This window comes from Staphylococcus sp. HGB0015 (assembly GCF_000411275.1).
GTDB lineage: Bacteria > Bacillota > Bacilli > Staphylococcales > Staphylococcaceae > Staphylococcus > Staphylococcus schleiferi.
The window spans coordinates 365843-423513 of the sequence record NZ_KE150417.1 but is presented as its reverse complement, the minus strand read 5'-3'; the positions used below and the strand labels follow the sequence as shown (position 1 = coordinate 423513).

General features: G+C 35.6%; 48 protein-coding genes (1 of these 48 cut by a window edge). 14 read left to right on the top strand and 34 right to left on the bottom strand.

What is annotated here, in order from left to right; all coding sequences use genetic code 11:
* The 3 genes in view from HMPREF1208_RS02000 to HMPREF1208_RS01990 are tightly spaced (at most 17 nt apart) and all read right to left on the bottom strand, a layout consistent with a single transcriptional unit that may run on beyond the window.
* Positions 1-394: the beginning of a peptide chain release factor 3 gene (locus tag HMPREF1208_RS02000; protein ID WP_016424674.1), read on the bottom strand. It extends 1169 nt beyond the left edge of the window; the window shows 394 of its 1563 coding nt (coding positions 1-394); the start codon lies at positions 392-394; its stop codon lies off the left edge, out of view.
* Positions 395-411: 17 nt separating this feature from the next.
* Positions 412-651, bottom strand: coding sequence for a YueH family protein (locus tag HMPREF1208_RS01995; RefSeq protein ID WP_016424673.1), 240 nt, complete (start codon positions 649-651; stop codon positions 412-414).
* The gene (locus HMPREF1208_RS01990; RefSeq protein WP_207554600.1) at positions 641-2131 is read right to left on the bottom strand and encodes a UDP-N-acetylmuramoyl-L-alanyl-D-glutamate--L-lysine ligase; all 1491 of its coding nucleotides are present in this window, start codon (positions 2129-2131) and stop codon (positions 641-643) included. Before HMPREF1208_RS01990 ends, HMPREF1208_RS01995 begins: the two co-directional genes overlap by 11 nt.
* A gap of 543 nt (positions 2132-2674) precedes the next feature.
* Here HMPREF1208_RS01990 and HMPREF1208_RS01985 point away from each other — a divergent pair.
* The 3 genes from HMPREF1208_RS01985 to HMPREF1208_RS11980 all read left to right on the top strand — a co-directional run bounded on the left by HMPREF1208_RS01985 (position 2675) and on the right by HMPREF1208_RS11980 (position 5684).
* On the top strand, positions 2675-3850 hold the full coding sequence (locus tag HMPREF1208_RS01985; RefSeq protein ID WP_016424671.1) for a diglucosyl diacylglycerol synthase: 1176 nt from the start codon (positions 2675-2677) through the stop codon (positions 3848-3850).
* The gene (gene ltaA, locus HMPREF1208_RS01980) at positions 3828-5009 is read left to right on the top strand and encodes a lipoteichoic acid biosynthesis MFS flippase LtaA (RefSeq protein WP_016424670.1); all 1182 of its coding nucleotides are present in this window, start codon (positions 3828-3830) and stop codon (positions 5007-5009) included. The genes HMPREF1208_RS01985 and ltaA overlap by 23 nt, the downstream gene beginning before the upstream one ends.
* A 213-nt stretch (positions 5010-5222) precedes the next feature.
* Entirely contained in the window at positions 5223-5684 is a 462-nt protein-coding gene (locus HMPREF1208_RS11980; RefSeq protein ID WP_016424669.1) for an ISL3 family transposase, read from the top strand.
* 342 nt (positions 5685-6026) lie between these two features.
* On the opposite strand, the gene HMPREF1208_RS01970 is transcribed toward HMPREF1208_RS11980, so the two are convergent.
* From HMPREF1208_RS01970 to HMPREF1208_RS01960, 3 genes are all read right to left on the bottom strand, one after another.
* Positions 6027-6536, bottom strand: a complete 510-nt coding sequence (locus tag HMPREF1208_RS01970) for a 2'-5' RNA ligase family protein (protein WP_016424668.1) — start codon at positions 6534-6536, stop codon at positions 6027-6029.
* 53 nt (positions 6537-6589) lie between these two features.
* Complete coding sequence (locus HMPREF1208_RS01965; protein WP_016424667.1) at positions 6590-7324, bottom strand: esterase family protein; 735 nt, start codon at positions 7322-7324, stop codon at positions 6590-6592.
* A 165-nt stretch (positions 7325-7489) separates the two neighbouring features.
* Positions 7490-9058 (bottom strand): alanine/glycine:cation symporter family protein, encoded by a 1569-nt coding sequence (locus tag HMPREF1208_RS01960; protein ID WP_016424666.1) that lies wholly within the window; start codon positions 9056-9058, stop codon positions 7490-7492.
* A 215-nt stretch (positions 9059-9273) separates the two neighbouring features.
* Here HMPREF1208_RS01960 and cozEa point away from each other — a divergent pair, with 215 nt between their 5' ends.
* Positions 9274-10371 (top strand): lipoteichoic acid biosynthesis protein CozEa, encoded by a 1098-nt coding sequence (gene cozEa, locus HMPREF1208_RS01955; protein ID WP_016424665.1) that lies wholly within the window; start codon positions 9274-9276, stop codon positions 10369-10371.
* Positions 10372-10559: 188 nt separating this feature from the next.
* Here cozEa and fabI read toward each other — a convergent pair whose 3' ends face one another.
* The 7 genes from fabI to HMPREF1208_RS01920 all read right to left on the bottom strand — a co-directional run bounded on the left by fabI (position 10560) and on the right by HMPREF1208_RS01920 (position 17821).
* A complete protein-coding gene (fabI, locus tag HMPREF1208_RS01950; RefSeq protein ID WP_037559076.1) occupies positions 10560-11330 on the bottom strand; it encodes an enoyl-ACP reductase FabI in 771 nt (256 codons plus the stop codon).
* Positions 11331-11905: 575 nt separating this feature from the next.
* Entirely contained in the window at positions 11906-13738 is a 1833-nt protein-coding gene (locus tag HMPREF1208_RS01945; RefSeq protein WP_016424663.1) for a monovalent cation:proton antiporter family protein, read from the bottom strand.
* A 10-nt stretch (positions 13739-13748) separates the two neighbouring features.
* Entirely contained in the window at positions 13749-15140 is a 1392-nt protein-coding gene (mgtE, locus tag HMPREF1208_RS01940) for a magnesium transporter (protein WP_207554528.1), read from the bottom strand.
* A gap of 12 nt (positions 15141-15152) precedes the next feature.
* A complete protein-coding gene (locus HMPREF1208_RS01935) occupies positions 15153-16007 on the bottom strand; it encodes an RluA family pseudouridine synthase (RefSeq protein WP_016424661.1) in 855 nt (284 codons plus the stop codon).
* Positions 16004-16813, bottom strand: coding sequence for an NAD kinase (locus tag HMPREF1208_RS01930; RefSeq protein WP_016424660.1), 810 nt, complete (start codon positions 16811-16813; stop codon positions 16004-16006). Before HMPREF1208_RS01930 ends, HMPREF1208_RS01935 begins: the two co-directional genes overlap by 4 nt.
* The gene (locus HMPREF1208_RS01925; protein ID WP_016424659.1) at positions 16813-17457 is read right to left on the bottom strand and encodes a GTP pyrophosphokinase; all 645 of its coding nucleotides are present in this window, start codon (positions 17455-17457) and stop codon (positions 16813-16815) included. The genes HMPREF1208_RS01930 and HMPREF1208_RS01925 overlap by 1 nt, the downstream gene beginning before the upstream one ends.
* A gap of 16 nt (positions 17458-17473) precedes the next feature.
* Positions 17474-17821: a hypothetical protein gene (locus tag HMPREF1208_RS01920; protein ID WP_016424658.1), complete on the bottom strand. Its 348-nt coding sequence runs from the start codon at positions 17819-17821 to the stop codon at positions 17474-17476.
* Between the two features lie 132 nt (positions 17822-17953).
* Here HMPREF1208_RS01920 and HMPREF1208_RS01915 point away from each other — a divergent pair, with 132 nt between their 5' ends.
* The 3 genes from HMPREF1208_RS01915 to yjbH all read left to right on the top strand — a co-directional run bounded on the left by HMPREF1208_RS01915 (position 17954) and on the right by yjbH (position 19896).
* The gene (locus HMPREF1208_RS01915) at positions 17954-18544 is read left to right on the top strand and encodes a CYTH domain-containing protein (protein ID WP_016424657.1); all 591 of its coding nucleotides are present in this window, start codon (positions 17954-17956) and stop codon (positions 18542-18544) included.
* A 175-nt stretch (positions 18545-18719) separates the two neighbouring features.
* Positions 18720-19091, top strand: a complete 372-nt coding sequence (locus HMPREF1208_RS01910; protein WP_016424656.1) for a truncated hemoglobin YjbI — start codon at positions 18720-18722, stop codon at positions 19089-19091.
* A gap of 16 nt (positions 19092-19107) precedes the next feature.
* Complete coding sequence (gene yjbH / locus HMPREF1208_RS01905; RefSeq protein ID WP_016424655.1) at positions 19108-19896, top strand: protease adaptor protein YjbH; 789 nt, start codon at positions 19108-19110, stop codon at positions 19894-19896.
* 473 nt (positions 19897-20369) lie between these two features.
* On the opposite strand, the gene pepF is transcribed toward yjbH, so the two are convergent.
* Positions 20370-22178 carry an oligoendopeptidase F gene (gene pepF / locus HMPREF1208_RS01900; RefSeq protein ID WP_016424654.1) on the bottom strand — a complete coding sequence of 603 codons (1809 nt, stop codon included), beginning with the start codon at positions 22176-22178 and terminating at the stop codon, positions 20370-20372.
* 73 nt (positions 22179-22251) lie between these two features.
* Positions 22252-23217 carry a competence protein CoiA gene (locus HMPREF1208_RS01895; RefSeq protein WP_016424653.1) on the bottom strand — a complete coding sequence of 322 codons (966 nt, stop codon included), beginning with the start codon at positions 23215-23217 and terminating at the stop codon, positions 22252-22254.
* Positions 23218-23468: 251 nt separating this feature from the next.
* On the opposite strand from HMPREF1208_RS01895, the gene arsB reads away from it, so the two are divergent.
* Positions 23469-24761 carry an arsenite efflux transporter membrane subunit ArsB gene (arsB, locus tag HMPREF1208_RS01890; protein ID WP_016424652.1) on the top strand — a complete coding sequence of 431 codons (1293 nt, stop codon included), beginning with the start codon at positions 23469-23471 and terminating at the stop codon, positions 24759-24761.
* 71 nt (positions 24762-24832) lie between these two features.
* A complete protein-coding gene (locus tag HMPREF1208_RS01885) occupies positions 24833-25174 on the top strand; it encodes an arsenate reductase/protein-tyrosine-phosphatase family protein (RefSeq protein WP_016424651.1) in 342 nt (113 codons plus the stop codon).
* Between the two features lie 205 nt (positions 25175-25379).
* Here HMPREF1208_RS01885 and mecA read toward each other — a convergent pair whose 3' ends face one another.
* Together mecA and spxA are read right to left on the bottom strand one after the other, a co-directional pair.
* Entirely contained in the window at positions 25380-26069 is a 690-nt protein-coding gene (mecA, locus tag HMPREF1208_RS01880) for an adaptor protein MecA (protein ID WP_016424650.1), read from the bottom strand.
* Between the two features lie 302 nt (positions 26070-26371).
* Positions 26372-26767 carry a transcriptional regulator SpxA gene (gene spxA, locus HMPREF1208_RS01875; RefSeq protein ID WP_016424649.1) on the bottom strand — a complete coding sequence of 132 codons (396 nt, stop codon included), beginning with the start codon at positions 26765-26767 and terminating at the stop codon, positions 26372-26374.
* A 309-nt stretch (positions 26768-27076) separates the two neighbouring features.
* On the opposite strand from spxA, the gene trpS reads away from it, so the two are divergent.
* The gene (trpS, locus tag HMPREF1208_RS01870; RefSeq protein WP_016424648.1) at positions 27077-28069 is read left to right on the top strand and encodes a tryptophan--tRNA ligase; all 993 of its coding nucleotides are present in this window, start codon (positions 27077-27079) and stop codon (positions 28067-28069) included.
* 85 nt (positions 28070-28154) lie between these two features.
* Here the strand turns inward: trpS and HMPREF1208_RS01865 are convergent, their stop codons facing one another.
* Genes HMPREF1208_RS01865 through opp3b form a run of 5 tightly spaced genes read right to left on the bottom strand, consistent with a single transcriptional unit; the run spans position 28155 to position 33849 of the window.
* Positions 28155-29789: a peptide ABC transporter substrate-binding protein gene (locus HMPREF1208_RS01865; protein ID WP_037559208.1), complete on the bottom strand. Its 1635-nt coding sequence runs from the start codon at positions 29787-29789 to the stop codon at positions 28155-28157.
* Positions 29790-29841: 52 nt separating this feature from the next.
* Complete coding sequence (locus tag HMPREF1208_RS01860) at positions 29842-30774, bottom strand: ABC transporter ATP-binding protein (RefSeq protein WP_016424646.1); 933 nt, start codon at positions 30772-30774, stop codon at positions 29842-29844.
* The gene (locus tag HMPREF1208_RS01855; RefSeq protein ID WP_016424645.1) at positions 30774-31847 is read right to left on the bottom strand and encodes an ABC transporter ATP-binding protein; all 1074 of its coding nucleotides are present in this window, start codon (positions 31845-31847) and stop codon (positions 30774-30776) included. The genes HMPREF1208_RS01860 and HMPREF1208_RS01855 overlap by 1 nt, the downstream gene beginning before the upstream one ends.
* Before the next feature lie 14 nt (positions 31848-31861).
* Positions 31862-32923 (bottom strand): oligopeptide ABC transporter permease, encoded by a 1062-nt coding sequence (opp3C, locus tag HMPREF1208_RS01850; protein WP_037559206.1) that lies wholly within the window; start codon positions 32921-32923, stop codon positions 31862-31864.
* The gene (gene opp3b, locus HMPREF1208_RS01845; RefSeq protein ID WP_016424643.1) at positions 32923-33849 is read right to left on the bottom strand and encodes an oligopeptide ABC transporter permease; all 927 of its coding nucleotides are present in this window, start codon (positions 33847-33849) and stop codon (positions 32923-32925) included. The genes opp3C and opp3b overlap by 1 nt, the downstream gene beginning before the upstream one ends.
* A gap of 249 nt (positions 33850-34098) precedes the next feature.
* Here opp3b and HMPREF1208_RS01840 point away from each other — a divergent pair, with 249 nt between their 5' ends.
* Positions 34099-34476, top strand: coding sequence for a DUF3899 domain-containing protein (locus HMPREF1208_RS01840; protein WP_016424642.1), 378 nt, complete (start codon positions 34099-34101; stop codon positions 34474-34476).
* 555 nt (positions 34477-35031) lie between these two features.
* Here the strand turns inward: HMPREF1208_RS01840 and fabF are convergent.
* Entirely contained in the window at positions 35032-36276 is a 1245-nt protein-coding gene (gene fabF / locus HMPREF1208_RS01835) for a beta-ketoacyl-ACP synthase II (protein ID WP_016424641.1), read from the bottom strand.
* A 17-nt stretch (positions 36277-36293) separates the two neighbouring features.
* Positions 36294-37235, bottom strand: coding sequence for a beta-ketoacyl-ACP synthase III (locus HMPREF1208_RS01830; protein ID WP_016424640.1), 942 nt, complete (start codon positions 37233-37235; stop codon positions 36294-36296).
* Positions 37236-37384: 149 nt separating this feature from the next.
* On the opposite strand from HMPREF1208_RS01830, the gene HMPREF1208_RS01825 reads away from it, so the two are divergent.
* Positions 37385-37567, top strand: coding sequence for a DUF2929 family protein (locus HMPREF1208_RS01825; RefSeq protein WP_016424639.1), 183 nt, complete (start codon positions 37385-37387; stop codon positions 37565-37567).
* Between the two features lie 275 nt (positions 37568-37842).
* On the opposite strand, the gene HMPREF1208_RS01820 is transcribed toward HMPREF1208_RS01825, so the two are convergent.
* From HMPREF1208_RS01820 to HMPREF1208_RS01805, 4 genes are all read right to left on the bottom strand, one after another.
* Entirely contained in the window at positions 37843-38739 is an 897-nt protein-coding gene (locus tag HMPREF1208_RS01820; protein ID WP_016424638.1) for a 5'-nucleotidase, lipoprotein e(P4) family, read from the bottom strand.
* 238 nt (positions 38740-38977) lie between these two features.
* Positions 38978-41596, bottom strand: a complete 2619-nt coding sequence (gene clpB / locus HMPREF1208_RS01815) for an ATP-dependent chaperone ClpB (protein WP_037559075.1) — start codon at positions 41594-41596, stop codon at positions 38978-38980.
* Positions 41597-41896: 300 nt separating this feature from the next.
* Positions 41897-43735, bottom strand: a complete 1839-nt coding sequence (locus tag HMPREF1208_RS01810) for an acyltransferase family protein (RefSeq protein WP_016424636.1) — start codon at positions 43733-43735, stop codon at positions 41897-41899.
* A 682-nt stretch (positions 43736-44417) separates the two neighbouring features.
* Positions 44418-44726, bottom strand: coding sequence for a metal-sulfur cluster assembly factor (locus tag HMPREF1208_RS01805; RefSeq protein ID WP_016424635.1), 309 nt, complete (start codon positions 44724-44726; stop codon positions 44418-44420).
* A gap of 114 nt (positions 44727-44840) precedes the next feature.
* On the opposite strand from HMPREF1208_RS01805, the gene HMPREF1208_RS01800 reads away from it, so the two are divergent.
* Complete coding sequence (locus HMPREF1208_RS01800; RefSeq protein ID WP_016424634.1) at positions 44841-45662, top strand: Cof-type HAD-IIB family hydrolase; 822 nt, start codon at positions 44841-44843, stop codon at positions 45660-45662.
* Positions 45663-45704: 42 nt separating this feature from the next.
* Positions 45705-47030 carry a CoA-disulfide reductase gene (locus HMPREF1208_RS01795; RefSeq protein WP_016424633.1) on the top strand — a complete coding sequence of 442 codons (1326 nt, stop codon included), beginning with the start codon at positions 45705-45707 and terminating at the stop codon, positions 47028-47030.
* 250 nt (positions 47031-47280) lie between these two features.
* On the opposite strand, the gene HMPREF1208_RS01790 is transcribed toward HMPREF1208_RS01795, so the two are convergent.
* From HMPREF1208_RS01790 to lepB (HMPREF1208_RS01765), 6 genes are all read right to left on the bottom strand, one after another.
* Positions 47281-47670: a YisL family protein gene (locus HMPREF1208_RS01790; RefSeq protein ID WP_016424632.1), complete on the bottom strand. Its 390-nt coding sequence runs from the start codon at positions 47668-47670 to the stop codon at positions 47281-47283.
* Between the two features lie 352 nt (positions 47671-48022).
* Positions 48023-48934 carry a fumarylacetoacetate hydrolase family protein gene (locus HMPREF1208_RS01785; RefSeq protein WP_016424631.1) on the bottom strand — a complete coding sequence of 304 codons (912 nt, stop codon included), beginning with the start codon at positions 48932-48934 and terminating at the stop codon, positions 48023-48025.
* A gap of 83 nt (positions 48935-49017) precedes the next feature.
* Positions 49018-52662 (bottom strand): helicase-exonuclease AddAB subunit AddA, encoded by a 3645-nt coding sequence (addA, locus tag HMPREF1208_RS01780; protein WP_016424630.1) that lies wholly within the window; start codon positions 52660-52662, stop codon positions 49018-49020.
* Positions 52659-56117, bottom strand: a complete 3459-nt coding sequence (gene addB / locus HMPREF1208_RS01775) for a helicase-exonuclease AddAB subunit AddB (protein WP_016424629.1) — start codon at positions 56115-56117, stop codon at positions 52659-52661. Before addB ends, addA begins: the two co-directional genes overlap by 4 nt.
* 331 nt (positions 56118-56448) lie before the next feature.
* A complete protein-coding gene (lepB, locus tag HMPREF1208_RS01770; RefSeq protein WP_016424628.1) occupies positions 56449-57030 on the bottom strand; it encodes a signal peptidase I in 582 nt (193 codons plus the stop codon).
* Positions 57031-57033: 3 nt separating this feature from the next.
* The gene (gene lepB / locus HMPREF1208_RS01765; protein WP_016424627.1) at positions 57034-57564 is read right to left on the bottom strand and encodes a signal peptidase I; all 531 of its coding nucleotides are present in this window, start codon (positions 57562-57564) and stop codon (positions 57034-57036) included.
* Positions 57565-57671 lie beyond the last annotated feature (107 nt).

Here is a 57671-nt window from a genome sequence, read left to right as displayed (position 1 = left end):
TGCCTCTCATTTTACAAACTTTAAAGAGTTTCAATGTTTGTGGCTCAATCCCTTTCGCACAGTCAATAACCATCACGGCACTATCCACGGCCATCAAAGTACGATAGGTATCTTCTGAAAAATCTTCGTGTCCGGGTGTATCGAGAATATTGATTTTAAAATCATCATAATCAAACTGCATAACTGAACTTGTTACAGAAATCCCACGTTCTTGTTCTACTTTCATCCAGTCACTTGTCGCAAATTTACCTGTTTTTTTACCTTTAACTGTCCCTGCTTCTCGAATAGCCCCACTAAAATATAATAACTTTTCTGTTAGTGTCGTTTTCCCAGCGTCCGGATGCGATATAATCGCAAAGGTCTTTCGAGATGTCACTTCTTCTTTAATACTCATCTTAAATCTCCTTTTAATTATACTTCTTGTATCCAACGTGTGATGCGTAAAGCTAAAACTTCCGCTTCTTGTTCATCAATAACATTAAATAAATGCATCAATAAGTGTTCCGTTAGCGTTTCACCAAACATTGTATCGTCAACTTGAATCGACCAATGTAAGTCTGGTATAGAAACGAGAATATAGTCTTCACCTTTGTTATGATAAAGCCATACTTTTACTGAAAGATGCTCACTATGACTTTCTCTAATCTTCACTTGGACCACCACCAAATTTTTGATAAGCTGCCTCTAATCCAATCAAGTCATCTCGGTGCGGTACTTTGATATGACCTGGCATAATTTGATAAGGCTCTCTTCCTTTCGAAGCAAGTACAACCGTGTCCCCAGGTTCAGCTACTGCAATCGCATGTCGAATGCCTTCAGCACGATCTGTAAATTCCACGTAATTATCATGTGTTGCGCCTTTTGCGAGCTCAGCTGTTAGCATTTTAGGATCATCATTTGCTGGATTGTCTGGCGTAAAGATGACATAATCCGCTCGAGATGCGACTCGTCCCATTTCAGGGGTCTTCGTCAAATCACGTTCTCCCGCCATACCGACTAGAAAGATTAATTTTTGTTTTACAAAAGGTTGCACAGCATCGATAAGTTTAGACATGCCGTCAGCTGTATGCGCGTAATCAATAATTAAATCGATAGGCAATGAAGGATCCAATACTTCTAATCGGCCTTCTACAGGTTCAAGGTCAGCAACAATTTTAGAAATCGTGTCGAGGTCTGTACCTTTAACCCAGACGCCTATCATCGCCGCCATTAAATTTGAGATATTAAAGCGTCCAACATAAGGTGATTTGACAGGATATGTACCGAATGGCGTTACAAAATCAAACGTCACCCCTTGCAATGTTTCTACAATATTTGTTGCCATAAATTGCGCCTCGTTGTCTATGCCATATGTCATACTTTCATATGGCGTTACCGATTTTAAATAGTTTGAAAAAGCGTCATCTGCATTAATAACAGCATATTTATCACGACTAAGGTCTTGACCGAGTTGACTAAATAATAATGATTTAGCATGTCCATATGCTTCCATCGTGCCATGAAAATCTAAATGATCTTGCGTTAAATTAGAAAAAATAGCAACATCAAATTCCACACCACTTAAACGCCCTAAACTTAAGCCATGTGAGGATACTTCTAAAGTCATTGCTTCAGCGCCAGCTTCAACAGCTTCGTGTATTTTCTTAGTAAGTACAACGGTTTCTGGCGTCGTGTTTTCACCTTTTGTTAATGTTTCATTAATTTGAAAGCCGTTCGTACCGAGATAGGCACTTCCTTTTCCAAGCTTTCTATAGATGTGATGAATCATTGTCGCAATTGAAGTCTTTCCATTTGTCCCTGTCACACCGATTGTTGTTAAATGTTGACTTGGAAAATCATAAATATGATGTACAAGATGACTCGCAACACGTAACGTATCCGGTACAATCACTTGTGTGACATTACCTTCTAGCTCTAATAATCTATTCACTACGACCACTTGACATCCTTGATCAACAACATTTTGCGCAAAACGATGGCTGTCAACAGTATAGCCCTTAGATGCTACAAAAATACTTCCGGCTTTCGCTGTCCGAGAATCAGTCGTAATATCATTTATGTCTCTATCTAAACTTCCTATGACTTGTTTTATTAATATATTTTCGAACAATTGTTGCGCGTTCACAGACATCTCTCCTTTTTTGATATACGCATATATTATACACTTTTCTCTCGTGAGAACGAGAATGAAAAGTTATTTTCATTTGAGATTTCTTCTTAGACAATACAAGGTTATCATTTCATACTCAACCGTTTTGAGTCCATACTCAGCGTACATGATGATTACAGCGCGTGAGTTAGTTCACATCACGTTAAACATTTTAAGCGATAAAAAAGATTACCTTCTACATTTTAAGGGTAAATAAAGTTAACTTTAGTCATTGATTTTAATACGTCCGTAGCCCTAAATCTTTAAATTACTATTGTGCCGAGTTTTGTTGTATATTAAGATAATATAATGAAATTGTCGCCAATTTTAGGTGTTATTTGTTTTTTCTTTCTATTATACTATGTATTAAAAAATAACATTAAATATTTTATGAACATATATACTGTTTATTTTAACATTTTAAGATTTTTGTAATAAATCTTTTAATTTTTTCACAAATAGCCCAAATTGCGATACACTTACATAGAAAAGTAATAAGTCTGAATATCTCGGAGGGTGGCTATCATGGTAGCTCAAAAGAAAAAAATATTGATTATCACGGGATCATTTGGTAATGGTCATATACAAGTGACAAATAGTATTATTGAAGAACTCAGTCATATGAATCTTGAACATCTTACAGTAATAGAGCATGATTTATTTTTAGAAGCACATCCTATTATGACATCAATCTGTAAGAAATGGTATATCAATAGTTTTAAATATTTTCGTCGTATGTATAAAGCATTTTATTATAGCCGCCCAGACCAGTTAGATAAATGTTTTTATAAATATTACGGTTTAAATAAATTATTAAACTTACTATTAAAAGAAAAACCAGATTTAATTTTGTTGACATTCCCAACGCCTGTCATGTCAGTTTTAACAGAACAATTCAATATGAACATCCCTATTGCCACTGTTATGACCGACTATCGCATGCATAAAAACTGGATTACACCATATTCTGCACGATACTATTTAGCAACAGAAGATTTAAAAGATGAATTTGCGAGTGTTGGCATTCCAAGAGAAACCCTCAAAGTCACTGGTATTCCTATTTCGGCACGGTTTGAAGACCGTATCGATCGAGAAGCATGGCTAACTCAACATCATTTAGATCCAAAAGCACAAACAATTTTAATGTCTGCGGGCGCCTTTGGTGTATCTAAAGGATTTGAACAAATGATTCAACGTATCATTGATGAAAGTCCAAATGCCCAAGTAGTCATGATTTGTGGTCGAAACAAAGAATTAAAACGTCAATTAAGTAAAGCATTTAAAGGGAATCGCCATGTTTTAATTTTAGGTTATACGAACAATATGAACGAGTGGATGGCGTCAAGTCACCTCATGATTACGAAACCGGGTGGTATTACAATTTCAGAAGCACTTACTCGAAAAGTGCCAATGATTTTCTTAAATCCTGCACCAGGTCAAGAACTCGAAAATGCTTTATACTTCGAACAAAAAGCATTTGGAAAAATTGCAGATACACCTTCTGAAGCAATTGATATCGTCACACATCTTACACGCCATCCTAATGAAATCAACGCGATGATTCAAAATATGGCAGAAGCACGTCAACCTAATGCAACACAACGTTTATGTCAAGATTTGCTCGACCTACTTTATAACGCATCACAATGTGAAACTGTTTATGGAAAGGTGCCTTTATATGCAAAACTACTCGTCAAATAAAATGACTATGAGAAATTTTTATATTCTCTTAGTTATTTTATTTTTGATGGAATTTGCGCGAGGAATGTACGTACTGAGTTATTTACCCCTATTGCCAACAGCAACATCGATTGCAGTCAGTATCACTTCAATTGCAATTTCCATACATTTTATATCAGATTCTATTAGTAACTTTTTTGTTGGCTTTGTTTTAAAACGGCTTGGACCAACCATTGTGCTCACTTTAGGTTTTATATTAGCCCTTGTGAGCCTGTTTTTAGTTATCTTTATGCCTACTTCACCTGTCGTACTCATTTTAAGTTCGGTTATGCTCGGCGTAGCTGTGTGTCCGATTTGGGTCATTATGCTAGCAAGTGTCGATGAACGGACACGAGGAAAACAAATGGGCTATGTCTATTTTTCTTGGCTTTCTGGGATGCTGGCCGGTATGATTACGATGAACCTAATATTCAAATCACATCCAACACATTTCAATTTTTTAATGTCGCTATGTGTCGCAATTGCGTTCATCTTGTATTGCTTTGTAAAGGTTAAGTTGACCGATTATAATACGAAAAATGTAAAGCAACAATTACGTCAAATTGTAAGTGTATCTAAACGTCATTTGATTTTATTTCCAGGTATCTTGTTGCAAGGGCTCGCAATCAGTGCATTAGTCCCTGTACTCCCGCAATATGCCCTGGATATCGTCGGAGTGACGACGCTTGAATACACACTTGCAATTGTTATTGGTGGTGTAGGCTGCACCATTTCGATGTTATTTTTATCAAAAATCATAGATGCCCATTCGACACGTTTCATGTACTTCGTTATCTTTTTAGGGTTTGTAATTTACGGTACTTCTATTTTTATTTTAACGTTCTTAACACATATTGTTGTCGTATGGATAATCGCCTTTTTCATTGGTGTGCTTTATGGTATCCTGTTGCCAGCTTGGAACACTTTCATGGCAAGTTTTATTCATCCAAGTGAACAAGAAGAAACTTGGGGCGTGATTAATAGTATACAAGGCTTCGGTGCCATGATAGGGCCTTTATTTGGTGGTCCATTGTCACAATTTTTTGGCAGTCCTATCTATACTTTTTATTTTGCAGCACTGATTATCTTTTTCTTAGCTATTTTTTATGGTGGCTATTTTGTAAAACGTCATCAGTCATAAAGTTTCAAGTCTTCTTTAAGCAATCGATTTTGACTTAAAAACGTTTATTAAAATGATGGAACGTGCTTGGGCTGGATTTAATCAAATAAAAACGGTTCTTCATTTTTTATGGTGGGATGACATAAGTCATCCTGCTTTTTTGTACAAAAATAGCGCAAATGCCTCTATAATTTTAAGTGACTAAACCAAAAATAAAGAAGACATATTGCGCCTATGTGTAATGATATATTAAAGTTACTAAAAATTAAAGATAATAATATTAAAATCACTAAAGTTGAAGAAGATGTAGTTATTAGAGGTAAGAAATCTAACGTCATCTTTGGTACCCTTTCATACAAGCCTATGACTTGTCCTCACTGTTATCATACGAATCCAAACCGAATACACAAACACGGAAAACGTTTATCGCGAATTACTTTTTTAAGATTCCAAGAGATAGCAGTGTATTTAAATCTGTTAAAACAATGTTTTAAATGTATGGTTTGTGATCGGACTTTTACTTCTAAAACAAATGTTGTTGAGGATAACTGTTTTATCTCAAACCATGTTCAGAAAGCCATTATAGATAAAGCAACACAAGTTCGCTCAGAAACTGATATCGCAAGTGATTGTAACGTTTCTGCATCTTCTGTAAAACGTGTGATTCATAAAGTAAGCAATGCCACTTTTCAATAGTGAAATTGCTTAAATAGATTGCGTACCGAGTCGAGACTCCCGAGGCATAGAGCCGAAACCGAAAATCCATTTTGGCTTCTTATGAGCTACAATAAAAGCCAAAATTAGTTGAGGTAAGGCGCCTGGGAAAGCGAGACTCGAAGAAGAAATCGGAAGTTTGCGACTTAATTATTATAGACACATAACCACCATATAAAGTGTACAGCCATAAAAACTGTCAATCGCCACATTAGAGGCAAATCGACAGGATGAAAAAAACCTTTTAAAGTGTCTGCTTTAAAAGGTTTTATTAATTAAGTATGCACGATGAAGGGCCATCTTCAAAAACGCTTATTACGCGTTCTACCCCAATGAATATGTTTCAATTTCTTTCCATTCATCTTCTGTGTCATCATATTTCATCAATGAAATTTGCTCAATTGTTTCTTTATGATCAACACCTGCTAAACGAACTTGACCATAAATGTCTTCAAATTCTTGGCTCGTTAAACCTTGAGCAATTGTAAAGTGCGGAACAAATGGATGCTCTGATTTCCCATAAAAATCGTCTCCATCAAAGCGGTTAAATAAATCCACTAACGCTTCTGTTTTTTCAACTTTGAAATAGATTACATTTGTAATTGGTGCAAAATTAGAAGCTTTTGTTGCATGAATATCAGCAACTTTAGCCCCTTCTAAACGTTTTTCAATATTAGCTTTTACACTGTCAAATTCTTGATCATCAATTTCAAAATGACTTTTAATAGTAATATGAGGTTTAATCTTTGTGTAGTGTTTATCATAACGTTTACGATAGGCATTAACCTCATTTTGGAAATCTTTTGATGGAATTAACGCTAACCCTAGAATCATTTCAATTCCTCCTTTGTTTTCACTTGCCTCTATTATAGCAAATTTTCTAATAATTAGTTACTTAAAAAGTGTGTGAGTATTTTTGGCAGTTCTTTTTGCCAAGTTTTCCAGTTATGTCCGCCATCCAATTCCTCATAATAATAAGTCACTTGCTCGCATTCTACTAAGTCTCTGAATGCGCGATTCGGGGTTAAGAAATCTGCTTGTTTCCCAGTAGTCGGTAATTTAAAATCACATTCTTCTTTGCCGATTGCATGCCAAATATTTAAATGTGATTTAAACTGACATCTTTCGAAAATCTGTTTCACAATGTCGTCATAATAAGGACTCAAAATCCCAATTTGACTCATCACACGCGGATAACTTAAGCCTGTTAAAAGTGCAATACTACCAGCTAAACTATCTCCTAATAATAAGCGCGCATTGCCAACCTTATACGTTGCAAACTGACGATCTATCCATGGAAGTAACTCTTTAACTACAGCTTGAACCGTCTTCGCTGCTTTTTCCCCTTGAGGATGAAATTCAGTACTTCTATCCTTCACTGATTCATAGTGAAACCCAATAATAATTGCACGCTCAACTTCGCCTTTTTTCCTCAGTTTTTCATATACACGATGGAGTTGACCATATCTAAAAAAGTCTTGGCCATCAAAACATATGATTACTTTTGATTTATATAAATCCGAATAATCTTTCGGTAAATAGACGGATAACGTGATTTCTCTATCTAAATAATCACTTTTAAATTGTGTTTCTGTTATTTGTCCTGGCGTAAATGATGTCATAAAAAGACGCCTCCTCATACGAATTAACCTCATTGTATCAGGAGACGTCTCATGTGTTAATCTAAAAAACTTAATTTTATTATATAATTTGAAGTTATCTATCAAATGCTGTACGACTCATTTGGTATGTTAGTATACGACTGACGATATCAGATATGATATTGTTTACTCGAATTGATCTTCTTTCAATCGCTTCGGATAATCTTCTAACCAAAATGTAGCTGTTGGAATCTCTTTCGGATCGGGTTGATATATGGCTGTTTTGCCTGTGCCCTTTTCTTTTTTCTGTCTTTCAAAATCTTTTAATGCATGCATTGCAGGTTTATGCAGAATCCAAATGGCAATAATATTTAACCAAGCCATCATACCCACACCTAAATCCCCCATTGCCCAAGCAGTATCAGCCGTTTTAACTGCACCATAGGCTGTCGCAGCAATGAGTAAAAGACGTGTGACATTTTGCCAAAGCTTATTTTGATTTTTAGCAATTCGGTTCGTTAAGAAACTTACATTCGTCTCGGCAATGTAATAATAAGCGAGAATCGTTGTGAATGCGAAAAAGAACAGTGCAATCGCTATAAAGTATGAACCAAATCCTGAAAAACTTGGGTCAAAATGATAACTTGATCCTTGAATCGCCTTATCAATCCCTGCTTGTGCATACATCGCAGTTCCGGAATAATCTTTACTGCCATCAGGACTTTGTACGAAAATCCCACTATCTTTAATTAAATTCGGCATCCCATTTTTAGCCATTGATCCATCCGTTGTATTATATGTGCCAGAAATAAGAATGATTAATGCTGTTGCCGTACAAACGAATAACGTATCAACATAAACAGAGAACGCTTGAACCAGACCTTGTTTCGCTGGGTGAGAGACTTCTGCCGCAGCAGCTGCATGAGGTCCTGTCCCTTGACCCGCTTCGTTTGAATAAAGTCCTCGTTTCACACCAATTTCAATCATTGCACCGATAATGCCTCCAAATGCAGCTTCCATACCAAAAGCCGATTTAAAAATCAGTGCAAATAATGCAGGAACTTCTTGGATATTTAACAAAATAATCACTACAGCCATTAAAATATAAATAATTGCCATAAAAGGAACAACAGCTGTTGCTACATTGGCAATCCATTTAACACCACCAAAAATAATTAACGCTAAAATGACCGCTAGCACTATGGCGATAATCCATGATGGTATTCCAAATGCATTATGCATGGAACTTGCAATCGCATTGGATTGAACACCTGGTAGTAATAAGCCCACAGAAATAATCGTGACAATCGCGAAAATCAGTCCGTAAATTTTACCGAACTTCCCTTTGATGCCACGTTCGATATAGTAGGCCGGACCCCCACGATACTCGCCATCTTCTTCTTTCTTATAAATTTGTCCTAATGCTGATTCAACAAAAGCTGTACCTGCACCTAAAAATGCTGTAATCCACATCCAAAAAACGGCCCCGGGACCTCCAATAAAAATTGCAGTAGAAACACCCACGATGTTCCCTGTACCGACACGAGCCGCTAAAGACAATGCTATTGCTTGAAAACTTGAAATCCCTGTCGGTGATTTTTCACCTTGAAACATTAAACGAATCATTTCTTTAAAATGTCTAACCTGTAAAAAACGTGTCATTAAACTAAAAGCGATACCAGTAAGTAACAAACCATAAACGAGCGGTTTACTCCACACCACTTCATTTAGCCATCCCACAATCACTTCTAACATACACATGCCCCCTATCATCCCGCTAAATTTTTAAATTTTCAGATAAATCTGCTATCAGTATACACATTTAATAAATTCCGTGCAACTTATTATTAAAATTCACATACTAAATAAAAATTGAAAAGATTTATTGTCGATATTTCATTTTTTTCTTTTAACACGTATGTAGTTGGGCTATACTAAAATATAAGTGTTTACAAAAGGAGGAACAATTTATGACGAATAAAGTGTGGTTTCGTTCAGGCATCGCACTGTTGCTTTTATTTTTACTCATTAAATTATTTATAGATGTCAATCATATCTTTATGCCGATCGTTATCATTATTCAATCTATCATATTGCCCTTACTATTAAGTGGCTTTTTATTCTATATTTGTTTGCCTTTTCAAAAGATGTTAGAAAAACGGCATATTCCACGTTGGGCAAGTATTACCATTATTTTACTTGGACTTACAGCTCTTATTGGCGCTGTCATTGGTGTCATTGGACCTGTTATTGCAACACAAATTGAGAATCTCATTCACCAAATCCCATTTATACAACGTGAAGCTGAACGTCTTATTAATTTTGCATTAGACCAACGTGATCGACTTCCATCACAAGTAACTGACAAAATTAATGATATCGTTTCTTACATTAGTGAAATGGCATCAAATATTTTATCTAACTCACTCAATATTGTAACAAGTATTGTGTCCACACTTTTCTTGTTAATCTTAGTTCCGTTTTTCTTAATCTATATGTTGAAAGATCACGAACGTTTTATTCCAGCAGTTGCCCGCTTTTTTAATGGCGAGCGTAAAATATTTGTCGTTACACTTTTAAAAGATTTGAACCAAACATTAAAATCTTATATCCAAGGTCAAGTTACAGTGAGTTTAATACTCGGAACCATTTTATACATCGGCTATAGTATCATAGGTCTAGAATATACATTATTACTCGTCATGTTCGCCATTGTCGCAAATATGATTCCATTTTTAGGACCATGGATGGCATTTTTACCAGCGGGTATTTTAGGATTGATTCAAAGCCCTTCAACCTTTATATGGGTCTGTGTGGTCACTTTAGTTGCGCAACAATTAGAAGGTAACGTTATCACGCCTAACGTAATGGGTAAATCTTTAAACATTCACCCATTAACAATTATTATCGTTATTTTAGCTTCAGGTAGTTTAGGCGGTTTCATGCTCATCTTAGTAGCTGTTCCGTTATACGCTGTCCTTAAAACGATTGCACGAAATGTTTACAAATATCGTCACCAAATTTTACACAAAGCACAAAGTAATGTAGACGATAACAGCATTCTCTAAATCTTTTTAAAAGAACGATTAAAAACACGTCGAATATCAAGTTTTGAGATTCAACGCAAAAAAGCAATTTCCCTCTCAATGAGCGAAATTGCTTTTTTTAATCTCTTATTAGCTTAACACGCTAAAACTGTCAATTCGATTGCGTAAGAGAAGCTTGTTTAATCGCTTTTCTTTATCTTATCAATGACTTAGCGAATTGCATGGAAACCAGCGTCCACATGAATGTTTTCTCCAGTAACACCTGATGAAAAGTCACTTAATAAATAAGCCGCAGTTTTACCTACTTCTTCTTGATCAACATTACGTTTCAATGGTGCGCGTTCTTCAATCTCTTTTAAAATTGTTGTGAAGCTACCCACACCTCTCGCACTCAACGTACGAATAGGACCAGCAGATATCGCGTTGACACGAATATTATCCTGACCTAAATCTGCTGCTAAATATTTCACTGACGCTTCGAGGCTAGCTTTAGCAATACCCATCACATTATAATTAGGTACAGCAAACTCCCCACCAATATAAGTTGAAGTTACGATACTACCCACTTCATTCATAATTTTTCTTGCTTCACGCGCAACAATCGTGAGTGAGTATGCACTAATGTCTTGTGCAAGTAAAAAGCCATCACGAGATGTATCTGAAAAACGACCTCTTAACTCTTCTACACGGGCAAAAGCGATGGAATGGAAAACACCATCAATTTTACCCACATCTTGACCGATTTGTTCAAAGCCTTTTACGACATCTTCATCGCTTTGAACGTCGATTTGATAAACATGTTTTTCAGATTGATTTAATTGATCAATTAATTTATCTAGCTCTTTAAAGCTTCTTTCTTTTCTGTATGTAAATACTAACTTCGCCCCTAGTTGATCCAATACTTTTGCAACACCGAAACCGATGCTTCGTTTGTTTGCAATACCCATCACTACAAAAGTTTTACCTTCAAGATTCATCAATGTGATTACTCCTTTATCTTTTAATAACATGATACTTTTAATTTTACCATCTGGTCTTAAATTTTAAAACTATATCACATATTCTGCACTACTTTGTTGTCGAAAAATACGTGCTTCTACACGTATGAAATATAAGTACGTGACATAAAATCTTAGATAACCCTGCCTTCATGAATGCGCCTGCTTATGAGCTGAAGTCTCAACTCAATACCCTTCATTGCGATATACATAGCTTTTAAATAATAAACGTTATGGTGTGGACAAATTCATTTATCGTTAATTTAGTTTCTGTCGTTATTAATGAAACGACTTGTTTTTTAAACAATAATAGTAAATGATGCCATGCATAAACGAAGTATTGATGACGAGACTCCTGAGGGAACAGGACGAGCTGAAGACTGCAGGCTGAGGCTGTCCCCTCGGAAAGCGAAGTCATTCAATACGAGTTTTATCATAAAAAAGAAGCGCTAAGACAATTTTTATAATCCATCATCTTAGCCCTATTTATTTTAGAATTGATCTCAGTCTCAATGAAAATGAGACTGCGAAAACTGAATTGTGTATATGTTCGTAATTTAGAACATTTCCAATTCAATTTTAAGCTGATCAACGTACTCTTTCGTACCTGTAACAATAAGTCGATCGCCATATTGAAGTTGTGTATCCCCGTGCGGTACGATAGATTCATTATTGCGGATAATTCGTACAAAGATAATATCGCCACCAAATGGGAAGTTACGCAATTGCATTTGATCAAATGCATAATTGTACATTCCAATTTCATAAAGCGATGTTTCTACATTGCTTAATAAGTTCAGCATGTTTGGTGTTTCAATCATCCCTTTTAATAAAATCTGATTACTTTGGAAATTACTGAACAATTCAATACCTTTACTGCTTAATGCTTGTGCTTCATCACTCGCTTCAAGGCGACAAATGACACGCTCTACGCCATGATCTTTTGCCATTAACGCGACACGTCGGTTAATTTCATCATCATTAGTCGAACATACGACGATATCACTATCAAAAAGACCTAAACGCTCTAATATTGCAGGGTGATAATCTGCCATCTCAATCATCGTAATGTCATCTGATAATGTACGATGATCTGTTAAATCTTTGCGGTAATAAAGTGAAATTTGATATAACTGAGATCTTAAACCTTGTGCAATTGGAATAGAAAGTTGGTTTTTACCAATCATTGCAACTTTAATAGAACGTTGCATCTCATCTGGAATAGGTATCAGTTTTTTAAATACTATCGGTACGAAGACACATGTGATGACCGCACTTAAAACAAGGACACCCGATGTTTCTTTACTAATCGTACCCAGCTTTTCTGCGATTTTAGCTGCTGCAATGACAAGTGATAATGTTGAAGTCAGTAAAAAAGCAGATGCGATAGTTGTTTTCATATCAAACCATTTTTTAAGTAACAGCACAGGAATCAGTTTTGAAATAATAAAGGCCCCTATTAACACAGGAATAATTAATAGAATCATTGGATCCTTAATCAAGGATGGAATATTTAAATCGACACCGACCATGATAAAAAATATTGGAATAAAGAATCCGTAACCAAATGAATCTAACTTCTCAACAAGATCTTGTGTCGGCCCTAATAAAGAAACGACAACACCCGCTAAGAAAGCCCCTAAAATATTTTCTGCACCGACGCCTTCAGCAAGTGCCACGAGTAAAATAATAAGCGCAAACACGGCACGAATTCCAATTTGTGTCGTTCCATCCATCAGTTTTTGTAGAAATGGTGCTTTTTTGAACAATCCGCCTAAGAAGTAAAATACAACTGTAAAGACGACTAATATTCCTATAAGCCAAAGCGTTTCAGCACCTGATGCATGGACAGCCCCATAAACTGTGAGTAATAACATCGTCGCTAAATCTGCAAGCACAGCGACTAACAATATCAATTGCCCAATGGTTGTACTCATCAAGTTCATTTCTTTTAAAGTAGGCACGACAACACCAAGTGAAATGGTTGATATAATAATCACCATTAATAGCACATCATCAATAAGCCCCATCCATTTGAATGCTAATGCAAGACCTACCGAGATAATCATGATAAGCATAAACACGATCAAAGCGATGCGCAAATGATTCGGAACCTTTGCCTCTTCTTTCTTTTTATTCGATTTATCTTTTTTAAATGCATTGAAATCAATTTCTAACCCACTTAAAAACATTAGAAAAATAAAACCTAATGTGGATAGAATATTCAGTACTTCGTCACGATGAACAAGATTTAGAAATGAATTACCTATCACGATACCCATTAAAATTTCAGCTACGACGACAGGTAAAAATGAAATTTTCAATCTGTTAATCAATATTGGTGTAATCATAGCCGCAACTATGACAATGACTAGTGATACAAATTCCATGAGTACCCCCTTAGGTTAAAAATGACGTTGCTAATCCGAAATAGATTAACATACTTACTATATCATTGATTGTAGTAATAAAAGGTCCGCTTGCAACTGCAGGGTCAATGCCAATACGATTCATTACAAGTGGAATAACAGACCCAATCGTTGTCCCTACTGTCATCGCAATCGTTAAACTCGTTCCAACAATGAGAGCCAGATAAGGTTGTCCGTATAAAATGATAATAATAAAGCATAAACTCGTTGCGCAAGTAATACCGGTTAAAAAACCACTTCCGGATTCACGCAAGGCGAGTTTGAATTTACTTTTTTCTTTAATATCGCCCGTCGAGATATTACGTACAGCTACGGCTAATGACTGCGTTCCAGAATTCCCAGACATCCCGCTAATAATGGGTATAAAAGCAGCGAGCAAAGCCACTTTTTCAAGCGTTTCTTCAAAAGAACCTAAAATAGATGCCGTAATCATCCCTAAAACTGTTAAAATCAACAACCAAGGCAACCGTTTAAGTGCGGTTTGAAAAATCGAATCATCTGTAGAGTCAATGTCTGATACACCGGCTAAACGAGAGTAGTCTTCACTTGCCTCTTCATCCATAACGTCCACGATATCATCGATGGTAATAATCCCTAGTAAATGATTTTGATAGTCGAGTACGGGCATAGCAATAAAGTCATAGTCTCTCATTGTCTGTGCGACGTCTTCTTGGTCATCGGCAACATTAGCGCTAATGACACGCTCATTCATAATATCTTCAATATAAGTATCATTTTCAGCTATAATTAAATCCCTTAATGATAAGACACCGACAAGTTTTTTCTCTTCATCTACAACAAATATCACGTAAATGGTTTCCGCATCTGGCGCTTGTTCTTTTACCCTCATTAGCGCTTCGTGTACCGGTGTATTGATTGTCAAAGAGATAAATTCCGTTGTCATGATACCGCCGGCAGTATCTTCATCATAATGAAGTAACGCTTTAATTTCTTTAGCGTCCTCACGATTCATCAACATTAATAAGCTTGCTATTTTCTTTTTCGATAGCTGATTTAAAATATCTACCGCATTATCGTACGACATATGTTCAAGTACTTTACTCGCATAGGCCGCGTTCATTTCTTCAAATAAATCTTCATATTCTTCTTCATCAATTTCTAAACTCTCGAAAAACTCAGCCACTTCATCGGGAGATAAATATCGATACATTTTTTGACGTATGTCGTCATCACTCACTTCAAAGTATTCACTTTGTTCATATGAGTGCAATGCTAAAAATTCTTCTCTAAAACCATCAATATTCTCTTTAGCTATTAAGTCATCCAACAAGTCTTTGTCGAATATTTCTTCGTCATCTAAAATGATTTGTTCATTTTCATTAGCCACATTTGCCACCTCCATCAATCCGTATATCTACAAAGTGGTTAAAACTTGCTCGAAGTTTGGATGTTGATTCCTGATGTTGATTTCTTTATTTGTCAATGGATGTACAAACCTGACTTCTGCGCATTTCAATAATTGTGTTTGATAAGTAGGGTGTGCCCCTCCATATAATGTATCCCCTACTAATGGTGCATTGATGTATTCGAAATGAACGCGAATCTGATGCGTTCTACCCGTTTCAAGTTTAACACGACACCATGTATAAGTCTTGAAATTTTTAATAGGTGCATAATAGGTCAGAGCGGATTTACCGTCTTCTGAGACCCTACGTTTAATAATGCTTTGTGTATCCCGTGCAATGGGTACATCAATAAAACCGTCTTGTTCCAAAACCCCATGACAAATACACTCATAGTATTTTTCAATCTCAATACGACTCATTAAATGATGCACATGACGTGATTTCGCAATAATAACAATCCCCGTTGTATTGCGATCCAACCGTGTAACAACATGCGGGATGCCCCGTTCATTGCGCTGTTGCATATACGCTAACACCTGTTCAACTAAACTTTCATGAGGATGTTCTCGTGAAGGTGCCGTATTTTGTTGTTGTGGCTTCACGACAACAAGTAGCCATTCATCCTCATACAAAATATCCAGCGGTGCTAGAAAAGGCTGAAGATATGGACTCGGAAGCTCTTTAGGAAGATGAACTTCTAAACTATCATCACTTTGTAACGTATAACGCACAGTCTTCGGATCACCATTAACAAGTAAAGCGCCATTTTGTTTAATGGCGCTAATCGTCTTTTTAGAAAATTGTTGTTCATATAAGAATGACTTTAGTGTCATAGACGTTTGGATATGATATTTAAATATCACGATTCATCACCACTAGAAATAAATGAATCGTGAACACGTTTCCAGAATGGGAAAGGTCTAAAACGTGCAAAACGAATCTTTTCGTTAGCCACACGATATTGAATCGCATTGACATTTTTATGTTTAACACTTACATGATCAATGGTCGTTAAAATGCTATCATGATTGACCGGTTTCACATGACATGTATGATGTTTAGGCAACACTAAAGGAGAGCCGACCGTACGGAAAACGCGGTTATTGATTGAGGCAATTTCAGCAATCTGAATTGCTTCTAATGAAGGATGAATCAATGCCCCGCCTAATGCTTTGTTGTAAGCTGTCGAACCAGAGGGCGTAGAAATACATAACCCGTCTCCTCTAAATCGTTCAAAGTGTTGACCACGAATGTCTAAATCTACAACAAGCGTTGTTCCATTTTCGGTTTTCATAGTCGCTTCATTAAGCGCGAGGTAGCGTGTTTCATAACCTTTATCATTGTATCGAATCACAATCTCAAGCAGTGGATATTCAATGACTTGGAATTCAGAGTTATTAATCTCTATAATTAATTTTTCTACCTCATGTGGTAACCAATCCGCATAAAATCCGAGATGACCTGTATGTATCCCGACAAACGCACATCGAGACAGCATATGACTATAATGATGAAAAGCTTGTAATAAAGTTCCATCACCGCCTACTGAAATAACGATTTCAGGATTTTCTGGATCCTCAATCATTTTAAAATCTTCCATATGGCACATCATTTTATGCTTCAGCGCTTCAGATTTTGAATCTCCTTTAGATAATATAACGTAGCGCATCAATCCACCCCGCGATCCTCATGCTTGTTCGCACGTTTTTTCGAATAATATTTTTGAGCTTCTTGAATCTCTTCTTTAATTTCTGACATTTCTTCATCTAATAAGAAAGCGGCTTCCGCTGCACGTTCTAATCTCGTTTGAATTTCGGGTGGGTAATCCCCATCATATTTATATCGAAGCGTATGCTCAATCGTTGCCCAAAAATTCATGGCTAAAGTACGAATTTGAATCTCAGCTAAAATTGACTTTGAACCATCTAATGTTTCAATTGGGTATTCAATAATCACATGATATGAACGGTATCCACTTTGCTTAGTATTACTAATATAATCACGTTCTTCGATGACCTTAAAATCTTGACGTTGCCTTAGTAAATCAACCACAATGTCAATATCATCTACAAATTGACACATCATTCGTAAACCGGCAATATCATACATTTCTTCACGTAAACGATCAAATGGAATACCCCTTTTATTCGCTTTATCAATAATGCTCGTAATGGGTTTCACACGACCTGTTACGAATTCGATTGGTGAATTGTGTTCTGCAACTTCATATTGTTTTCTTAAGCCTTTCAGCTTTACTTTTAATTCATCAATCGCTTGTTGATATGGTGCTAGAAAAATTTCCCATTGGTTCATCTTACTTCACTCCGCTTCATACGAGTTCAAATGTTTCTTCTACGGCAGTCACAAATTCTTTTCCATAATTGGAATTACCTTCTATGTTTTCTAATAAGTAGTCCAACTCAGGAGAAAATTGCGTTAACGTTAATTCATCGTTAATCACTACTTCTTTGCCCCGATGTTCATGAAGCATTGGCCAAGTTTCCTGTACAAACATTAAGTACGAGAACGAAGACCCATCATCTAATAAATAAACAAAGGCGTGACGATCACTATCAGCAAGCATTTGTCCCGCTTCAGTAAAACCTTTCGTAGGTTCATCCGTATAACATAAGATACGGTTATCTTGAATTTTAACTTCGTTGACATAAATACGCATATCTTTTCCTCCTCATCACGTAACATTTTAACATAATTTAACGTGACACTCATCGTTCAAAACAAACTCAAGTGAATTACTTTCAAAACACCACATACTTCGGCATAATAAGTCAATAAGGAGTGATCATCAATGGCAATTGAACGTGAAATTGAATTTAAACAACGACTCGATAAAGCGCATTACGAGAAGATTAAAGCGCAATACTTTTCAAAGCAATCCCCTTTTAAGCAAGTTAATTATTATATTGATACACCAGACTTTCAAATTCAATCGCAGAAAATGGCTTTAAGAATAAGAGAAAAGCAAAACGCTTCTAATGAGATGACATTGAAAGTGCCAGATCAAGTTGGCTTATTAGAGCACAATGCACAAGTGACTTGGGCACCTAAACAAGAGGAACCTGTCCCTGTCGATATCATTGACACATCCATTCGAGAAGTTCTCGAACAACGTCACGTAGCGATGCAAGATCTGCTAGTTCTAGGTGCATTAACAACCTATCGCCTTGAAACTGAAACAGCACATGGTTTACTTGTCTTAGACCATAGTACGTATTTAGATACTGAAGATTACGAATTAGAGTTTGAAGTATCCGATTTTGAAACAGGAAAACATGCATTTCATCAATTATTAGACCAACTACAATTAGAGCCGGATACACCAAAAAATAAAGTACAACGCTTTTTTGAATACAAAAAAGCACAATCAAACCATAAATAAAAAGAAAAGATGATTGTGCACTATGCAAGCGTCGTTTCATTCAATTGATGAGGGATCCATTCATAAAATTCAATAGTATGACATGTAAACAGTTCATGTACAAGTGTTTTTGCTTTGAAATGTAAAAATTCATGTTATCATTTATATATAATACGAAACTTGAGCGGTGATGAAGATGGCACAGACACCTTATGAAGTGATTGGGCAAGAAAAGTTATACGCCTTAATTGATCATTTCTATAGACTAGTAGAACAAGATAATAGAATTAATCATTTGTTTCCTGGCGATTTTGCAGAGACGGCACGCAAACAAAAACAGTTTCTAACGCAATTTCTAGGTGGACCGGACTTATATACGCAAGAACATGGGCATCCGATGTTAAGAATGCGTCACATGTCTTTTCCGATAGACCATCAAGCAAAAGCCGCATGGTTGGAAAACATGCACATTGCTATTACAGAAGCACAACTTCCGTATGGCGTGGGCGATTACTTGTATGAAAGACTAAGTTTAACCGCAAATCATATGGTCAATATAGAAAATTAATTGTAGGTGAAATAACATGACGAAAGAATTGAGAGCTATCGTGAATACTTGTCGTGAAGATTCAAATCTTTCACCTGTAAGTAAGATTGAAATTTACTCTTTTTTTGATCCATTTAGTATGGACAGCTTTAAACTTTCTGCGATTTTGTCAAAGTTACGCATTGAATACCATCAATATATCCGTATTCGTCATATATTAAACCCTTCTTTGCGTGTTTTAACTAAATGTCAGGCACAAAGCACTTCAGATCGGGATAACATTGCACTTGCATTTAAAGCTGCCGAATTACAAGGGCGTGCACGTGCACATCGTTTTATGCATTTAATTCAAAATGAGATCATCCCCAAGCCCGACATTGTTACAGAAGAAATGATACGTAAATGTATCATTAATGCAGGTTTAGATTTAGACGTTTACAAAGATGATTTAAAGAACGGACAGTTGCGTGAAAGTTTAAAAGTGGATCTCCATATCGCTCGAGAAATGGAAGTTGAACAAGCCCCTTCTCTTGTGTTTTTTAATGAAGATATTCAAGAAGAAGGTTTGAAAGTAGAAGGTCTATACCCATATCATATCTATACGTATATTATTAATGAAATGATGGGAAGCCCTATCGAAAAATCTTTACCACCGAATTTAGCTGATTATATTCAACAAAAACAGTTGGTGACAGAAGAAGAGTTATTGACAATTTATGAATGGCCAGAGAAAACTTTAAAAAAAGAATTAAAAAAATTAATGTTGCAACAGAAGATTACGAAGATGACTTATCCTGAGGGCGTCTTTTGGAAATCAAAGATGTAAATATGACGATTATAAATAAATGAAATAACACTAGATAAATTTGACGTATATAGCAACCAAGCTATTAGGCGACAATACTTGTCTAGTGTTTATTTTTTGTTTCACTTTATCAGTGTTGATGACGCTTCATTTTGTCGATTGTTATGGCAAGGCAGACTTTAACACTATAGGTGACGAACGCATGTATAACGTTAACACGACACGATTTTAGTTATTGAATATATTATAATGACATCGTATGGGATTTAGAATGTAGGTATAGCTAAAAATGGACAAATAAAAAACGCCGTGTTTCGACACGGCGCTAAACAAAGGGGATGGGAGAAATTTTTCACTTCAAACAAAGGGGTATGTTTGTTATGTGATTAATTTCATGCTCACAATATAACACGAGTGTTTTATGGTTTCAACCATTTAAGACTAAAAACTAAAATTTTCACAAAACCGTCATATTGTAAACGAATTCATACCCATCAAGCTTTCATTAATTTTTCAAAGGCATCCAATTTTTGTTCGAAGACTTTACATGCATCCTCAATTGGTTGTGGTGTTGTCATATCTACACCAGCATTTTTTAAGATTTCAATTGGATAATTTGAGCTTCCTTTTTTCAAAAATTCATTGATGTAACGTTCAACGGCTGGTTGGCCTTCAGTTAAAATTTGGTGACTTAAACTTTGTGCAGCACTATAACCTGTTGCATATTGATAGACATAATAGTTCATATAGAAATGAGGGATTCTAGACCACTCTTTACTAATGTTTTCATCTGTTTCTACTGTGTCACCAAAGTATTGACGATTCAATGCAGCGTATTCTTCATTCATACGATTCGCTGTTAATGGCTCGCCTGCTTCCTCGATTTTATGAATTTTATGCTCAAATTCTGCAAACATCGTTTGACGGAAAAGTGTAGCTCTAAAGCGTTCTAATTCTTGGTTTAATAATAATAGACGACGTTTATCATCAAGGTGTTTATCCATGTAATGGCTCATTAATGCTTCGTTACATGTTGAAGCAACTTCAGCTACGAAAATAGAATAATCACTCATGTTAGATGGTTGATTTTGGCGGCTAAAATAACTATGCGCCGAATGACCAAACTCATGGACTAACGTATATAAATCAGAAACAGTGTCAGACCAGTTCAATAAAATAAATGGATTCGTTTTATGTGCACCTGATGAATACGCACCTGAACGTTTTCCTTTATTTTCATATACGTCTACCCAGCGATTGTTTAAGCCCTCTTTAATCACATTTAAATATTCTTCGCCCATTGGTTCCAAACCTTTTAACATCCAATCAACCGCTTCATTGTATGGCATTTCGAATTTGATATCTTTAACCATTGGTGTATACATATCGTACATTTTTAAATCTTCTACACCTAACAATGATTTTCTTAATTTTGTATATCGATGTAATAATGGCAAATATTCATGGACTGTTTTCACGAGATTATCATAAACTTCTTCAGGAATATTGTTATTTCCTAAAGCTTGTGCACGGGCACTCTCATAATGATGTGATCGCGCATTAAATACATGCTTCTTCACTTCACCTGCTAGCGTAGCACCTAACGTGTTGTTGTAGCTTCCATAAGCTTTATATACATTTTCAAAAGCAGATTTGCGTAGTACACGATCATCAGACTCTAAATATTTAATAAATGTACCTTGCGTTAATGGGTGTTTTTGACCATCCTTATCCGTTACATCTTCAAAAGTAAGGTCTGCATTATCAAACATACTAAATACATTGCCTGGTGTGGATAGTGCATCTTGTGCCTCAGTTAATAATTTTTCCTGCTCAGCATCTAAAATGTGTGGTCGCTTTTCGTTGATTAATTGTAAATCGAACTCAAAACGTTTCAAACCTTCATGAGAGGCAACATATGATTCAATTGTTTTCTCATCTATTTGAAGTAATTCAGGTACTAAAAAGCTCCAAGCTGAACTTATTTTAATTGCTAATTGATGGGCACGTGCTTCAAACCCAGTATACTGATCGTTCGCTGTATCTTGGTCTTGTTTTAAATGTGCATAAACATATACAGATTCAAGTTCTGTTTCAATTTCATCTTCGAGTGATAGAGCTTGATATAACGTTTCTGCGTCATCACCTAAGCGACCTTTAAATTGAGCTTCTTTTCCTAAATAGCTTTCAACCGTTTTAAATGCTTCTTCCCAAGCTTCATCACTTTCAAAAATAGTTGTTAAATCCCATGAGTATTCAGGATATTTTTGTTCTTGTTGTTCTCTTGTAAGTTGTTGTGACATTATTTTTTCCTCCTCTTGGTGTTGATAATAATTCTATTTTCTCATTTTTCTCACAATAATGCACACTATTCACTTATAAATTTAAAAATTTAATATATCGCGCTACTATGGTGTTAATTAATTTTGATGCATTCACTTCTTTCACAGCAAACTGACGCAATTTTATATTTTTAGCTAGAAGTGCGTGGCTTGGTACCTGACTTTGTATGCTCTTCAATATCCATAACTGCCATAAAACAGGGTGGGTACGAATATAAATTTGTTCTGGAAATAAAAATCCCGTTAATTTAATAACTTGTTCATCTGTTAATTGTAATTGGTACAATAGCGATATTGTAGGTTCTCGCACATTGTTTTTTTGACGACATTGTCTTATATAACTTAAGATTGTCGCAGTCGATAATTTACGAACAATCATTTCTTCAGGCGTTTGATGACTTAAATAATGGCAAAGCTGTGCGACAGGAATCGCGGTCATTTCACCATAAAACTGTGTTGCTGTAAGCGGAACAAGTTGTGAAATTCGGTAAATACTATCTGTCTCCGTATTGATACAAAAAAGAGAATAAGACTCTGGTAAAATTGCTTGTTGATGAAGTTGTGTCAGAATGAAGCGGCCTTGTTTAATTTTAGGTAATGCTGTAAGCCATAAGACATAATAGCCTAGTTGCGTTAATCCCACCGTCCGTTGTCGCATTCGTTTACAAGAAATCATACTTAACTGAATTTCTAATGCCCAACGTCCTACAATCAGGTCTGGAATTTGATTAATTGCTTTCAAATAGGGTTCTAATTTTACATCAGCGTGGCTCTCTTTTAATTGAAGATATAAATGAGATTTGCAACGATGATGCTGTTCAGATTCACCTTTCATCTGACGTGCCGAATGGAGATTGGATTGATGGGCAAAATGGGCATTTTTAGTAGTCCCTTGTTTTAAAATGACAGCTGCTTTACAAATTGGACAAAAGTACTGCTCTTGTTTGGACGCATGTTGTGCGAAAACTTGCTCTAATTGCTCATTGTATGCTGTTAACATCTCGTCACCTCAATTACATACACGTACAAACGTAAAAGATTACTTCAAATTTTTTTCAGTGCCCCTTTTTAAACACAACTCGTTAAAAACAATTGTGTTATCTTAGCTAGCTGATCATTACAAGTCATACAAGTTTGACTTAATATATTAAGCTTATCTTATAAACAAGTATACGACCTAAGTTTTAAATACGTTCAAAAAGGTAATTGAATTCATACTGTGGTTTAAAATTTTAAGTCAGGTGGATAAACATGCTTACATTTTTAGCAATTGCGATTTTCATTTTAACTTTAGTTTTTGTCATATGGCAGCCTAAAGGGTTAGACATTGGTATAACTGCTTTAATAGGTGCGGGTATTGCGCTACTTACAGGCGTTGTTCAATGGGCAGATGTAGGAGAAGTGACGCATATCGTTTGGAATGCGACTTTAGCTTTTATCGCGATTATGATCATTTCACTCATTTTAGATGAGATTGGCTTTTTCGAATGGGCAGCCATTCATATGGTAAAGGCTTCAAACGGCAATGGTTTAAAAATGTTTGTGTTCATCATGTTATTAGGTGCTGTTGTCGCTGCTTTCTTTGCAAATGATGGTGCAGCCTTAAATTTGACCCCCATTGTATTAGCGATGGTTAAACATTTAGGTTTTAAACCCAACACGATCTTTCCATTTATTATCGCCTGTGGCTTTGTCGCAGATACGACATCTTTGCCTTTAATTGTCAGCAATTTAGTGAATATTATTTCTGCTGATTACTTTGGCATAGATTTCTTACAATATTTAGGTCGAATGTTCATCCCTAATCTTTTCGCATTAATTGCAAGCATTTCTGTCCTATGGCTTTATTTTAGAAAGTCTATACCTCAAACTTTTAATATCTCTCATTTAAAAGCGCCCAAAGATGCCGTTAAAGATCCAAAATTGTTCATACTGTCATGGTTCATCTTAGTCGCATTGTTAGCTGGCTATCTCTTAGGTGGCCTTATCCATATTCCAGTATCCATCATCATCGGGATTATCGCACTCATATTTCTGGGTTGCGCACATCAATCTGAAGCTGTTCATACTAAGCAAATCGTTCTAGGCGCGCCTTGGAATATTGTACTGTTCTCAATAGGGATGTACCTGGTCGTATTCGGTTTAAAAAATGCCGGGATTACAGCCCTCTTAGCTCACGCGTTATCTTATATTTCAAATTATGGCTTATTCAGTAGTGTCATAGGTATGGGCTTTATAGCTGCATTTTTATCCTCAATCATGAACAATTTGCCGACGGTTTTAATAGATGCAATTGCTATAGGACAATCTGAAGTAACGGGTCTTATAAAGGAAGGCATGATTTATGCGAATGTTATCGGCTCAGATTTAGGGCCTAAAATTACGCCAATTGGTTCATTAGCGACTTTATTATGGTTGCATGTCCTCACTCAAAAAGGGATTAAAATTTCTTGGGGCACTTATTTTAAAATTGGCGTTGTCATTACGGTTCCTGTATTGTTTGTTACATTGCTTGGTTTATACTTCACACTCGTATTTTTTTAAGAAAAGAGGTTTTAAATATGAATAAAGAAACCATTTATTTTTTATGTACTGGTAACTCATGCCGTAGTTAAATGGCTGAGGGATGGGCGAAGAAAATATTAGGAGAAAAATGGAATGTTTTTTCTGCTGTTATTGAGAGTCATGGACTCAACCCTAAAGCGATAGAAGCCATGAAAGAAGTAAATATCGATTTATCAAACCATACATCAGATTTAATTGATAAAGATATCATAATTCAAGCTGATTTAGTCGTAACGCTGTGCAGTCATGCAGATGATAACTGCCCTACCTTACCACCAAATGTCAAAAAAGAGCATTGGTATTTTGATGATCCTGCAGGTAAAGAGTGGTCAGTTTTTCAACGAGTCAGAGATGAAATAGGTAAAAAAAATAAAGAATTCTACCAAATTTAAACAAAGAATAACTTAAAAAAAACAACGAGAGAGTCTGTTAAAATTTCACATCGGACTTCTCTATAAAGGATGAGTTTAACGGATGAAGTTTGACACAATCATTGCTCACTCTTAATATCTACTATCTTTTTAGTATTTAAAAACGAGTTCTCGAAAAAATCCGCGAGAACTCGTTTTATAGGCATAATTATTTTTTTGTCATTAATTAATCACTTAAAGGAAAATAACGTTTCACTTGTTCTGTTACATTATGACTCATTATAATTTTGCCATAATCATTTAGATAGTACGCTGTTCGATCACTTGGCATTGCAAATTCTAATATTTGACCATAGAAATCATGAATGTCTTCTTCTTGAACAGATTCATCAAAATGAACTGCATAATAATACGTTTGATCTATCATATAAAGTAAATCTTCAAAATCAGTCAATTGTTGATCGTTACGATGTGCATATTCAATGACATTCTCTAAATTTTCAAATTTAAAAATCGCAGTACGTGGTGTCGGTGCTTTAGTCTTATGCGTACGTTCTCTTTCATTTTGACTATCTGATGTTTGTTCATCTTTCAACGACTGTGATAATAATTCATTCAATTGGCTATCGAATTCATCAAAGGTACTATCTTCTTCAGACATTTGCATCAAATCATCATTTTTAGATTTTGAAATCGTTACTTCGACACCTTTTTCAAAGGCATGTACTTGTATCCATAACGGTCCTTCAACGACAAAATCTTCTTCTTCATTGATTTCTTCCATAACGGACCAGAAAAATTCTTCGCCTCGTTTACGGTTAGTCCAAAGATCTTCACGCTTAAATCCACGCGCCTCAATATCTGTATATGTGATAAAAAGTTTTACAGTCATATCGTCTATACGTTCTATTCTCATATCATCTCACTCCTTACAGTCGATGAATAGTAACCCTATTGTATTAGACAACCAATAAAAACACAATCTATTTGACTGTATCAAATAAAATTGTGTACCTTAACACTTTCAGTATAACATATCTCCCTTACATGACACCCGTTAGGCACACACATTGAAAATGGAGAAATGTATGATGGTTTATGATTAGCTCTATCATTTGGCACTTCTCTGTCATCATAATTAAAAGGACTGGAAGTGATTTTCCAGTCCTTTTAATATGCTAACGCTCGTCTCACAATAGTGATTCAAAACGCTTATATTTAATCAACCATACGTTGTGCTTCTTGCAATTGGAACGTACGTACTTTACGTGGTAAGAAACGACGAATTTCGTCTTCGTTATAACCTACTTGTAATCGTTTATCGTCTAAAATAATTGGACGACGTAAAATACCAGGGTTGTCTTGAATAATTGTGTATAAATCTTGAAGTGGCAATGCATCAATGTCCACATTTAATTTTTGGTAAGTTTTAGAACGTGTAGAAATAATTTCGTCCGTTCCATCTTCAGTCATTTTCAAGATTTGTTTAATTTCATCTAAAGTTAAATGTTCAGAAAAAATATTACGCTCCGTATACGGAATGTCATGTTCTTGTAACCATGCTTTCGCTTTACGGCAAGATGTGCAACTTGGTGAAGTAAATAATGTTACCATACATCTCACTCTCCTAATTTAATGAATGTCATTCATTGTAATTTAACGCTTCAAGATCAACTGCTTAATCATATATAAACAATTCTAATCTTAATTTATCTTTGCTTCTAACGCTTATGTTTATATTATACACCTGAAACATTAAAATTAAATGAGAAATCTGTAAAATAATCAAATGATTGCAATAATCAGACTTTAGTATGATTTTTTTCAATTTGGTTACTTCCTTAATATTAACATAACTTACAAACAAAGAAAATACTGTTACAATAGTATTGAATAACCAAGAAAGAAAGTAGGCTAGTCATTATGAAAACATTATTTTCGGGAATTCAACCGAGTGGTATTCCGACAATCGGTAATTACATCGGGGCGCTTAAACAATTTGTCGATATACAAGACGATTATGAATGTTACTTTTGTATTGTCGATCAACACGCGATTACAGTTCCTCAAGATCGGTTGAAATTAAGAAAGCAAACACGTCAACTTGCTGCCATTTATCTTGCTTCCGGTCTCAATCCAGATAAAATCACTTTATTTATCCAATCAGAAGTGCCTGCACATGTACAAGCTGGCTGGATGTTAACAACCATTTCTTCAATTGGTGAATTGGAGCGTATGACTCAATTTAAAGACAAATCACAAAAACAAACGGAAGGTATTCCTGCAGGACTCTTAACTTATCCACCTCTTATGGCTGCAGATATTGTGCTATACAACACTGATATCGTTCCCGTGGGTGATGATCAAAAACAACATATGGAGTTAACACGTAATCTTGTCGATCGTTTTAACTATCGTTACAACGATATTTTAACTAAACCAGAAGTCCAAATGCCAAAAATAGGTGGACGTGTTATGAGTCTTCAAGATCCAACGAAAAAAATGAGTAAAAGTGATGACAATCAGAAAAACTTTATTTCGTTACTCGATGAACCTAAAGTCGCAGCTAAAAAAATCAAAAGTGCCGTTACAGATTCTGATGGTATTATTCAGTTTGATCCAGAACAAAAGCCAGGTATTTCTAATTTATTAACCATCTATTCTAGTTTGACTGGAGAATCTATTTCTAACCTAGAAAAACGCTATGCCAATGAAGGCTATGGGACATTTAAAGGCGATTTGGCAGAAGTGGTCGAAAACTTTTTAATCGACTTCCAAGAAAAATATCACCATTTCTTAGAATCAGACCGCTTAGATCAAATATTAGACGAAGGACGCGACAAAGCGCATCGTGTTTCTTCTAAAACATTGAAAAAAATGGAAAAAGCAATGGGACTAGGACGTAAACGCAAATAAGAAGTGAAACAATTAGCATTATTCTTAACGCAAAAGACGCCTGACAAACACTGAATTCACAGTCTGTCAGACGTCTTTTTCTATGCTATTTCTCTTTTTTCTTACCTGTTTTTCTATCAATATCTTTGTCGATGTATACATATTTCAATGTAGTATCTCCACCGATATTATGATATTCAAGGTTTTTAACTTGAGGGTTTGTTAAGTGTGCTTCCCCTTTTTGATATATTGGTGCGATTGGCGCATCGTTTAATAATAATTCTTCAGCTTTCACTAACGATTCATTACGTTTTTCTTCATCTTTCAATAATACGCCGTTTGCATCTTTCACCAATTTATCATACGTTTTGTTGCTCCATCCTGTTTTGTTCGATGCATTACCCGTTGTCATAATATTTAAGAATGTGAGTGCATCCGGATAATCAGGTCCCCAACCAGATAATGAAATCTCATAGTTCTGACTTTGTTCGCGAGCAACACGTTGTTTAAACGGTAACTGTTGAATTTTTATAGTCACACCTGGCAAGTTCTTTTCAATTTGTGCTTTAATAAATTCAGCTGATATTTTAGATGCAGGTGTGTCTTCTGTATTTAATTTAAATGTAAATTCACTTTGACCTAATGCTTTTTTCGCTTTGTCATAATGCTCTCGTGCTTTTTTAGGATTGTAACTTAATGGTGACTTAATTTGATCAGCAAAATCTTTGCCATCCGGTGTTTTAGCAGTTGCTTTAGCTGTAAACGCATCACTTGGTGCAGAACCGTTGTTTAAAACTGAATCTACGTAAGCCTTTTTATCAATGGCTTGTGAAAATGCAATCCGCATATCTTTATTTTTAAAAGCAGGTACTTTATCTTGATTCAACTTCAAGTAGAACGTTGAAGCGAGTAAACGTTTTTTCAATGCAGGAGAATCTTTATATTTATCTACTTGTTCAGATGAGATGCCTGTATCATCTACCGAACCTGTATCGTATAAAGATGCACCGGCTTGTCCATCTTTCAAAATTTTATAATTCACCTTATCAAGTTTAACAGCATCTTTATCCCAATAGTCGTTATTTTTAACTAATAAGATTTTATCTTCAACTGCCCATTCTTTTACTTTAAATGGACCGTTGTAGACTGCCTTATCTGCTTTCGTACCGTATCGATCACCATACTTTTTAACGATTTTTTCGTTTTGTGGCATAAATGTACCAAAAGCTAACATTTCCTTGTAATAAGGAATTGGTTTAGTTAATTCAAATTGTAATGTATGATCGTCTAAAGCTTTCACACCTAATTCTTTCGGTTTCTTTTTGCTCATGTTAATTTCTTCAGCATTTTTCAAATCATACATAATATAAGCATATTCAGAAGCTGTATTTGGATCTAGAACACGACGCCATGCAAAGACGAAATCATGTGCCGTTACCGGATCACCATTGGACCATTTCGCATTTTCTCTTAACTTAATTGTCCAAGTCTTACCACCATTTGTAATTTTAGGTTCTCCTTTTGCAACACCAGGTACCGCTTCATCTTTACCATTTAAAGTGTAAAGCCCTTCATAAACTTGATTGAATTTATCAAAACTCACACTATCTGTAACTTTAGCGGTATCCAATGATGTCATATCCTGTGGTATGACTTTTCGAAATACTTGCCCTTCATCATCATAGACACTTCCAGCATTGCCACAGGCAGACAAAACAAGTACTGCTACAATAGCAGTCATTATTATTTTTAATGTGCTTTTAATATTCAATTGTCATTCCACCTTCCCACATTTATAAGCCGTGCGCTTCACGGTATTTTTCAAATTCTTCGTCTGTCGCAAAAACAAAATGACCTTCTGTGAATTCTTTTAACGTACGTTGATCATTTTTAGAAGCATCTTCTTTATACTCAACACGTTTTCTTGTACGTTCACTATCTGGGTCAGGTTGTGGAACAGCCGATAGTAGTGATTTTGTATATGGATGGATAGGGTGACTATAAATCTCGTCTGCAGTCCCCAACTCAACAATGCGCCCTAAGTGCATTACAGCAATACGATCTGAAATATATTTTACCATCGACAAATCATGGGCAATGAAGAGAAATGTGATGTTACGTTCACGTTGTAATTTTTGCATTAAGTTAACAACTTGTGCTTGAATCGATACGTCTAATGCTGAAATCGGTTCATCCGCAATGATAAATTCTGGTTCCACTGCAAGCGCACGCGCAATCCCAATACGTTGTCGTTGACCACCTGAAAACTCATGTGGATAACGATTCGCATGGCTTTTTCGCAGGCCTACTGTTTCTAACAAATCATAAACACGCTTTTTGCGATCTTTCCGATCTGATGCTAAACCATGAATATCTATCCCTTCAGCGACGATATCCATAACTTTAAGTCTTGGATTGAGTGAAGCATAAGGGTCTTGGAAAATCATCTGTATTTTCTTATTAAATTTAAGTAAGTCTTTATGCTTTTTAATATCTTGAATATTGATTCCTTCGTATAGCACCTGGCCATCAGTTACATCATTTAATTTAATTATTGCTTTACCTGTCGTTGACTTACCAGAGCCTGACTCTCCCACAAGGCCAAATGTTTCACCTTTAAATACTTTGAAAGAAATATCTTCAACAGCACGTACTTCATTACGCTTGCCATGGTTGAAATACTGTTTTAAGTTTTTAACTTCTAATAATACCTCTTTTTCAGCCATTAAAACGACACCCTTTCTACACGTTCTGGTTTATCAAAATTGTTCGGCATTGGACGTTGCTTACGTTTTACCATTTCTGGCGGGTCAACGTGAGGTGCACGTTCATCTAACAACCAAGAACGAACATAATGCGTCGGCGAAACTCTAAACCATGGAGGCGCTTCTTTAAAGTCAATCGCTAAAGCATATTCACTTCGTGGTGCAAATGCATCGCCTTTTGGTGGGTGAATTAGATCCGGTGGTGAACCAGGAATTGCTAATAATTCTGTGTCGTTCCCTGTTTCTAAATCTGGCATTGATGAAAGTAATCCCCATGTATAAGGGTGCTTAGGGTCATAGAATATTTCATCCACATTCCCTGTTTCAATCATTTGACCGCCATACATCACAGCCACACGATCTGCAACATTAGCAACAACCCCTAAATCATGTGTAATGAAAATGATAGACGTATCAATTTTTTGTTGTAATTCTTTCATCAAATCTAAAATTTGAGCCTGCATCGTCACATCTAATGCGGTAGTAGGTTCATCCGCGATTAACACTTTAGGTTCACAAGCAAGCGCCAATGCAATAACGATACGTTGTCGTTGACCACCTGAAAATTGATGTGGATATGCATTGAAGCGTTCTTCCACACGCTTTAAACCCACTAACTTTAATAATTCGATGGCACGTTTTTTCGCTTCTGATTTACTTAAACCAATATGTTTAATAATAGGCTCCATGACTTGCTTACCAATTTTCATAGTTGGATTAAGAGATGTCATAGGATCTTGGAAAATCATTGAAATCTCTTTACCGCGTAATTTCATTAACTCTTTTTCTGATTTTTGTGTGAGGTCTTCACCATTAAAAATAATACTTCCATTTTTAATTCTTCCAGATTTCCCTTGGAACAATTTTGTAATAGCTTTAGTAGAAACAGATTTCCCTGAACCTGATTTACCTACAATAGCAAGCGTTTCTCCTTTATTTAAATAAAAGTCAACGCCTCTTACCGCTTGCACTTCCCCTGCTTCAATATCGAAGGAAACATGCAAGTCATTAATTTCTAATACACGTTCAGACATTGTAAATTCCTCCTTTATTTACGCATTTTAGGGTCAAATGCATCACGTAATCCATCACTAAAGAGATAGAAGAATAAGATTAATAAACTTAAAATGATTGCCGGAATAAATAATTCATGCGGGTGAATAAGTAACATTGCACGCCCCTCATTTACAAGTGAACCGAGTGAAGTTCTAGGTGCAGGGACCCCGATACCGATAAAGCTTAAAAACGCTTCGAAGAATATCGCATTAGGCACTGTAAACATTGATGTTACAATGATCGCACCTAACGTGTTAGGCAAAATATGTTTAAAAATTAATCTGAAATCGGATGTTCCAAGTGTACGAGAAGCCAATACAAACTCTTGATTTTTCAATTTTAAGAATTCGCCACGTACAACACGGCTCATGCCTATCCATCCGGTAATGGTCATCGCTAAAATAATCGTCCAAATAGATGGTTCAAAGATTAATACGAATAAAATAACAACGATTAATGTTGGAATAGATGAAATAATTTCAATAAACCGTTGCATAATATCATCGACGCGGCCTCCAAAATAACCAGAAATCGCCCCGTATATGACACCAATAAAAATATCTAAAAAGGCAGCTACAAAACCAATAAATAATGAAACTTGAGCCCCTTGCCAAGTACGAGACCATAAGTCACGTCCTAATTGATCTGTACCGAACCAAAAATTTTCTTTAACATGTGCTTTATCATATGCGTTACCATCGACACCTTCACCAGTGAATGGTAAAAACGGCACTTTATCTAATACAGCAATTTTAGGTGGTAAGTTACGTCGTTGAACATCTTGTTCAGCAAAATCGTGGCTATTCAATAATGGACCTATTAATGCAAATAAAATAATAATGACTAGCCCAATCATACCGACTACAGCCAATTTATTTCGAGTCAGTTGCGACCAAGCGTCTTGCCAAAATGTGCGACCTTCTCTTTGAAACTCTTGCTCACTTCCGTCTGGCGCGCCAGTGCGAACGAAATCTTCATTCATAATCCCTGAAGTTTGAGCAACCGTTGCACCTGAATAATCGTCTTTTGGTAAATTGCGTTCTTCATTTGACATCATTTCTTACCTCCTTGCAAACGAATTCGTGGATCAATTAAGCCATATAAAACATCGACAATGAAAATAGAGACGATGAATAATGTACTAAATAATAATGTAATCGCCATAATGACAGAAAAGTCATTTGTCGTAATTGATCGAACGAATTGGTCCCCTAATCCAGGTACACCAAAAATATTTTCAATTGTTAATGTTCCTGTGAGAATACCCGCTAGCATCGGTACAAGAATAGTAATAACTGGAATCAATGCATTTCTTAATGCATGACCAAATAATACTCTTGAAGTTGAGTTCCCTTTTGCTCGGGCAAGTAATATGTAGTCTGAACTCAACACTTCTATCATTTCTGCTCGAATATAACGTGCGACTGTTGCTAAAACAACAGCTGATAAAGCCAACGACGGTAATATAGCTGTGGAAATACCTTCCCACCCCGCAACAGGAAACCATTGTAAACGTACGGCAAAGATATATTGTAGTAAGACTGCCAATACGAAAGATGGCACAGATATCGCAATAACCGAAATAAAGGTTGCTAAATAGTCAACCCACGTATTTTGCCGGGTGGCCGCTACAACCCCTAGGATGACACCTGCGATGACACCTATTACCATTGCAAAAAGCCCCATTTGCAATGAGGGCACTAATCTTGGTTTGATTAAATCCCAAACAGGCTGATTATCGTATTGGAAAGAGTTACCAAAATCTCCTTTGACAACATTTTTCATATAGTTCGCATATTGAACTGGTAATGGCTCATTAAGTCCATATTTTTCGTTCAATATTGTTTTTTGCTCGTCACTTAATTTTTCATCATTAAATGGAGAACCAGGCATTAATTTCATTAAGAAAAATGTAATGGTAATAATGATAAACAATGAAATGACCATATACAATAAACGTTTTAATGTATATCTAAGCATAAGCGTAATACCCCCTAATCTAAATTAACATTCCCTTCTAAATTTTCAGAAATATTAATGTCATTATAGACTTTTCGCAAAATTTAATCAATAACATTTTGATTTAACGCAATAAAAATTTATAGGCTATGCTCGATATTTCACTGTTTTATTTAAAGAAATTCACACTTTTAAAATAGATATATAGGTGTATATTGAGAGGATATAAGTTACAATAATTTGAGTAAATACTAAATGAGGAATGAAACTATGAGACGTATAAACAAAAATGCTTTAATTTATATCTTATTTACACCAATCGCAAGTTTGGTCATATGGCTTTTATCCACCCATACATGGACACACTTCATCAATATCTTCTTCACCATAACAATCATGGTCGCGATATTACTATTCACTTTTTTAATTATTCAAGAAGGCATACTCGATGTCACAAGTTATGGATTTAGAAAGTTCCGTTATCAAATGATGCGTAAAAAGAATCGCTCACGCTTTGAAGATGATGCTTTTTTTAATCCAAAGCATGCTAAAAAGTCGGAATACTTTGTATCACCTTGGATTATGCCTGCGCTTCTTATTCATGTCGTTTACTTTGTCATCGCTATTATACTCGCATATCTCGCATAATAAAAAATGAATAAATTTAAGGCGAGTGTTTTCCTAGGAAATACGATAATTTCAGATAATTCAATTATTTTACAATGGAAATTTCAGTTCAAATTGATCATTTATTCTGCAGTCAGTTTTATCTCCCGGAACAACTTTATGCTTTTACTTTAAAACGGTTTACTTTTGATTAATGATTAAAATTTTAAAAATACGTTTATTTGAAACGTTTTCAACCTTTTAAATAAACGTATCCAATCATTTTAAAAATATCTATAACTTGTTCAACTCTTATATATAGTCGTATAAAGATGTTATTTTTCTTAATTCTTATATTTTATTATTGTTAACAATATACCATATGTAAGTATATCTCTTTGACGTGTTTCTTCTATTATATATGAACACTGTATTTGTAGAAAAAACATCTTTGAATAACTATTCGCTATCATTTTACGTTGCTTATTGCTTATTATATTCATAAATTGGACGGCACCAATAAGAGAGAAATCAAAAAATGCGTTCACCCATCAATGATTTTGAGAGTGAACGCATTTTTAATTTAAATTCGCTATTTTATTCGCTATATTTTTTGAAAATGAGTACTGCGTTATGACCGCCAAAGCCAAGGCTATTACTCATCGCGTATTCAATTTCATGATCTACAGCTTCATTTGGCGTAATATCTAAATCAATTTCAGCATCCGGTGATACAGCGTGAATTGTCGGCGCAATTTTACCATCACGAATTGATAAAATTGAGAAAATCGCTTCAATACCGCCTGTTGCACCTAAAAGATGACCTGTCATTGATTTCGTCGAACTGATTTTCAGTGATTTTGCAGCGTCACCAAATGTGTTTTTAACAGCTTGGATTTCAGATAAGTCACCAACAGGGGTACTTGTCCCGTGTGCATTCAAGTATTGAATATCTTGAGGTTGAATGCCTGCATCTTGAATCGCTGCTTCCATTGCACGAGAACCGCCTTCACCTTCTGGCCCCGGTGCAGTAATATGATATGCATCTCCAGTAGCACCGTAACCAACAAGCTCAGCATAGATTCGAGCACCACGCGCTTGTGCTGACTCAAGTGATTCAAGTATTAAAATCCCTGCACCTTCACCCATTACAAAGCCATCGCGGCCTTCTTGGAAAGGTCGACAAGCTGTTTCAATATCATCATTCGTTGTTAACGCTCGACTCGCACTAAATCCAGCAATAGCCATATGTGTGATTGGTGCTTCTGTTCCACCAGCAATCATTGCATCAGCGTCACCGCGCTCGATAAATTTAAAAGCTTCACCGATAGAGTTTGTTGCTGTCGCACAGGCTGTAACAGTGGCACCATTTGGTCCTTTTGCGCCTGTATCTATTGAAACTTGACCAGAAGCCATATCCGGAATTAACATCGGTACAAAAAATGGACTCACACGACGTGGACCACGTGCTTTTAATTGATCGTAGGCTTGTTCAAAAGTTTCCATACCACCAATACCAGAACCAATCCATACACCTACACGATCTGCATTCTTTTCATCAATTGTTAAACCAGAATCTTGTAATGCTTCACGCGCCGCTACAATTGCATATTGTGTAAAACGTGCCATTTTACGTGCTTCTTTTTTAGGAATAAAATCTTCTACGTTAAAATCTTTTAATTCTCCACCAATATGCACTTGATAAGGTTCTGTATCAATTCTAGTGATTTTATCGATACCATTTACGCCTTTCAGGGCGCTGTCCCACATTGATGGGACATCATTTCCAATAGGTGACAAGGCACCAAGGCCTGTAACTACAACACGATGTTTTTTTGTCATGTTCATTTCCTCCTCTGTTATTTACCCCATCTGAGTACAATCGAACCCCAAGTGAGTCCGCCACCAAATCCAACAAATACAACAATATCATCATCTTTAATACGTCCATTTTCTAATTCCTGCTTCACACTGAGCGGAATAGACGCTGCAGAAGTATTCCCGTATTTATCAACTGAGACACTCATTTTTTCTTTTGGCAAATCCAAACGCTGACGCGCTGATTCCATAATGCGAATGTTTGCTTGATGTGGTATAAACATATTGATATCTTCCGCATTCAAATGTGCTTTTTCAACTGCGCGTTGTGAGGATTCTCCCATTACGCGTACAGCAAATTTAAAAACTTCACGCCCATTCATACGGATAAAATTCGTCTCTTGGTCTTGATAGAGGTATTTTCCTCCAATGCCATCAGAGCCTAATTCATAGCTCAGAATACCACGATTTCCGGATACTTCGCCAATAATAACTGCTCCAGCACCGTCACCAAATAAAATAGCTGTCGAACGGTCGTTTAAATCAGTAATTTTAGAGAGTTTGTCTGCACCCACAACAAGTACATTTTGATATTCTCCAGAAAGTACGAACGAACGTGCCGTCACAATACCGTACATGAATCCAGAACATGCTGCTAATTGATCCATAGAAGCCACTTTATTTAATCCTAAACGTTGTTGTAACATATTTGCTACTGTTGGGAATCGGTGATCGCCTGTAGATGTTGCAACAATAACCATGTCTATATCTTGCGCATTGATACCTGCATCTTTAATCGCCCTCACACTTGCCTCGTAAGCTAAATCAGAAGTATCTTGATCTTCATTAGCCCATCTACGTTCTTTAATCCCAGTCATTTGAGAAATCCATTCATCAGATGTATCTAGGTACGATTCAAAATATGCATTATCAACTACTCGATCAGGTGCATAAGCGCCAAATCCTTTAATACCTACATTCATGGTTTGAACACCTTCTTTTAATTTTTTTAATACCAGGTATTAATTTACCACAATATGATAAAAAAAGACAAGCGAGATGCTAGGATAGCTATACAAATCACTACAAGAATATTATAATGAAAATATCAATCATATGGAGGCAATATAAAATGAAATACTTCATCACATTGATTTGGGCTATTTTACTTTTAGAAATGGTCAATTTTGTTTTAAATAGTCTTAATGGTGGAGGGCCAATTAACCTTATCACACCAATTTTTCTTGCTGTAGTTATGGTTATTGTGATTGCACTCTTGGATGTCGCTGGTAGACCGAACCACGATTCGCATTAGCGATAGCCTTATTGAGTAGGGCATTGAAATTGCCTTTACTATGCAAGAGACCCACGTTCTCAATCATCGATAAAGCCCGAGATTTTCGTATTCTATACGAATTCATCTCGGGCTTCGTTTTTATCTCTTTAATATTATGAAGTATGTTGAATTACTCAGTCTCCATCGCTTAACGGCTGGATCTTACAATCGTAATTTGTTTAAATATAAACCGAATAAAAATAGCCATGAAATCATTTATTCAAGATTTCTAATGGCTATTTCTTTTACTATACTTATTTCATATCAATTGTTTTAACTTTGTTTGTTTTTTGATCGAAATATTTAAGTGATTGTTTACGTTTTTCTAATTTTTGTTTCGCGCTGATACTGTAGTCATTGTTGTACAATGTCGCTTCCCAGCTACCATACATTGGGTTAGGGAAAATAATGTATTTGCTTCCAAAATCGTCTTCGTGTTGTCTTACAAGTTCTTCACGTGATTTTGCTGTCGGTTGTTTTGGCTCATCAAAATCAAGCAAGTTATCACCAAACAGCATCACTAAGTTGTAATCAGTGCGTACTTTATCACGGCGCTCTGTTTTACCCTTTTCGCCTTCTTTTTTCAACAATACGTGTTTTTTGTCAGCTTGTGGTAATTTTTCTTTTTTCAAGTTTTTAATCGTAGCGTCAAGATCTTTTTCATGTGAACGGTCAGAGACATAGAATATTTCTACATCATGCTTGTCCGCATATTTCAAGAAGTCTTTAGCACCATATACTGGTTTTGCTTGTGCGCTTTTTACCCACTCATGCCAACCTTCTGGGAATGTTTTACCATTTAAAACACTCGCAGCTTGGTAAGGTGAATTATCAAGTACTGTTTCATCAATATCAAGAACGATGGCTAATTTTTTACCACCTTTATGATTTTTAATTTTTTTGCTCAATGTTTCTTTAGCTGTATTATAACCTTGCGCATATAACGCTTTAGCTTCAGCAGAATTTTGATACCAAGAAACACTCATCATGTTTTGTTGTGCTAGTTCTTTTGTCGCTTGAGTTTCTGCTTGTGCTGTCGTTTGTTGTGCTTGAGTCGCTTGGCCACCTCCTGCATATGCTTGATAAGGTACGCTTGAAGAAGCAATACCTAAAGCTAAAAGTGCTGCAGTCGTCTTTGTCCATTTATTCATGTATTTTGTCACCTTTTTCCTATGTATTATGTGCGAAACAGAAATAAAAAGTCATTATCTTATCCACACATATATATTATATGCTTTTATAGTAAATCTCAATATTTCTATAAAATTTTTAACATTTTTTACAATACATCTGTGCACAATTGAAATAATAAGAGTAGGACACGAAAATACAATTGCTTTCAGTCCTACTCTTACGTTTCAGTTAATTTCAGTTATATTAGATGAAGCTTTAAACTTCTACTTCAGTCGTCGGTTTTTCGACTTTAAAGTGTATTTCATTGTCTTCTAAATAACCATACACTTTTGTACCTTCTGGAAGATGATCTTTAATCATCATTCTTGCTAAAGGTGTTTCGACATGTCTTTGAACAAAACGTTTTAATGGACGTGCACCAAACTGTGGTTCGTATGCTTCTTCACCCATCCATTTTTCAGCTTCATCACTCATTTCGAGTTGGATGCGTTGATCCATTAAGCGCATGTTTAAATTGTTGAGGATTTTATCAACAATCATTTTCATATCATCAATAGAAAGCGGTTTGAATAACACAATATCGTCCATTCTGTTTAAAATTTCTGGTTTAAAATATGCATTCAAACTGCTAGTGACTGCTTTTTCTGTTTCTTCAGTAATAACACCTGTATCTTTTACGTTTTCTAATAAAATTTGTGAACCAATGTTACTTGTCATAATGATGATTGCATTTTTGAAATCTACACTACGACCTTTAGAATCAGTAAGTCGACCTTCATCTAAAATTTGAAGCAACACATTAAATACATCCGTATGTGCTTTTTCTATCTCATCTAACAAAATAACAGAATAAGGGTTCCGTCTCACTGCTTCAGTTAATTGACCACCTTCATCGTGTCCAACGTATCCCGGAGGTGCACCAATTAATCTTGAGACAGAATGTTTTTCCATATATTCACTCATATCGATACGAATCATATGTTTTTCTGAATCAAACAATGATGAAGCCAATGCTTTAGCAAGCTCTGTTTTACCAACACCCGTAGGTCCTAAGAACAAGAATGAACCAATTGGACGGTTAGGATCTTTAATCCCCGCTCTTGCACGTACAACAGCGTCTGATACAAGGTCAACGGCTTGATCTTGTCCTACCACACGACGATGAAGGATATCAGATAAGTGCAACAATTTTTCGCGTTCTGTTTCAACAAGTTTTGAAACTGGAATACCTGTCCATTGACTTACAATTTCTCCAATTTCTTCATCAGTTACAACTTCACGTATAATGCGATCAGAATCTTCGCCTTGTTCTTCTTGGAATGAAGCTTCGAGTGCTTTCAATTCTTTTTCAAGCTCTGGTATTTTACCGTGTTGTAATACCGCTGCTTTTTCCAAGTCATAATTATTTTCTGCATCTTCTAAAGCTTTACGACTTTCATCAAGTTCTGCCCGTTTTTCTTGTACTTTAGCAATTTTTTCTTTTTCATTTTCAACACGCGCTTGTAAAGCCGCTTGTTTTTCTTTTTCTTCAGCGAGTTCTTCTTGTAACTCTTTCAAACGAATACGACTTGCTTCATCTGATTCTTTTTTCAATGCGTTTTCTTCAATTTCTAATTGCATCACACGACGGTTCGCTTGGTCTAATTCAGTAGGGTTAGAACCCATTTCAGTTCTGATTGTTGCTGAAGCTTGGTCGACAAGGTCAATGGCTTTGTCTGGCAAGAATCGATCCGTAATATAACGATCAGATAGCTCTGCAGCAGCAACGAGCGCACGGTCTTGAATGCGTACACCATGATGCACTTCATAACGTTCTTTTAAACCACGTAAAATAGAAATCGTATCTTCAATATTAGGTTCAGCAACATTCACTTTTTGAAAACGTCGTTCTAAAGCTGAATCTTTCTCAATATATTCTCGATATTCATTCAAAGTTGTGGCACCGATACAGTGCAACTCTCCTCGTGCCAACATCGGTTTAAGCATATTACCTGCATCCATAGCACCGTCAGTTTTACCTGCACCTACTAGCATATGAATTTCATCTATAAATAACAAAATACGTCCGTCTGATTCTTTGACTTCTTTTAATACTGCTTTTAATCTTTCTTCAAATTCACCACGGTATTTTGCGCCAGCCACAAGTGCACTTAAATCGAGCTCGAATACCGTTTTATCAAGCAATGAATCAGGAACATCTTTTTTTACAATTCGTTGTGCTAAGCCTTCAACGATTGCTGTTTTACCTACACCAGGTTCTCCGATTAATACTGGATTATTTTTTGTTTTACGACTCAAAATACGGATTGTGTTACGAATTTCTTCATCTCGTCCAATAACAGGATCCATGTTGCCTTTACGTACCTCTTCCACTAAGTCACGTCCATATTTTGATAATGCTTCATAGTTGACTTCAGGGTTTTGTGTAGTCACATGATTCCCTCCTCTTATCTTTTTAATGATTTCGACAATCACTTCTTTTTTATGTTCAACAAAACGTTTCATCGTTTCATCAATATCTATCGCTGCTAGCAAAATGTGCTCCATTGATATAAATTGATCATCATACGTTTTCATATAGTTTTCTGCAGTTGTAAAAAGTTGATTCGTTTGTGGCGAAATATACTGACCATATTGTACTTGATCGCCTTTCATTGTTGGGTAACTTTTCAATTTATTATCTAAAGCGCGTTCTAACTCTTCTATATTAATATTTGCACGCTCTAATACACTTTTAAATAAACTATCTGGTTCTTCGAGAACTGCTTTAAGTACAGCTTCTACTTCTATATTGGTTAATTGATAGGTTTTTGCATAATCAATTGCTTTCTGAAGTGCATTTTGAATTGCATGTGTCATTTGATTAATATCCAAAATGGCTCACCCCTCTATTAAAATAGGTCAATGTTGACTTTGACTTTCTTTGACCTTAGTTATATTATACCCCTTGCTATCAGAAAAATCAATGCTTAGTTTGACTTTTTTTGACCTTTTTAAAAAATTAAATTTCTAGCGCTTTGAAAGGTACATCTATGCATTTGCCTGGTATTTTGAATTTAAAACATTGCGATTTATTACTTATAAAATAAGTCGCGACAAAACCCACCTGATAACTGGTCGTTTTCATCGCGACTGTAATACATCATTCTTTTTTTCATCCTTTTACTACTGGTACTATTTTTTATCTGTAGGATGATTTTTTTCTATTTCATGAATGATACTATGCGTTAATGCTCTTACACCCGGTGGCTCTAAATGAATGCCATCTGGCGCAAAATATTCTGTATGATTTGCAGATTTTTGATACCAATCGACTAATGTCACATTTCCACGTTTTTTAGCTGCCTTTTTCAATACATCATTGACATGCCCTTCATAAGAACGCGGGACTCTTGTATTGACAACATAAATATCTGCTTTATCAAATAAGTCTAACAACGTATCAAGCTGGTCCTCTGTAAAGTCTCCGTTTGTTCCTAACTCTAAAACGACAATATCATCTTTGTTTTTATATTGCTTGTAGTTCTCTTTGACTAACGGAATCGCTTGAATGAGATTTCGTCCAACCTTACCATTAATATCCGCATTGGATACATAAGATTTAAAGTAATCTCCAATATCCACCATAACTGAATCACCAATAAGTAGTGGTTTCCATGAAGCATACTGACTATGATCTCCTTTAACAGTGAAACCATTGATTTCAAGTTGTGGCAGAGGTAATGGTCTGACAATAAGTTTGTCTAATTCTTCAGTATTGACCTCAGTGACATGCTGTGCCTTATGGTTTGATAGTGAATTGAATGCACCAGCAAAAACGAGCACAGTAGGTAATAGTAAAATAAGTACAAGCCAAGTCCGTAAAACTTTTTGCGATCGCCAGTTTCTAAGTTGTTTGAAAGTAAAAGCATGGAACCCCATTTTTCTGAAAGGTTGTTCAATGAAGCGATATGAAAATTCTGCCATACCAAACATTAGCAGAAGCTCAATTAAATAGACAAACGTCGGTATTTGTCCTTGTACAAATTGGTGATGAATAAATACAATGATTGGATAGTGCCAAAGATATAAACTATATGAGCGACTTCCAATATATGTAAAAACCCGATTACCTAATAATTTAGCAAAATAGCCTGAAGGATGTACACTACTTGCAATGATGAATAAAGTGACACCTGAGATAAGAAAAAAGCCACCATAATATAACCAATTGCTTGCTTCTTCAACATTTTTAAAACATAAGATTAGAATCACTAAGCCGATTAATCCAACAGCATCGATTATACTTTTTAAAGTTTGATTGATTTTAGCACTCAACTTAAAAGGCGGCCATATCCATGCAAGAATAACCCCCATTAATAAAGTTTGTAGACGTGTATCCGTACCAAAATAGACACGTGCGACATTTTCTTGTGGCACATATAATACCGCCATTGTCACAAGTGATATAAAGAGTAATGTATAAAAAGTGATTCGAATCCATTTTGTTCGTCGTACGAAAGTCAATAAGCCTAAAAGGACAACTGGAAAAACAAGATAAAATTGTTCCTCAATTGCGAGTGACCATAAATGTTTAAAAGGTGCAACCGCAAATTGTTCAAAATAATCTACGTTTTGAATGATATACCACCAATTTGAAACATAAAAAACCGCAGCAACCGCATCTGCACGAATCGGTTTGATTTCTGAAGGCTCAAAAATGAGCGTCAACAGTAAGACACTCATAATCAGAAAAAATACCGCTGGAATGAGTCGCTTAAACCGTCTCAACCAAAATGATTTTAAATCAATTTTGCCCGTATTGTAATATTCTGTTAGCAATAAACTCGTAATCAAATAACCTGAGATAACAAAAAATGTATCTACCCCTAAAAAACCACCTGGTAACCATTGTGGATTGAGATGGTAAATGATAATAGCGATGACCGCCACAGCTCTTAATCCGTCTAACCCTGGCATATATCGTGATTTTAAATGACTTTTCCCTCTATGTTCAAAATCCCACACACGCATCATTCTTTCCAAATTAATGTAATATTGTACAAACTATGTATTGATTATTTATTGTATACTCTTATTTCAAATCGCGCAATTCTAATTTAGCCTTCAAAACTAAAAAGAATTTATATGATAAAAAAGGTTTGCACATCAATCCCAAAATAAATAGCGCTCAGATGATTTTTAATAGAAAATCGTCTGAACGCTTCCTTTTTATGATAAAACTTCGTTTATGCGTGTCATAACTCACTAATATAGTTAAAAATAATCACTTTGGCATCATTTAATGAATAGCGACAAGAACTAAATTAACGATGAATTGATTTATCCACATCATAAACGTTTAGGATTTAAAATATATGCATATCGAAATAAACGATATTTAATTGAAAATACATTCACTTCGATGCGTCTCTATCATTTTTGCGGTTTTGATTTTCTAAAAAGCTTTCATCGTCTCATAAAATTGCCCTCTTTATCTTCATGTTTACAACATGATTGTCATAATTAACAAGAAGATTATATGAGATTTCTGTATTGCATCCAAAATTCAATTTGGCTTCATCGTAGTTTGTACTTCAATTAAACCAAATTGAGTTGAGACTTTAGCACCTATACAAGAAAGTCCAAGAAGGCATAGTTACCTATGCCTTTATATCCCGAACTCTTTATAATGATGGCTCACCTTACAACGCATTTAACTTACGCCTAGTGCGATTTTTGCGTAACGTGACATCATGTCTTTACTCCATGGTGGATTCCAAACAATATTCACTTCTGTATCTTGAATTTCTGGAAGTTCTGCTAATACTGTTTTCACTTGATCTACAATTTGCGGTCCAAGCGGACAACCAATTGAAGTTAATGTCATCTCAACAGTACACAATCCATCATCATCTAAATCTACTTTATAAACAAGTCCTAAGTTAACGACATCTATACCTAATTCAGGATCTATTACATTTTCTAATGCACCAAGTATGCTATCTTTAAGTGCCTCTTCCATCCGTATCACCTCTTTAATCTTATTACTAGTAACAATATATCAAAATCCCCACTTTTCGACAATAAAATGCTATGATATTGATACATTGAAACTTGGTATTAAGGAGAATTATGAATGAAGCAATTTTTAATTTGTTTAGATTTAGATGGGACATTATTAAATGACCAAAAAGAAATATCACCCTACACTTTCCGTGTTCTAAAAACGCTTCAACAACAGGGACATGCAATTATGATCGCTACAGGTAGACCGTACAGAGCCAGTCGCTTATATTATGAACAACTTGGCCTCAATACACCTGTAGTGAATTTTAATGGTGCCTTTGTACATCATCCGCATGATCCCCAATTCCAAACGCAACATCATCGTTTAGATGAAGGAATTGCCACAAGTATCATCGAATCACTTAAAAAAATGGAAATTCAAAATTTAATTGCTGAAGTTAAAGACTGTGTCTTTATAGATCAACCTGATCATCGCCTTTTTGAGGGCTTTAGTATGGGAAACCCTGTCACAAAAGTTGGAGATTTAAGAGAAAACTTAAATGAAGATCCAACGAGCTTACTCATTGAAGCAGATGAAATGATGATTCCACGTATTAAACAAATGCTCACACGCTTTTACGCTGAAAATATCGAACATCGTCGTTGGGGCGCCCCTTTCCCAGTGATTGAAATTGTTAAAAAAGGGATTAGTAAAGCTGTCGGTATTGATTACGTTAAAGATTATCTTCAAATTGATCACGACCAGATTATCGCATTTGGTGACGAGGACAATGATATCGAAATGATAAAGTATGCTGAACACGGTGTGGCTATGGGAAATGCAATAGATGAATTAAAACATGTTGCAAAAGAGACAACTCTGTCTAATAATGAAGATGGTATAGGTTTATATTTAAATGAATTTTTTAATTTGAATATTTCGAAAGAATAAAAATTGAATTCAATAGAAAAGACACAAAGGAGAAAAAAAAAGATGTCCAAAAAAATCATTGTTGTCGGAGCTGTCGCTGGTGGCGCCACATGTGCGAGCCAAATACGACGTTTAGACAGAGAAAGTAGCATCACAGTATATGAAAAAGACCGCGATATGAGCTTCGCGAATTGTGGTTTACCTTATTACCTCGGAAATGTTGTTGAGTCCCGTTCTAAATTGTTAGCAACAAATCCAGAGCAATTTAAAGAAAGCAAAGATATAACGGTAAAAGTGCACCATGAAGTTATTCAAATTAATAGTGCATCTAATAAAATTCAAGTTAAAAATCATTTAACGGGTGAAGTTTTTGAAGATGACTACGATATTCTCGTTTTAAGTCCAGGTGCACGCGCGTGTCATCTTAACTTCGAAGCGCCTCACCTCTTTACATTACGTAATATGGAAGATACAGATAAAATTGATACTTTCATTGAACAAAATAACGTTCAGCGTGTCCTTATTGTAGGTGCGGGTTATGTGAGTCTAGAAGTGCTTGAAAACTTGTATGAGCGTGGCTTACAACCTACACTCATCCACCGTTCCGAAGGTGTTAATAAATTAATGGATCAAGATATGAATCAAGTTCTATTTGATGCGTTAGAAGCACGAAACATTCCTTACCGTTTGAATGAAGAAATTAAAGACATTTCAGGAAAAACAGTCACATTTACTTCTGGTGCAGTAGAAGATTATGATTTAATCATTACAGGTGTAGGCGTGACACCGAACTCTGAATTTATTCAAGATTCAGGTGTTCAACTTGATGCGAGAGGTTATATTCCAGTTAATGAACGTTTCCAAACAAATATTCCAAACATTTACGCGCTTGGGGATATTATTACAAGTTTCTACCGTCATGTTGATCAACCTGCACATGTACCATTAGCTTGGGGTGCACATAGAGGCGCTAGTATTATAGCTGAACAAGTTGCGGGTAATGATGCGATTACTTTTAAAGGGTATCTCGGTGCAAGTATCGTTAAATTTTTCGATTATACTTTAGCAAGTACAGGTCTTTCACCAAGAGAACTTAAAAATTATGATTATGAAATGGTCGAAGTGAATAGTCCTGCATGCGCAAATTATTACCCTCGTAATGCACGCATTCATCTTCGCGTTTATTTCGATAAAAAGACACGTCAACTTTTGAGAGCAGCAGCTGTCGGAGAAATGGGTGTCGATAAGCGTATCGATGTGCTCACGATGGCCATGATGCATCGTATGACTGTCGATGAATTGACAGAATTTGAAGTTGCGTATGCCCCACCTTTCAGTCATCCTAAAGATTTAATCAATATGATTGGCTATAAAGCAAGAAACCTTTAATGCGTTAATAAAAGAGCGAAATAGATTCACAATTTGTCGTTTGAAGCACAGAGTAGGACAATGCAATCAATTTAATTTTGTTGGCCTACTTTGACGAAGATAGTGTAGATTGTACAAAGCTTAAAATAAGCGCTGGCGTAATCTAGAAATCTTTTGCTCTTTATTTGTATAAACCTTGCGATTAAGCAAAAAAGACGCGATAGGCGTAAAACGACCCATCGCGTCTTTTTTTAATCTTTTAAGTTTCGTATTATTTAAAAAGTGCCGTAATCGGACCCCATGGTAAAATAGCCCCTAAAATAATCGTAATCACTGCTACAATCCATGTCGCAATAAACAAGCCACGACTTGGCGTTTGTTTTTTCTTACGGGCAATCGTCACTTCCATTAATCCGACAACAGCAATGCCGCCTATCATTTTTAAAGTGAGTAACATATGACTTGCGCCTGCTGTAGTAAATGCCTTAATTAAAAGCCAAAAACCTGTAATCAATACAAACACCATAAATAAACGTGTGGCCATATGTAACGATTTAAATAAAGGTGTTGGCCCTTGTTTACTCGAATAGTTTTCATAAGCCGCAAAGAATAAAATCAATAAAATAATCCAGCTAATAATATGCAAATTAACTAAAACCATATCCATGTAACCTCCTTCATTAAACAATCTTCCCCATCTCACCCTATAGATTGCTTCTATACATTTTAAATTGCCTATTTTATCAATTTCAAACCTTAGGCAAAATAAAACATTTCATCTTTTATATTAAAACGATTTAAAACAAAATACAAATAAACAGGAGGCGATGCGCCGTACAAGTATATAAGAAAAATAAGCTATTTAAACACAAAAAGAGCGAGACAAAAGTCGATTTGACTTCGTCATCCCGCTCTAATATAAGTGACTTAAATAGCGCTAGTGCGCCGTTGAAAGGCATATAATTTTTAACGTTATTTTACAGTACCAACGCTGCATATACGCTATTTGATTTTTAATCTTCTTGTTTAGCAATGAAATTAGTTAATGTACCGATATTATCGATTGTAACTTTCACTTCATCACCTGGTTGTAAAAATTTCGGCGGATTCATCCCCGCACCGACACCTGAAGGCGTACCTGTCGCAATGATATCTCCAGGGTGAAGCGCTACATATTTAGAAATCTCTTCAATTAATTCATCAATTTTAAGAATCATTTGAGAAGTGTTACCATCTTGACGAATCTCGTTATTGACTTTCGTAACGATGTTCACATTCTCAGGTGTAGGCAATTCATCTTTTGTAACAATATAAGGACCCATTGGGCAGCCACCTGTTAAACTTTTTGACAAGAAGGCTTGATCATGTGCTTTTTGCGCTGTACGATCTGTAATATCATTGATGATTGTATAGCCATAAACATAATCTAAAGCTAAACCTTTAGGGATTTTTTCACCGGATTTACCGATAACAACACCTAACTCCCCTTCATAATCTAATGCATCAGTAATATCTTTATGATGAGGGATCGTACTTTCATCCCCAGTTAATGAAGAAGCTGCTTTCGTAAATACATATAAACGATCGACTTCATGATCTAACTCTTCAGCATGTGCTTTATAATTACGACCAAATGCAATCACATTATTAGTTGGTGTGACTGGAGGTAAAAATTCAATATCTTCAAACTGTACTTTATATTCTTCACCTTTACCACTATCTTCTGCAGCAACAACTGCTTTACGCACTTGTTCTTGAAAGTCTAATGTTTGGTTTTGTTGTAAACCTTCAAGTAGTGTTTTTGGATGAAAGTCACCTTCCGCAAAATCAGCGAATATTTTCTTTAAATCCCATGCTGCTTCTTCTCTTTTTACTTTCACTCCATATGAAGTTTCATCTTTATGTTTGAATGATAAGAATTTCATTCATCATCAGCTCCTAACGTATATCTTAGTGATATTATAACGAAAAATTTAGACAAATCACAAATTTTTAAAGGTTAATCAAGTTAAATCTTTAATTCACCATATTGAAAGAAATACAGAGAGCCGGACACCGGACTTTTTAATAATGTCTCTAATGCACGTTGATAATAAGTCATCTGTATACGGTACTTATTTTTTAACATCTCTCCGAATGCTTCGTCTGACATTCCTTTTCTTTTCATTAATGCATCTGTTTTATAATCAACAAAATAGTATTGTCCATTTTCTTTAAAAACAAGGTCAATCATACCTTGAATGATTGAAGGCTCCTCTTGATTTACATTTGATTCTACATGTGCTTGATTCACAACGAATGGAATTTCAGTATAAACTTCATCACTCTCTGCAATACGTCGATACAGCTGACTATCAATAAAGGTTTGAATATCATTTGTTTTGACCAAACGTCGCGATGCATGATCAATAATAGATTGCTCAACAAGGCTGTCAAGATAATGATTTAAATCCGCTTCTGACAATCCCTCTTTTTTAAACGGAAGGTGCTGCATAACTGTATGCATCAAAGTCCCAAATTCTGCTGCCGTTTGCTTTTCCTCTTGTAAAAACTGAGGACGCTCATAAGTCGCAACACCCAATCGGTATTGTCTAACCCTTTCATAATTCGTATCTGCCTGTTCAGTTTCTAATTGTCGCTTTAATTCTGAAACCGACTGTTTGGATGCTTTTAATATTTCTTCTTGATAAGGATAAGAAAATAAAAGTTGTTGCTCTATTTGCAGTTGTATTGCTTCATTAGAAGGTTCTTGGGATAGTTTTGTTTCTAATGCTTCTAACGAATGATCAAATTGTTGTGCTGATTCCGCCTCAGCAGGAAGTATCTCCTCTGCTAAAATATGTTGCTGTATCACTTTAGGTTTAATAGAAGCATCTAAAACTTCATTATCAGACTCAAAACGTTGATGTTTTAGTAAAGCATTATTTTGATATTTACTCAACACACTATAGATGAGAGAAAATGGATTTTTCGCATTAAAACGATCAATAGCGGTTAATTTACCATTCGTAATCGGAGAAGTCGCCAACTGTTGCAGATGCTTTTCTTGCTTGGCTGTTCCAATTAAAAACAATTGCTCTTTTGCACGTGTTAACGCGACATAGATTAACCGCATTTCTTCCGAGATTAACTCTTTCTTTTTGATTAAATCAATGCTCATGGATATCAACGATGGATAAAAAAGTCCCTTTGACTCATCATAATATTGCAAACCTAATCCTTCATGTTGATTTAATACGACTGGTTTACCTAAATCATTCGTATTAAATTCTCGTGTCAAACCAGAATAAATCACAAATGGGAATTCGAGCCCTTTACTGCTATGGATTGTCATCATGCGAACGACATTGTCGTTTGGGCCGATGACATTTTCTTCCCCAAAGTCTTTACCTCGCTCGATCATTTGATCAATAAAGCGAATAAATTGGAACAAACCTCGAAAGCTTGAATTTTCAAAATCTACCGCTTTATTAAACAGGCCATGTAAATTGGCACGTCTTCCTTTGCCACCAATCAAACCACTGAAATACTGAATGATGTAATGGTCATTGTATAATCTATCAATCAATTGATAAACTGGGTGACTCAAACTGAATGATTGGTACGCTTCTAAATCACTTAAAAAACGCTCTAATTTAGCTACGATCATAGGCTCTGCATCTTTATATTGTAAATAATGTTGAATGGACTGATAAAAGTAGTCTTCTTTCGGTGCCACGACTCTAATTTTCGCAAGCTCATCCTCTGTAAACTGGTATATGACTGAGCGCATTAAACCGACTAAATAAATATCTTGCAAAGGATTATCTATTGTTCTCAAGAAAGATAACATCAGTCGAATTTCAGTTTGCTCGAAATAACCTTGCTTACTATTAACAAATAAAGGTATATCTTTATCTTTAAACACTTGTTGAATATTGCGTGCATTGCTATAACTTCTTTCTAATATCACAATGTCTTTATACTGTGCAGGTCGATATGAACCTGTTTTCATGTCATAAACTTTTTTAGTTTTAAGTATCGCTTCAACTTGTTCAGCAATCCCATACGCCTCTTGTTCACTCGCGGTCTGTTCATTATTTTCATCTACCATGAAAACATTGAACTGTACTGGCATATCGACTTCATCATATGGGGCACCGTAATACAATTTAGCAGCTGCATCGTATTCTATCTCTCCTACTTCAGTGTCCATCATATGTTCAAAAAGATAATTGGTCGTTGCTAAGACTTCCGAACGTGAACGGAAGTTTTGAGATAAGTCGATACGCCAACCACTTGATTGATTTGGCTGATTGAATCTTTGATACTTTTCGATAAAAAGACTTGGATCGGCCTGTCTAAATTTATAAATGGATTGTTTTACATCACCGACCATAAACAAATTACCATTTGATTCATTGCCACGCTTAATACTCGCAATAATTTTTTCTTGGACACGGTTAGTATCTTGATATTCATCCACCAAGATTTCATCAAAACGTTGTCGATAAATTTCAGCGATTTCAGAAGGCGTGCCATCTTCATTAAGTAAAATTTCTAAAGCATAATGTTCATAATCAGAGAAATCCAAAATATTACGCGCCTTTTTCGCCTCACGAAAAGCATGAATTACATCTTGTGTCAGTAATGATAAATATTTAACACGCGGTGCTAAATCTTTTAATTCTTCTAATAATGTGTCATCTTCTCGGCCTACAAATAAAGTTTGGACTTGACTCAAATAGTCTTTAAATTGATCATAGTTACTTTTAAAAATATCATACGCTTCATTTAAAGATTCATCTTCTCGAACTGCTTTAGGCTTCGTTGGCATACGTCCAAACTGATATTCAAAGAGCAACTTCTTATTCAGCTGATCATCTGTGCGTATTTGACGAATGAATTGGCGATGCTGATCAATAAAATTAGTGTGTTTTGGGTAATCCCCAATCATTTCAAGTTGTTGGTAAGCTTCTTCAATTGCATTTTGAGCCGCTTCTAAATAAAGCAAAATATACTTATTTAAAATATCTAAATAATGCTGTTGTAAATGAGATTCAAGGTATGGACGTTCTAGACGGTCTAACCAATCTATGGGATCTGGATTGGCAATACTAAAATAATAGAGATTTTTAACCATTTGTCTTAATGCAGCGTCATCTCGATCTGTTGAAATATGTTCTGCTAAAGTGACAAATGTAGGGTCCAACCGCGCATAATGCGTTTCGAAAACTTCATCAATTACTTCCTCTAGCAGCAAAACGTTTTCTACTTCACTAGCTGTACGAAAATTTGGATCAATTTCCAATTCATCATAATGTTGTTGGATTAGTTTCAAACAAAAACTGTGTAACGTTGAAATTTGAGCTTGATGTATTTTAGCGCGTTGATTCTTTAAATGTTGATTGGTCGGATCCTCTATCGCAGCTTGCTGAATGCGTGCTTCTACACGTTGTTTCATCTCTCGCGCACTAAGATTCGTAAACGTAACAACAAGGAGGCGATCCACATCAATATGATCCCGTAAAATCCTTTGAATAATACGTTCTACTAGTACGGCTGTTTTACCGGAACCCGCTGCAGCAGCAACGAGTACATCTTGACCTTTCGCATAGATACTTTCCCACTGTGCATCTGTCCATTGCACATCATTTGGCTTGTTAGGAATCATGATTCCTCCTCCTCTGCTGCAAGTATTTCAAGGGGGTCAATTTTTTCATCGACACGTCGATATTTAGGACTATCAATCATACTATCTACATGGCACACTGATTGATACTGACAAAAAGAACATGGGAGTTTCTTTTGATATTGCATAGGTGCGACTTCATTATGACCATCCATAATGCGACTCGCAATATCTATAAAATTACGTTTATTATGATGAATCAATTTATGAATGGTGTCCTCATACGTAACGCGACTCGTCGCATATAATTGACCATCCTTTTTCATACCTAAAGGCACAATATCTGATTTGAAACTGTTCGTCAGTCTTTTATCATAGGCATCAATTACATCGGCATCTTGATTTAATAACCCTTGGAGTTGATAAGATTTTAAAAATTCAGCTTCTATTTGATCATCATTCACATTATTCCAAGCTCGTTTTTCATCTTTAAATTTGTGCACAAACATATATAAAAAGCCACCCGGTTTTACTTCATCTATTAAGCCTAACCGCTCTTTATTTTGAAGTGCAATATCCATATAAGTCATCATTTGCATTTGTAAGCCATAATATACTTTTACCAAGTCCAAGGTAGCGGCTGTTTTTGATGATTTATAGTCAATAATATTGATAAAGCTTTTATTATTTTTATGAAACGTATCAATACGATCAATCTGACCTCTGATATAAATAGGCACACCTTGTTTTGTTTTCAACGTCTCAGCTTGAAGTTCATTGCTATTTTTTGGCGTTTTACGAAATGATTTTTCAAATGCAATCGGTCTGAATTGAGAATGCTCGGTCTGATGTTTCATAGCCATCAAGGTCGCTTGAATGATTGTGCCAATGCGTTGCGATAAATAACGATAGTACGACGTTGAATTCAATAAATTAAATTGCACTAATGGAAGCAATTCATCTAAAGCTTCTTGTGTTAAACGTTCAATCTGACTTTGCGTCAACTGATTGAAATGGCCTTCTACCTTTTCTGCAATATATCGTAAAACATCATGAAAAATCGTACCTAAATCAAAACTTTGCAATTGATATTTTGTTCGCTCATTTAGTCTTAATCCATGTGATGCATAATGCTTGAAAGGACAACTTTGATAACCTTCAAAACGTGAAACACTTGCATGGATAGATTGACCATACAATTGTGAAGTTAATTGTGTATCTAATTGAACCGTATCGTTATTGTAGCTTAACGCTGTTTTTAAATGACTAAGCCCTTCATTAAGTTGTTCATAATTTGACATCACATGGTAAACCGTAAACCATATATCTGACACGAGACCATCATCCAACCATGTTTTCAATGCTTCGAATAAATGGACTTTTGTCTGATGCGGATGCTCAACTAAAGTCAACGTTTCTCTCTCATGAACTTTTGATAATGATGTTGTTTCTAAATGAGGAAACATCGCAAAGATATCACTTAAAAATGGGCTTTTTTCTCGGTCTCCCCCACTTGTATCCATCAAACTATAAGAAAAAGTGACTTGCTCACATGCTCGCGTCATGGCATGGTAGCACACAAATGCTTCGTCCATTTGCAAGATATCCGCTGTAGGGCTCAACTGAATCCCAGCATATAATTCAAAATCTTTTTTCTCTTCATCAGAAATTAAACTGGTCCCATTGATAGGTTGAGGCATAATACCATCGTTCATACCAATTAAATAAACGTGCTTTTTATTATCCACTTTTGCAAGATCCATTGAACCAATGGTCACTTGGTCGATCGTCTGTGGAATCATAGAAAATTCAAGTTCATTCAACCCAACGTCTAAAACTTCTAAAAATCGCTTCAAAGTCATCTCGCGTGTATCAAAGACTGTCACAATATCATCAAGCACACGAATAAAGCCGTTCCAAATTTGATCAATTTCTTCTGCAGCTTCATGTTTCTCTTGCTGATCTAACCTATCACGTTGTGTCATGAGTTGGTTAGGTACTTCAAAGTCTTCTAAAGTTTCATAAAAATAAGTCGCAAAATCTCTCGCATTTTTCCCTTGTGATAACTTTTCTTGGAACTTCAAAAGTTTATTAAAGACATTGTTTTTTAAATCGATTACACGTTGAAATGTTTCAGCTTCTTCACGTGTCATTTTGTCATGTCTACGAAGCCCCATTTTACGAAATTGTTCTAGCTCAAAATATTTTGGATCAATCCAACGTTTGCCATAAATGCCTCTTTCAATCGCAAAATTTTCAAGAATATCGATTAAATATCGACTACGCGGAATGGATTCAGTCAGAATATTCGTTTTTAACAAGCGCATTAACGGCTCAAACTGCCACTCTGTTTGAATGACTTCTGCTAATGCACGTAACATTTCCATAATAGGATGGTGCGTCATTGATTTTTTCACATCGATATTAAAAGGTATATCGAATTGAGGCAATATCGATTCCATCAAATAGACGTAAGACGGATCACGATACAGTATCGCTATATCTTTATAGCGATACTGTTTTTCTCTTACATCTCTTATGATTGTGCGCGCTATATCATTCACCTCATCACGCGTCGTTGCTACTTCTCGTATTTCGACACTGCCATCTGCGAATGGATGTTCTGACGGTTGAAGCGCATCAAATTGTGATTCGAGTGTTTTTAACATGTCCGTTTTAAATCGCATCGGCTGATTGAAAAATTGGCGTTGTAGAGGTTGATGTGTGTCCTGTGCAATTTCTTCTAAATGTTGCAGTGATTCAGAGGGTTTACGGAACATACTAAAGCTGTCTTCATCCCCATTCGTCGTCAGTAAAACTGTAACAGCGCGTGTATGTCGAACAAGTGCTTCAATCACTTGATATTCTTGCGTAGAAAAGTTATGAAACCCATCGATATATATTTCCGCTTCTTTTAACCAATTTGAATTCGGAATCAGATCAACGAATCGTGTCATTAAATCTTCACTCGAAATATACTCCGATGACATCCGTGCTTTCAGTTGATTGAAAATAAGACCGATATCATGAAGCTTATCACGCGTACGTGGCTCCAATTGTTGGTCTTGAGCCATTTCCATAACAATTTCTGGCGTCACTGCATATTTTTCAAAATCTTGAATTTGCTCTCGTACCTTCGTACTAAAACCTAAGTATTTAACTTGAGAACGGTATAATTTCAGTTGTTGTTGATACGCTTGCAAAATATCATAAATCATCATTTCTATGGCAATAGAAGATAATTTTTTCTCATGTACTCCCCCCAATTCTTGAAATACACGATGACTCAATCTCTCAAAGTGCAAGACTTCTGTTCGGATACTTCCCATAAGTTCAGTATCGCTGACTAATGACTGCTCATATAAATAGGTCCCTTGCATAGGTGTAATGATGATAATAGGGTGTCCTAATGGTTGTTCTTTCATTTTCTGCTTGATTTCATTTAACATTTCAGTACTTTTCCCTGTACCTGCACGTCCGATAAATGTTCTAAACATCGAATCCCCCCTCTTATCCGTGTTTGATTAATTACACGTTCAAACATTCATTTTTACTTCTGTAAAATAGGTTCAAACTATTCGTTCACTTGTACGCTTTAAAATATTAAAGCCATGACCATGAGCGTTGAGTATACGACTCATTATAGCATTATCTTCTACTCCATCTCTATTAAATCCAACGCTCAATATAACTTGTCCTGTTAACATCGCCTCAAATTTTGACTAAGCGAATATAGATCTTTTTTCAATATTTTAAACTATGCAGGCTACGATTCAATAAAAAAAGCAGGATGACTTTTGCCATCCTACTTTTTAAGTAATTTATGCTTTATCCATTTTGTGTGTCTGTGTGATCGGGATTAAAGTTAATTTTAAATTCACTAAATGGCCAAAATCTAATGGCAACTTTCCCTACAATTTGATCTTCATCAATTAAACCAAACGCACGGCTGTCTTTGCTGACTTCGCGGTTATCACCCAGAACTAAATATTTCCCTTTAGGTATCTCTTTTTGACCGTCACTACCCGGTAAGTCTTTAGAATCAAATGATCCTGTAATTTGGTCATATGTTTTGTGTTTTAAATTATAGTCTAAATAAGGCTCTTTTACTTTTTTACCATTTAAATAAAGTTGATCATTTTTATATACGACATGATCTCCTGGTTTACCAATAATTCGTTTGACATAGTCACTTTTCTCATCAGCATGGAAAACAATAACATTGCCGTCTTCTAGGTGGCCGAATGTTTTACCAATTTTATTAACGATGACACGTTCGCCATCTTTTAATGTAGGATCCATGGAGTCCCCTTTAACATTATAAGGTTTAATGACAAATGCATATAATAAACCTACAATCAATAAAGCTAAACCTATAGAAATCAACCATTCAACTGTTTCTTTTTTCAAAGTTTACACCTCTTGTCTCAAATTAATCGTAATATTATCAAAAGGATAATAACGCATAAATACTTTCCCTTCAATGTCGGACTTGTTAATCAACCCTATCTTTCTCGAATCATTTTGTTGACCGCGGTCATCATTAAGAATTAAGTAAGCATTTGGAGGAATAATATCACTTTCCGCATGCGGTAATGACCTTAAAGACCACGATGCTTGATAATGATGACGAAGGTAAGGCTCAGCAACGGGCGTATTATCCAGTTGCAATTGGCCGTTGTGATACACAACAGATTGTCCAGGTTTACCAATCACTCTACCTATATGATATTGATTTTTATTTTTATATACAACGATATCAGCATGCTTGATATCATTAAATCTCGTAGCGATTTTGTTAACAATCAGTCGATCATTAGGATGAAGTGTGGGTTGCATAGCAGGCGTTTTAACTTGATAAGGAATTGCGACAAATAATATTAACAACGCTAAAATACCCCATGCCAGTAGACCAGCAAAAACAGTTCTAATTAGAAACTTCAATTTCGCACATCCTATCGTACATCATTCACTGCAACAAATTTTATCTTATCATAAAAAAGCATATTTACGTACATTTTTACATACGCAAAATAGTTTTACAATGATAT

Bases quoted from the DNA above. Each gene is read 5' to 3' on its own strand.
- HMPREF1208_RS01990 (WP_207554600.1), bottom strand. From the start codon at position 2,131: ATGTCTGTGAACGCGCAACAATTGTTCGAAAATATATTAATAAAACAA.
- HMPREF1208_RS01985 (WP_016424671.1), top strand. From the start codon at position 2,675: ATGGTAGCTCAAAAGAAAAAAATATTGATTATCACGGGATCATTTGGT.
- ltaA (WP_016424670.1), top strand. From the start codon at position 3,828: ATGCAAAACTACTCGTCAAATAAAATGACTATGAGAAATTTTTATATT.
- HMPREF1208_RS11980 (WP_016424669.1), top strand. From the start codon at position 5,223: ATGTGTAATGATATATTAAAGTTACTAAAAATTAAAGATAATAATATT.
- HMPREF1208_RS01970 (WP_016424668.1), bottom strand. From the start codon at position 6,536: ATGATTCTAGGGTTAGCGTTAATTCCATCAAAAGATTTCCAAAATGAG.
- HMPREF1208_RS01965 (WP_016424667.1), bottom strand. From the start codon at position 7,324: ATGACATCATTTACGCCAGGACAAATAACAGAAACACAATTTAAAAGT.
- HMPREF1208_RS01960 (WP_016424666.1), bottom strand. From the start codon at position 9,058: ATGTTAGAAGTGATTGTGGGATGGCTAAATGAAGTGGTGTGGAGTAAA.
- cozEa (WP_016424665.1), top strand. From the start codon at position 9,274: ATGACGAATAAAGTGTGGTTTCGTTCAGGCATCGCACTGTTGCTTTTA.
- HMPREF1208_RS01945 (WP_016424663.1), bottom strand. From the start codon at position 13,738: ATGGAATTTGTATCACTAGTCATTGTCATAGTTGCGGCTATGATTACA.
- mgtE (WP_207554528.1), bottom strand. From the start codon at position 15,140: ATGGAGGTGGCAAATGTGGCTAATGAAAATGAACAAATCATTTTAGAT.
- HMPREF1208_RS01930 (WP_016424660.1), bottom strand. From the start codon at position 16,813: ATGCGCTACGTTATATTATCTAAAGGAGATTCAAAATCTGAAGCGCTG.
- HMPREF1208_RS01925 (WP_016424659.1), bottom strand. From the start codon at position 17,457: ATGAACCAATGGGAAATTTTTCTAGCACCATATCAACAAGCGATTGAT.
- HMPREF1208_RS01920 (WP_016424658.1), bottom strand. From the start codon at position 17,821: ATGCGTATTTATGTCAACGAAGTTAAAATTCAAGATAACCGTATCTTA.
- HMPREF1208_RS01915 (WP_016424657.1), top strand. From the start codon at position 17,954: ATGGCAATTGAACGTGAAATTGAATTTAAACAACGACTCGATAAAGCG.
- HMPREF1208_RS01910 (WP_016424656.1), top strand. From the start codon at position 18,720: ATGGCACAGACACCTTATGAAGTGATTGGGCAAGAAAAGTTATACGCC.
- yjbH (WP_016424655.1), top strand. From the start codon at position 19,108: ATGACGAAAGAATTGAGAGCTATCGTGAATACTTGTCGTGAAGATTCA.
- pepF (WP_016424654.1), bottom strand. From the start codon at position 22,178: ATGTCACAACAACTTACAAGAGAACAACAAGAACAAAAATATCCTGAA.
- HMPREF1208_RS01895 (WP_016424653.1), bottom strand. From the start codon at position 23,217: ATGTTAACAGCATACAATGAGCAATTAGAGCAAGTTTTCGCACAACAT.
- arsB (WP_016424652.1), top strand. From the start codon at position 23,469: ATGCTTACATTTTTAGCAATTGCGATTTTCATTTTAACTTTAGTTTTT.
- HMPREF1208_RS01885 (WP_016424651.1), top strand. From the start codon at position 24,833: ATGGCTGAGGGATGGGCGAAGAAAATATTAGGAGAAAAATGGAATGTT.
- mecA (WP_016424650.1), bottom strand. From the start codon at position 26,069: ATGAGAATAGAACGTATAGACGATATGACTGTAAAACTTTTTATCACA.
- spxA (WP_016424649.1), bottom strand. From the start codon at position 26,767: ATGGTAACATTATTTACTTCACCAAGTTGCACATCTTGCCGTAAAGCG.
- trpS (WP_016424648.1), top strand. From the start codon at position 27,077: ATGAAAACATTATTTTCGGGAATTCAACCGAGTGGTATTCCGACAATC.
- HMPREF1208_RS01865 (WP_037559208.1), bottom strand. From the start codon at position 29,789: ATGACTGCTATTGTAGCAGTACTTGTTTTGTCTGCCTGTGGCAATGCT.
- HMPREF1208_RS01860 (WP_016424646.1), bottom strand. From the start codon at position 30,774: ATGGCTGAAAAAGAGGTATTATTAGAAGTTAAAAACTTAAAACAGTAT.
- HMPREF1208_RS01855 (WP_016424645.1), bottom strand. From the start codon at position 31,847: ATGTCTGAACGTGTATTAGAAATTAATGACTTGCATGTTTCCTTCGAT.
- opp3C (WP_037559206.1), bottom strand. From the start codon at position 32,923: ATGTCAAATGAAGAACGCAATTTACCAAAAGACGATTATTCAGGTGCA.
- opp3b (WP_016424643.1), bottom strand. From the start codon at position 33,849: ATGCTTAGATATACATTAAAACGTTTATTGTATATGGTCATTTCATTG.
- HMPREF1208_RS01840 (WP_016424642.1), top strand. From the start codon at position 34,099: ATGAGACGTATAAACAAAAATGCTTTAATTTATATCTTATTTACACCA.
- fabF (WP_016424641.1), bottom strand. From the start codon at position 36,276: ATGACAAAAAAACATCGTGTTGTAGTTACAGGCCTTGGTGCCTTGTCA.
- HMPREF1208_RS01830 (WP_016424640.1), bottom strand. From the start codon at position 37,235: ATGAATGTAGGTATTAAAGGATTTGGCGCTTATGCACCTGATCGAGTA.
- HMPREF1208_RS01825 (WP_016424639.1), top strand. From the start codon at position 37,385: ATGAAATACTTCATCACATTGATTTGGGCTATTTTACTTTTAGAAATG.
- HMPREF1208_RS01820 (WP_016424638.1), bottom strand. From the start codon at position 38,739: ATGAATAAATGGACAAAGACGACTGCAGCACTTTTAGCTTTAGGTATT.
- HMPREF1208_RS01810 (WP_016424636.1), bottom strand. From the start codon at position 43,735: ATGCGTGTGTGGGATTTTGAACATAGAGGGAAAAGTCATTTAAAATCA.
- HMPREF1208_RS01805 (WP_016424635.1), bottom strand. From the start codon at position 44,726: ATGGAAGAGGCACTTAAAGATAGCATACTTGGTGCATTAGAAAATGTA.
- HMPREF1208_RS01800 (WP_016424634.1), top strand. From the start codon at position 44,841: ATGAAGCAATTTTTAATTTGTTTAGATTTAGATGGGACATTATTAAAT.
- HMPREF1208_RS01795 (WP_016424633.1), top strand. From the start codon at position 45,705: ATGTCCAAAAAAATCATTGTTGTCGGAGCTGTCGCTGGTGGCGCCACA.
- HMPREF1208_RS01790 (WP_016424632.1), bottom strand. From the start codon at position 47,670: ATGGTTTTAGTTAATTTGCATATTATTAGCTGGATTATTTTATTGATT.
- HMPREF1208_RS01785 (WP_016424631.1), bottom strand. From the start codon at position 48,934: ATGAAATTCTTATCATTCAAACATAAAGATGAAACTTCATATGGAGTG.
- addA (WP_016424630.1), bottom strand. From the start codon at position 52,662: ATGATTCCTAACAAGCCAAATGATGTGCAATGGACAGATGCACAGTGG.
- addB (WP_016424629.1), bottom strand. From the start codon at position 56,117: ATGTTTAGAACATTTATCGGACGTGCAGGTACAGGGAAAAGTACTGAA.